Genomic DNA, 55533 nt, shown 5'->3' on the forward strand with positions numbered 1-55533 from the left:
GCTCTCCTCGGAAATCTACACCTACTCGGGCGGCGCGCACGGCATGACCACGTTCGACGCCCTGCTGTGGGACCGCCATGCCGAAGCGGCGCGCAAACCCATCGATCTCTTCACCAGCAAGGAAGCGCTGTCGAAAGCGATCCGCACCTCCTTCTGCGCCGCGCTCGACAAGGCGCGGGTCAGGAAGCGCGGCGGCCCGATCGACAGGAGTGACGAGATGTTCTCGGAATGCATCGATCCGGTCGAGCAGGTGGTGATCCTGGGATCGACCAACAAGCAGACCTTCGACCGCATCGGCCTGCTGGTTCCGCCCTACAATGCCGGGCCTTATGCCGAGGGCAGCTACGAAGTGACGGTGCCGGTGACGGGCGCGGTCATGGCGGCGCTCAAGCCGCAGTACCGGTCGAGTTTCTCGGTGGGGAAGTAAGAGATCTTTTGAAAAATGCCCGAGGGGCATTTTTGAGCGGCACCGGCCCACGCCCCCACCCTACCACCCGCTAGGATAATACCTTGGGTGGTAGGGTGGGGGCGTGGGCCGGTGCCGCCAAAATCCGCCTGCGGCGGATTTTCAAAAAATCTCCAGTCACGCGCGACCTCGCATTTTGTGCGCGCAATCGTTATGTAGGCCCCATGACCGAATACCAGATCGTCGAACCCGGAAGCGAAACCGTCCTGCGTGACGGCACCATCAAGCTGCACGGCCCGGAAGGGTTTGAGGGCATGCGCAAGGCCGGACGCCTTGCCGCCATGATCCTCGACGAGATCGCGCCGATGGTGCAGCCCGGCGTCACCACTGCCGCCATCGACGACAAGGTGCGCGAACTGACGCTGGACGGCGGCGCCGTGCCTGCGACGCTCGGCTACCGGGGCTATGCGCATTCCTGCTGCATCTCGATCAACCATGTCGTCTGCCATGGCATCCCGTCGGAAAAGACGATCAAGGACGGCGATATCGTCAATATCGACGTCACCCCGCTGCTGGACGGCTGGCACGGTGACACCAGCCGCATGTACCTGGCCGGAGACGTCTCGCTGAAGGCGCGCCGCCTGGTGGACGTGACGTACGAATGCCTGATGATCGGCATCGAGCAGGCAAAGCCCGGTAACCGCGTGGGCGACATCGGCGCGGCCATCCAGGCCTATGCCGAATCGTTCCGCTACGGCGTGGTCCGCGAGTTCTGCGGCCATGGCCTCGGCCGCCTGTTCCATGACGCGCCCGAAGTGGTCCATGCCGGTCGCCCCGGCACCGGTCCGCTGCTCAAGCCCGGCATGTTCATGACCATCGAACCGATGATCAATCTCGGCAAGCCCCCGGTGAAGCTGCTGGCGGACGGTTGGACGGCAGTGACGCGCGACAAGTCGCTCTCGGCGCAGTTCGAACACTCGATCGGCATCACCGAGACCGGCTGCGAGATCTTCACGACCAGCCTCAAGGGCCTGCACAAGCCGCCTTACGCCTGATTTCTCGTCGTCCCGGACTTGATCCGGGACGACGGGATCGATTCCTCGAGTCCAATCCCCTCCCGCAAATCATCGCCCCGGCGCACGTCCGGGTCGTGACCTGACACCCACACCATGACAGCCTCCTGCCCACAAAGGCGAGAGGGAGAGCCATGGCGACCGCAGCATTCGACCTGACCGGCGGCGTTCCGAAGGCGCGCGAATTCGTCGTGGCGGAGAAACCCGACGACGGGCTGCGCGATGCCGTGAATGTCTGGATAGAGGAGGAGAACGGCCTCTTCGCCATGCGGATCGGCGTCGAGGCGGTCGGCAATGCCTGGGACCGGCACGAGTTCTGGCTCGACGTGGCTTTCGCAGACGGCCGCGTACTTTCGAAGCGCGGCGATGGCGAGACGCATTCGCCTTATGGCGAGGATGGACGGGCAACGGTGCGGGGCACCGGGCCCGTGCGCTTCGAATGCGTCGAGCCATTCCGCCGCTGGCTCGTCAGCTACAAGGGGCAGGCGGCCGAGACGTCTGCGCAGCAGCTGATCGAGGATCCCGAATTTGCGGAGACGCGCTGGACCGATCTGGACATCGCGGTCGAGATGGACATGGCGGCACCGCCTTGGGTGCCTGGTTCGCTCCTGCCCGAAGCGGCCGAGGCCCTGGGCGGTGAGCAGGGCAGTTTCATGAGCCCGCGCTACGAACAGTTGTTCCGGTGCAGCGGAACCCTGCGCGTCGATGGCGAGACGAGAGCCTTCAAGGCCAACGGGTTGCGCATCCGCCGCACGGGCTTCCGCGCTTTCGCCGGGTTCTGGGGGCATTGCTGGCAATCGGCGGTCTTCCCGGACGGCCGCGCCTTCGGCCTGAACATCTATCCCCCGCGCGAGGATGGCGGGCCGAACTATGCCGAGGGCTGGATCATCGACCGCGACGGCCCGCGGGTGCCCGCGCGTCCGGTCCAGGTGCCGTGGCTGCGGCGTTTCGTCACCGGCGAAGAGGACGTTTCGCTGGTACTGGAAACGATCGACGGCCGCCGCGTGGCGATAGCCGGCACCACTTTCGTCAATGTCCGCTCGCGCGGCGGCTTCGCCAAGCCGGTGGACTGGCCGGAGGACTTCCCGCTCGTGCAGCAGAGCCACGCCTTCTACACCTGGGACGGCCAGCGCACGACCGGCATGATCGAACGCTCCAGCAAACCGAGCGTGATGGACCTTTAGCGGCGTGATTGGGGGCCGGTGGTGGTCCGGTTTGGGCAGTATGACGAAGCCTATCGGGCGGGTCCGCTAGCCACCTCAAAGCTGACCTCTCCAACCGCTCAGCCTGAGCGGGATTTGGTTTGAGGCCCAGTGGGACGTCAATCCGCAATCTACCCAACCCCGTCAAATAGCCGAAATGGGCCTGCTCACGAGGGGTGCGGAGCAGGCCCATCTCCCACCGGCTCCTCCGGTTCGGGGAGCCGTGAAATTCATCAGCCGGAGCGGCACGCAATGTGCGGAAGCAGTGCCGCTCCGGGCGGGCGACCTCTGGGGGTTATCGAGGTCAGTCCCGCGGGATGATCCAGCGGATCGTCCCCAGGTAGCTGCCGGCGACCGCCTGGCCGTCGGCATCGGTGGCCGGTTCGAACCGGGCGCGCCTGCTGACGTATTTGCAGGTGGCCTCGTCGAGACCGGTATAGCCGCTCGACATGGCGATGGAGCACTGGCTGACGCGCCCGCGCGCATCGATGTCGAGCCGGAAACGCACGCTGCCCTGGTGTTCCGCGCGCAAGTCCGCCGTGGGATAGTCCTGCGTCGTCACCCAGCCGGAGGCCGCGTTGCGGGGCAGGGCGCCGCGCGGCTGGAACCGGGCTGGGGTTTCGGTGGGCGTCGGCAGCGCGACCGCCACTTTCTCGCCCACCTCGTAGGATGTCGGGCTGGCGGTGGGTATCGTGGTGGTGGTGGGAATGGGGTCGACGGAGGGGATCGGAATGCGCGGTGCCGGAGCCGTGATCAGGGGCTGCTCGGTCTGGTGCTCTGGCTGAACCTTGGGTTCGGGCGATGGCACCGGGATCGGGTCGAGCCGGATCTGGGTTGCCTCCGGGTTCCGGGGCGGTTCGCTTCTGAATAGGGTGACGGCGAAACCGTTGACGAGGGCGATGACGAGCCCGCCCTGGATCAGGGCGACGATGCCGCCGGTCAGGGCTTTCTGATTACCGTTGGAATTCCGATCGACGTAGGACATCGGCAATCCTTTCCATGGGTACCCCGCACGTTCTTGCGACGTCATCAAGCTTGCGATTGGTCGCAAGTCCGGGGCACTTCATGGTCTGGAGGCTAACACGAATCCTGCCGATTCAAATATAATTCTGCTTGCGGCGACAAGTATTTAACGGCCGATACTCAATATCACCATGCTTAGTTCTTATTGCATCGCAGCAATGGCCTTCTGGCGGCGGCGCTGGACCGAACTGCCGAGGCCGATCGCTTCCCGGTACTTGGCCACGGTGCGCCGGGCCAGTTCGAAGCCTTTCTGCTTCAGCAGGTCCACCAGGGTATCGTCGGAGAGGATCGCCTTGGGATCCTCGGCATCGATGAGCTGGCGGATCGCTGCCTTCACCGCTTCGGCAGAGGCGCCTTCACCGCTGGTGGCGGCAACGCCCGAAGTGAAGAAGAACTTCAGCTCGTAAGTGCCGCGCGGACAGCTCAGGTACTTGTTCGAGGTGACGCGGCTGACGGTGGATTCGTGCATGCCGATCGCCTCGGCCACCGCGCGCAGGGTCAGCGGGCGAAGCTGCGAGACGCCGTGCCGGAAGAACGCGTCCTGCTGCTTCACCAGTTCGCCGGCGACCTTGAGGATGGTCTTCTGCCGTTGGTCCAGCGCCTTGATCAGCCAGTTGGCGTCCGCGAGCTTTTCGGAAAGCCATGCGCGCGAACCCTTGTCGGCGCAGTTGCTCTTCATCTCGACATAGTAGCTGCGGTTGACGATCAGGCGCGGCAGGCTGGCCTGGTTGATCGCCACGCTCCAGCCCGCATCGATCGGCGAGACGAGAATGTCCGGCGTCACCGCTGCGCTCGGTTCGCCGCCGAAGCGCAGGCCCGGCTTGGGATCGTAGCCGCGCAGTTCGGAGAGCATGTCGGCGAAATCCTCGTCGTCCACGCCGCAGATCCGTTTCAGCCGCGCGATGTCGCCGCGCGCCAGCAGGTCGAGGTTTTCGATCAGCCGCGCCATGCAGGGATCGAGGCGGTCTGCCTCCCGCGCCTGGAGGGCGATGCATTCGGACAGGCTGCGCGCGCCCACGCCGGTCGGGTCGAGCGACTGCACCACGGCCAGCGCCGCTTCGGCCTCGGCGGTTTCGACGCCGAGGTCTTCGGCGATCTCGACGAGCATGGCGGGGAGGTAGCCCGCCTCGTCGAGTTGGCCGATCAGGTAGCGCGCGATTCCGGCGATCAGGGGGTCGGCGGTGGCGGCGCCCACTTGCGCCTCCAGGTGCTGGGCCAGGGTGGTCTCGGCGCTGCCGCGCTCCTCGAAACCGGGCAGGTCCTCGCCGGGCGCGAGGCGCAAGTCCGCAGACCATTCGCCGGTGTCGCGGTCCCGGTCGAGCGCGGATGCATCGATATCGAGCGGGCGGTCGTCATTGCCCCGGCCTTCGCCGATGAGCCGGTCCACCGCCGAAGTTTCGAGCGTGGTCTGCCGCGTGTCCGGCGGTGTCTCCACCGTGTCCGAAGCAGGGGAAGGCGGCTCTCCGCCCAGGTCGAGCAGGGGATTGGCTTCCAGCGATTCGCCGATGAAGGTTTCGATCTCGAGATTGGACAGCGCCAGCAGCTTGATCGCCTGCTGGAGCTGCGGCGTCATGACCAGTGACTGGCCCAGAGTCTGCCTGTGCCTGAGATCCAGGCGAGGGCCCAGCGACATGTCCTAGCGGACCTGCGGGAAAGGGCCTTTCGACAGGCATGAGCCTGCCGCCAGCGTCACAGCGTGAAGCCTTCGCCGAGGTAGAGCCTGCGCACGTTCTCATCGGCGACGAGCGCTTCCGGGCTGCCCGCGAAGAGCACCTGGCCGCCGTAGATGATGCAGGCGCGGTCGACGATGTCGAGCGTTTCGCGCACGTTGTGGTCGGTGATGAGCACGCCGATGCCGCGCGTCTTGAGGTCCTTCACCAGATCGCGGATGTCGGAGATCGAGAGCGGATCGATGCCGGCGAAAGGTTCGTCCAGCAGCATGATCGAGGGCTTGGCGGCCAGCGCGCGGGCGATCTCGCAGCGGCGGCGTTCACCGCCGGACAGGGCCATGGCCGGGCTGGAGCGCAGGCGGGTGAGGCCGAATTCGTCGAGCAGGCGTTCCAGTTCGCTGGCGCGCACATGCTTGTCCGGCTCGTTGAGTTCGAGCACGGTGCTGATGTTCTGTTCCACCGTGAGGCCGCGGAAGATCGAGGTTTCCTGCGGCAGATAGCCGAGGCCGAGGATTGCGCGGCGGTACATCGGCAGGCGCGTCACATCGACGCCGTCCATCAGGATGCGGCCGGAATCCGGGCGGACGAGGCCCATGATCGAATAGAAGCAGGTGGTCTTGCCCGCGCCGTTGGGGCCGAGCAGGCCGAGCACTTCGCCCTTGGCGACCGACAGCGAGATATCGGTCAGCACCGCGCGCTTGTCGTAGCTCTTGGCGATCGAGATCACCTCCAGCCCGCCGGCTTCGGCCACGGTCGGTACGTGATGGGCCGGTTCCATCGGGGCCGGCTGCGGGGGAAGTTCGGTAGTTCCGGTCATCTTCAGAGCGGTTTACGCAGGTGCCGGTTTCTCGGCAAGTCGGCAATTCGACCGATATCGAGGCGATTGGCAGGTTTCGTGCATGGTCTGTCGCAAGATCGAGCGCTGCGGGCGCTTTTGGAGCTCCCTTGGAACTGGCATTTGGAACCGGGCAATATTCTTGCGGGTTGATGGGGTGAACTTGAAATTTGACGGTTCAAGTGATCTAGTGGATTCCAGAAAGGGCGCCGAAACGAGACGCCCCGCAAATGCGAGAAAACCCGAAGCACAATTAGAGTCGCAGCAAAGACGGGAAACAACGATGGACAGGTTCGGCAAGCATGACGTGATGCCAGACTACCGGGGCCTCCCCGACAGGCCAGCACCTGACAGGCCCGTGGCCCCTGGGGGCGGGCCGATGAAGGACTGGATCAAGGCCGACTGGCGCCGCAAGATGAGCGACAACATCGCCTATGCCCTGCTGGTCTATACCGCCCTGCAGATCTTCGTGACGGTGGGCGCGCTCAAGAATCATGGCGAATCGCTGCTTCCCTATCTGGCGCTGATCATCCTGGTGGTTGCGATCATCCCCGCCTGCCGCCGCTTCGAGGCGCGCTGGAACCGGCTGGACGACCGCCAGGCCCACGATCCCGCGCTGGCGGCACCTTACCGGCGCGACCGGCTGCTGCTGTGGCTGCTGGCGATCGGATTGCCTTTTGCCATTACCGGCCTGTTCAAGGGGCTTTCGCTGCTGGCTGGATAGAGCGCCTTTCGCAGCGTGCATTTTCCCGGGCCGTCCCACGCGAGATTTGCGCACGCCAGATTTGCGCACGCCAGATTTGCGCTCTGGCGCCGCGAAGTTTAGGGCTGCGCTCCCCGTGCCGCGATGGCGGGGAAGAGTGGAGACCCGAAGATGCTCAGCCCCCAGGAAGCGCTCGACCGCGCCCAGGACCTCGTCGATCGTGCCCGCAAGGCCGGTGCGGACGCCGCAGACGCGGTGTTCGGCGCCAGTTCTTCCGAGGGGATCCAGGTGCGGCTGGGCAAGCTGGAAGACGTGGAGCGTTCCGAAAGCGAGCATATCTCTTTGCGGGTCTTCCTGGGCAAGCGTTCGGCCAGCATCGGTTCCTCCGACCTTTCCCCGCAGGCGCTGGACGAACTGGCGGCCCGCGCCCTCTCCATGGCAGGTGCGGCGCCGGAGGACGCCTTCGCCGGTCTGGCCCCGGAGGAACTGCTGACGCGCGGCCCCTGGCCCGATCTCGACATGCTCGATCCCGCCGAGCCGAGCCCGCAGGATCTGCGCGCCGCCGCGCTGGAGGCGGAGGACGCCGCCCGCGCCGAGGCCCGGGTCAGCAATTCCGACGGCGCCACGGCCAGTGCCGGAACCGGCGTCTTCGCGCTGGTGACCAGCCACGGCTTTGCCGGGGGCTATGGATCGACCAGCCATTCGCTGAGCGTCTCGATCGTCGCCGGCGAAGGCGCGGCCAAGCAGCGCGACTATGCCTGGCGCTCGGCCCATCACCGCGCCGACCTGCCGCCCCCTGCCGAGATCGGCGCGCTGGCGGCGCGCCGCGCCGTGGCCCGGCTTGAACCGGGCCGCATGGCGAGCGGGCCGATGCCGGTGGTGTTCGATCCGCGCGTGGGCGGCTCGCTGATCGGCCATTTCACCGGCGCCATTTCCGGCAGCGCCATCGCCCGACGCTCCAGCTTCCTGCTCGACAAGCTGGAGGACCAGGTCTTCGCGCCGGGAATCGTGCTGGTCGAGGATCCGCACACGCCGCGCGGCCTGCGCTCCCGCCCGTTCGACGGCGAGGGCCTACCGACGCTGCCGCGCAATCTGGTCGAGGACGGCCGCCTTACCGGATGGCTGATGGACAGCGCTTCGGCCCGCCAGCTCGGCCTGGCGCCGACCGGCCATGCCGCGCGCGGTGGCGGCGGCGCGCCGGGGGTCTCGGTGGGCAACCTGCATCTCCAGCCCGGCACGGCGAGCCCGGCCGAACTGATCGCGGACATCCGTGACGGCGTCTATATCACCGAACTGATCGGCCACGGCGTCAACGGCGTCACCGGCGACTACAGCCGCGGCGCTTCGGGCTTCCGCATCGTGAATGGCGAGATTGCCGGGCCGGTCGCGGAGTTCACGGTGGCCGGAAACCTCCTGTCGATGTTCGCGAACCTCTCCGCCGCCAACGACCTCGAATGGCACCGGGCGATCAACGTGCCGACCTTGCGCGTGGACGGGATGACTGTCGCGGGGGATTGAAAATCCGCCATAGGCGGATTTTGGCGGCACCGGCCCGAGTCTTTGTTGAGTGCGCCTTCGACATCCGTCGAAGGCTTGCGGCACCAGCCCACGCCCCCACCCGACCTCCCATCAGGATACACTCGTGGGAGGTCGGGTGGGGGCGTGGGCTGGTGCCGCTAAAATCCGCCTTCAGCGGATTTTCAAACAGCGCCCTCAATCCTTCAGAATACGGATCTCGCGCTGAGGGAAGGGCATCTGGATGTCTTCCTCGGCAAAGCGCGCGGCGATGGTGAAGCGGATCTGCGAGGCTATCGTCGCCCCGTCCGTGGCATCGGGCACGAACAGCAGCAGGCGCAAGTTGATGGTGCTGTCGGCAAAGGTGTCCAGCGTCACCGCCGGGGCGGGCGAGGGCAGGACTCCGGCATGGGCGCCCGCGATCTCCAGCAGGACCTTGCGCACGTTCTCCAGATCGGAGCCATAGGCCACGCCCACCGGCACCACCACGCGCGCAAGGGCCGCGCCGAGGCTGAGGTTCTTCACGCTGCCGGTGATGAGCTGCGAATTGGGAATGATGATCTGGTGCCGGTCGAAGCTTTCGAGATGGGTCGAGCGCACCGAGACCTTGCGCACGATCCCCGAGAATTCGCCCACCTCGATCCAGTCCCCTTCGCGGATCGGCCGTTCGACCAGCAGGATGACGCCGCTGGTGAAGTTCTCCACGGTGGACTGCAGGCCGAAGCCGAGCCCGACGGAGAGCGCGCCCGCCACGAACGTCAGGCTGGACAGGTCCAGCCCGGTGCTGGCGATGGCGAGGACGGCGGCCAGCACGATGCCGAGATAGCCGATCATCGTCACGATCGAGGCCTGCGACCCCTTGTCCAGCCCGAACTGCGGCAGGACGGTGATGGTGAGGATGCGCTTGAGCCAGCGGGTGATCGCATAGCCGCCCAGGAACACGAGGCCGAACGTCAGCACGTCGCCCGCCGAGAGGTTCACGCGGCCGATGGTGACGCCGCTGCGCAGGGCGACCAGGGCATCGCCGATCTCGCGGCTGTTGTAGCCCCAGGTGATCGCCAGCAGCGGCAGGGTGCCGAGCGTCAGCAGCAGCCCGGTGACCATCGGCACGATATGCAGGACGCGGCGGTATCGCCTGAACCGGTTCTGCGCGAGCAGGTCCAGGATGGTCGCGATCAGGCGGTGCAGGAAGATGGCGATGGCGATGATCGCGATCGTGGCGACCACGTCCGAGAAGATTTCCCGCGCCAGCACGATATAGCCGACGATCGCGGCGCAGACGCTGCCGATCACCAGCAGCTTCAGGATGCGGCTGAAAGGCGCGGCGAAATCCAGCCTTTCGTGGCGATGCCGTTCGTGCTCCTCCTCTTCCTTTACACGGCCGCGCTGGAGGAGATTGGCCAGCGTCCAAATCAGCCAGCCGCCCCAGATCAGCAGCAGCGCCGATGTCAGGTCGATCACCGTGGCCGAAGCGAAGCCGCCCTGTTCCAGCCCCTCGACCACGGCCTCCAGCGCCATGACGATGCCGATCCAGCGCACCGTCGATACGCCCTTGTCCACCAGCTCGGGCCGCAGTTCCACCAGCCTCAGTTCGGGGAAGGGCGAGCGCAGCGTGCTCCGGCCCAGCCAATGCGCAATGGCGACGCTGAGGGCGGAGAAGACCAGCAATACGCTGAGCGTTATCAGCGCATTGAGAGCGAGGAACGGCTTCATCACCAGCAGGAAGGCGCCGATGGTGCAGCCGATGCCGAAGAACAGCACGATCGCGCCGGTCACGTCTTCCAGAATGGCGATGGAAAGGCGGCTGGAGAGCGGCCGGGTGGCGGGAATGCGCTGTTCGATCTTGCGGCTGGCGGCGCGCAGGGCCCAGGTGCAGGCGATCGGGCCGAGCAGGACCAGCGCGGCGGCGCCCAGAAGGCGGCCGATCAGGCCGCCGAACCCTTCCTTCGCATAAGCGGCGGAAACGCTGTGGGCCACCGTGGCCATGCCTTTCGCGGCATCGGCGGCGAAGTCTATCCAGAGGCGGGGATCGAGGACGGATCGCGCCCGCTCCCCCTTGCGCAGCCGATCGATGGCCGAGATCCGGGCGTCGAGATCGGTCACCAGCGTCGCCGCGCGGGCCTGTGCCTCGCGCGCGCGCAGGACGGGGGCGAGCGCCAGGGAGAGTTTCGCGTCGAGCGCCTTGCGCTGTTCGGTAATGGCCGAAGCCTCGGTCTTGCCGGTTTCGGGCAGCGGGCCCAGCGCATTGATCTGCGCCTGGATGATGCGCGCTTCGAGGTTGCTGCGATCCGCCTTCTCGCGCGAAAGATCGCGGTCGGCGGCCAGGCGGTCGCGCAGGCGGTTGAGTTCCTGGACTTCGTTGTAGTCGAAGCGGCTGGGCGCCTTGCGCAGCACGCTTGCGGCTTCGGCGGCGTCCTTTTCGAACTGCGCGGCGGGGTTTGCGGCCTGCGGGCTTGAGGCCGGGGCAGGCCTGACGCCCGGCACGGCGGACGCGATCGCTTCGGGCACGGTGGGGGCCTGCGCCCCGGCAGGCGTCAAAAGGCAGAGCGCCGCCGCCAGGGCGACGAGCCATGCCCATGCGCGCATTCCTGCCGCGCCGAGGCTGTATCTGCCGCCCGAAGTCATGGCCGGTCGATCAGAGCGGTGCGAATTCGAATATGCCGCCGTCCATCTTCAGGGCTAGGAACAGGTGCCCATCGCGCAGGGTATAGCTGGCGACATCGGGCAGGCGGGCGGCCAGCGTCTGGCCGATGTCCGGCTGCGGGCAGAGCGCGCGGGTAGAGGCGACCGGGCCGATCGTCAGCGCATTACTTGCACCGGCCGCGTAAGTCGCGCGGCCGCGATTGCAGTCCAGCTGCATCGCCAGGGCGCCGTCGGCGCCGAACTCCAGGGTGTAGCTGCGGCCTTCGCCGGGGGTGGCCGTGCCTTGCGCATCGTCCGAGGACTGGAAGTTCACGAGCTTCCAGGAGGTGCCGGAAAGCCCGGAAGCCGCGGGCGGCGGCACTTCGGCGGGGGGGCGGGTGGCGGTGTCGCCGGTGCAGCCTGCCAGTGCGAGGAAGGCTGCGGTCAGCGCGGCGGCGGAAAATGCGGTACACTTTTTCATGCCAAACTCCCGGTGCTTCGGCGTCTGCCGTGATGAATCAGTCGGTCAGGCCGATGTTCCAGCGAATGCCCATGCGGCCGACGAAGCCCTTGTAGTCGCGGGTCGGCACGTTGGAATCGTTGCTGGTATAGCCTGCCTCTCCGTAAAGCGAGAAGCGCTTGTCGAGCGCGTATTCCAGCCCGCCGGTCAGCCGGAACTGGGTGTCCTTCCGGGGGTAGGGGAACACGCGCGAGAAATCGTCCTTATAGTCGCGGTGGACGAGGTAGAGGCGGCCGTAGCCGGTCAGTCGCTGCGCCAGCGGCGTGCGGGCAATGATCTGGGTGCCGTAGCCGTCATACGTGAAACGGTCGTCCTCGGCATTGTTGTGCAGCCCCAGCAGCGAGGCCTGGATGCGGGTGCGGGCATTGCCCGGGCGCCAGACATGGCGCAGCTCGCCCATCCATTCCGACTGGTCGTAGCCGGTGAAGCGCCGCTCGGTCTGGTTGCGGTAGCCGTAGCGCAGGCGCAGCGTGGAGACGTGCTCGGGATTGTGCCGGTGGATCAGCTGGCCGTCCAGCCGCACCCGGTCGAACACCCGGCCGTCGTTGGCGAAGACATAGTCGAAGCCGGGGATCAGGCGCAGCCGCGTGCGCCCTTTCGCCGCGAGGGGAATGTCGACTTGTGCCTCGGCGCCCAGGCGATAGCGGTTGTAGTCCGATTCGGCGGGAAACACCTGAACCCCGCCGAGGCCGCGCAGGATGACCGGGCCGGTATCGTAATTGATGCTGGCCTGGGTGCCGAGGTCGGTGAAGATGCGGTCCTGGTTGACCGTGGAATCGATGACGTCCGGCGGCACGACATCGCGCCCGACCCAGGTTTCTCCGGCGATCCACGCATCTCCCGCCTTGGCGACGACCGGCGCGGGAAGCAGGCAGGCGGCGATGGCCGCGGTCCTGCTCAGGCGGCTCAGGGCGCACTTGGGGGCACGGCCAAGGGCGGGGCGTGTCGCGCTCATGAAGTCTCCTGATGCTCGGAAAGGGGGGGAATGTCGGAACTGGGAGGAATGGCCGTTTCCGGCAGGCGGATCGTGTGCGGGCGGGTGTTAATCGGGATCGTCAGTGCCGATTCCAGCGTGTACCAGGCGCGCAGGCCCCGGAAGAAGGCGTAGGAGGGCAGCGAGAGCAAGGCGCGGGGCTCGCGGGCGAGGGCAATGGCGATCACCGCCACCAGCATCGGCGATCCGAACACCACCGCCGCCACCGCTTGCCAGGAAAGCTGGGTATTGGTGGCGCGGGTCAGCAGCAGTTCGAACAGGCCGAAGATCAGGATCGGCACGGTCATGGCGCGCCGGGCATTGTTCATCAGCATGTAGGGCAGGATAAGCTTGCCGCGAATGGTGACGCGCGGCGAGAGGATCAGCGTGCGCGCCCGCGAACTGACGTGGTAGATGGAACGGAACCAGCGCAGGCGCTGTTCGCGCAAGTGCGCGAAGCTGGTCGGCACTTCCGAGACGTAGCGCACGCGTTCGTCCACCAGGGTGCGGAACCCCAGTTCGGCGATGCGCAGGGAAATGTCGGTATCCTCGCCGTTCATGCCCGCCGCGAAAGCCCCGGCGCGGCGCAGCGCCTCGGCGCGGTAGATCACGAACATGCCGGGAATGCCGACGAGCCCGGTGATCGCGGTCAGCCCCGGCGAGTAGTAGCTGTGCTTCAGCAGCACTTCCACCAGCCTGCCGCCGTCGAACTGGGCGCCCCCCGGCGGGATCGGTACGCCGCCGACGGCACCGGTATTGGCATGGGCGAAGTTCTGCATCGTAAGGCGGAAGGATTCCGGGCCGATCTGGGTATCGGCATCGATCCGCACGATATAGTCGTGGCGGGCCGCGGCGACCCCGGTGTTCAGCGCATGGGCCTTTCCGGGCCTGGCGACGTGGACCACCCGCCCCTGCACGGTCTCGCATTCGGCCAGGGCCTTGCGGGCGATCTCCGCAGTGTCGTCGGTGGAGGCATTGTCGAGCACGATCAGTTCGACCGGCGCGGCATATTGCCGGGCGGCGCGCTCGATCTGGAGGATCGTCTCCTCGATCACGTAGGCTTCGTTGTGCGCGGGCACGATCACGCTCAACGGCGCGGCGAAGTCCTCCCGCGACAGCAGCTGGCGCTCGACCGTGGCGATGACGTAGAGCTGCACGAACAGCAGGAACAGGAACAGCACCACGCCCGGCCCGATCCCGCCGAGCAGCGCGGCCTCGCGCAGGCTGTCCAGCGCCTCCAGATCGTGGAAGCCCGCCCAGACCGACAGGATCGCCGCGACCAGCCCGGTCACGGCAAGCCTGATCAGCGACCGCATGGCGAATTGCCGGTCGATGCGGACGGGTACCGATTCCGGCATCGTCCCGCGTTCGAGAATGACGAAGGAGAAGATGCCGAAGCCCAGCAGTCCGGCAATCACCTGGAGGACGCCCAGTGGATAGGGCTCCCCGATCAGCCCGAACAGGGCAGTGCTGCACAAGTCGAGCAGGGCGCAGATCACCAGGAACCGCAGGACCAGATCCAGCCCGAATTCCACCCGTGCGCGCACCGTGCCGGCCGCGAAGGCCGAGAAGGCGATGTAAAACGAGAGGATGAATGTGCGGATCGAGATCGCGTGCCCGCCGTCATAAGGGCCGAACACATAGTCCCGCGCCGGGAACCAGTCATCGAGCCAGCCAAGCTCGAACACGGCGAGTTGGGCCACCGAAATGATCGTGAAAGTCAGCAGCAGGGCCGGCGCGCGCAGGATCGAGACCGGAACCGCCAGCCCGCCCGGCCGACTGTCGACCGAACGGAAGTTCGCGCTGCGCCGGGCGAGTTCCTTGGCGGCGTCCATCAGCTTTTCGGCTTTGGTTCCATCGGCTTTGGCGCTGCCGGATTCGGTTGGGGCGAAGGCGCGGTGACAGCGATGGCCGGCAGGTCCACCACGACCGCGACCCTTGCGGCGAGGCCTGCCGCCTGCCGCGAGAGCGGTTCCACGACAAGGTCCTGCCGCCTGTCCTGCGGGTAGTGCAGGATCCACGCGCGCCCTTTCGGCCGCAGCTTGGCGGCCGCTGCGGCGATATCGCCGGAGAGCACGTGGATGGCCGATCTTGCGTTTGCATCGCCGGTGCGCAGGCGGCCCGGCGTCAGTTCGGTGAGGATGCGCACTGCGGCCTGCGCATCGGGCGCGGTGAGCGGCGTGCTGGAAAGCGCGACGGGCGGATTGGCCTGGAGCGCCGCGCGAATCTGGAGGATCGGCAGGTCCAGTCGGGGGCCGCCGCCCTGGAGCACGGTCGATGGCAGCATTTCCGCAGCGATCAGGCGCATGGCGCCGCAGCGCATGTCGTCATGGTCGTAGGAGGTCAGCGTCACTTCCAGATCGTTGCGGGCCATCTGGAATTCTGGCGGCAGGGCAATCGACTGGTTGAGGCGATCGTCCTCCTCGCCAAGGTGCCGCGTCGCGAGGAGGCGGCCGTTCAGCGTGACCACCAGCGTGGTGCGGGTATCCTCGATCGGGCCGAGCAACATGCGCAGGTCCAAGGCCTTGGGCAATTCGCGGCCCGGGAGGTCTGCCGCCGCATAGCTGTAGCGCCAGGTCGTCTCGCGGTCGAACCGGCGCGCGCCGGCGTTGGCGATGTCGGACAGCAGCGCAATGGGATAGGCCGAAAGGCCGGGGCGCGTGCGGTTGTCGGGCGCCAGCTTGAGCAGGTCCGCGAGTTCCTGGCCGGAGAGGCCCTTGTCGCCGAAGTAGACGGCATGGCCCTTTTCGGCCAGGCGGGCGGCGGTCATCAGGCGGGTCAGGTCGGCGGGCTGGTCCACGCCGTCCCATTTCACCGGCACCAGATTGCCCCAGAGGGCCAGCTTGTCACGCACGGTCGAGAGCGGCTTGTCGAGCCGGATATGGAGGCCGCTGGGCGGCTCGATCGCGACCACTGCGGACATCGCCTCGTTCGGGGTGCATTCCTGCAGGGGGCCGCGCCCGACCAGCGCCAGCTTCACTTCCAGTTCGCGGGACGCCAGTTCGGTGGGTGTCAGTTCCACCTGGGCCTTCTGTTCGCTGCGGCCCTCCGCCAGGATCACGTCGGCGCGCTTGATGCCGTTGATGGTGATGCGCAGCGCGCCTTGTGCGCCGCGCGCCGCATCGACGCGGAAGGCCACGTCGTAAGTGCCGCTGACCGGCCGGCTGTCCACCGGCATGCGAAAGGTCTTGGCGGCATAGGAGGGCAGGCCGGACAGGATCAGCGGGGCGTCGGGATGGACTTGCGCCACGAAGACCGAGCGCCCGCCCGTATCGATGAAGTCGCTGGATCCGCGTTCGAAATCGTCGAAGAATGGCGGGCCCAGCCGGTTGCGATCGGTCAGGCCGTCGAACATTCCGGTGCGGCCTATGACGATGAGCAGGCCGACCAGAACCAGCGCCAGCAAACCGATACCCCAGAGCCTCATCGCCCGTACCCCCTCCTTGGATATTTCCGTTTTCAGGCCGCGTCGGTGCGCGGCGCCCCTCTGGTGAAGGGCACCACCTTGCCGTCAGGCTCGTCCAGCCTGGCCCGTTCTTCCCTGGACCAGGCAGTGCGCGCGGGAATGTGATCCGGGTCGACGCGGTCGGCGAAACGGGTGGAGATCTCCAGCGTCTCCTGCAGCAATCCCTCGTGCAGCGTGATCGGATCGAGGCCGAGCGCGCGGAACGTGGCGTTGCTCACTTCCAGGTCGTTTTCCGCCGCTTCCTTGCGGGGATTGGGCCGGTATTCGACCCTGGCCCCGGTGACTTCCGAGACCAGCGCGGCAAGATCGCGCACGCGCAGGGTTTCGGCGATCTGGTTGAGGATCTTCACCCGCTCTCCGCGCCGGGGCGGATGGTCGACGGCCAGCGCGATGCAGCGCACGGTGTCCTGGATGTTGATGAAGGCGCGGGTCTGGCCGCCGGTGCCGTGGACCGTCAGCGGATGGCCCGTCGCCGCCTGGACCAGGAAACGGTTGAGCACGGTGCCGTATTCGCCGTCATAGTCGAAACGGTTGACGAGGTCGGGATGGCGGCGGGTTTCTGCGGTCTGGGTGCCCCAGACGATGCCCTGGTGCAGGTCGGTGATCCGCAGCGCATCGTTCTGGGCGTAGAACTGGAACATCAGCTGATCGATCGACTTGGTCATGTGATAGACGCTGCCGGGGCGCGTGGGGTAGAGGATCTCCCATTCGTGGCGCTTGCCTTCCCGATCGGTAACATCGACTTCGAGGTAGCCTTCCGGGATCTCGAAACCCGCGCCGCCATAGCCGTAGACCCCCATGGTGCCGAGGTGGACGAGGTGGCAGTCCAGATCGCTTTCGACCAGCGCGTTGAGCACATTGTGCGTCCCGCCGACATTATTGCCGACCGTATAGCGCTTTTCGGCGGCGCCGCGCATGGAATAGGGGGCTGCGCGCTGTTCGGCGAAGTGGACGATGGTGTCCGGCCGCTCCGTTTCCAGTAAATGGACGAGCTGGGCATAGTCTTCCGCGACATCCAGGTAGTGGAATTTAAGAACCGATCCGCTCACGTCCTGCCAGGCATCGATCCGCTGCTCCATCGATACGATGGGCGTAAGGCTGCGCACGCCCAGTTCGGCATCAATCCGCCGACGGGAGAAATTGTCGATAATGGTGACTTCGTGGCCGAGACTGGAAAGATGAAGCGAAGTCGGCCAACCGCAGAATCCGTCGCCGCCGAGAACGAAAATCTTCTTGGATGCTGCCATCAGGACTGGACCCTCAATGGATTGCAGGCACCACAAGCATATCAGAAATAAATCAGGTTTGAACCAATAATTGCAATTAGTTCAGTCCGCTAGGTAAACGGCGGGCAAATTCGCGGCACCACTTCGGTGGCGTGGGGGGCTGGTGCCGCAAAATTCGCTTTTCGCGAATTTCCAAACAGCCTCTTACAGCCGGGTGCCGGTGAGCGGAAAGCTGCCGAACGGGCCATTGGCATTTTCGCCGCTGAGCTTGCCGTTTCGTACCGTGACGTCGTATTTGACGGTGATCGGCATCGGCATCGATGCCTTGCCTTCGAACTTCGCGCGGCCGTCTCTCACGCCTCCGGCAACCTCCACCGTACCCTGATCCGCGCTGACCCGGCCGGTGACAACGTTGCCTGTGACCTTGAGGTCCATCACTGCCTCTTGCGGCCCTACCGGGGTCTGGATCACCACGTTCCATTTGCCCGCGAAGTCCTGCGGTTTGGCATTGCTGGCCCGATCTGCGCTGGCTTTTTCCAGCAACGCCTTGTGTTCGGCGGGGGCGGCCTTGGCCCTGGCGCGCAAGTAGAAGCGCATGGTTTCCAGTTCCGCGTCCGTGAAGGCAGGGAACGGCGGCATGCCGTTCATCTTGAGCGCGCCTTCCTTCACCACCTGCCGGAACGTCGCGGCGTCGGTGATCATGGGCGAATAGCGCAGGTCCGGCGCCGCACCGCCGCCCACGGCGTTCCAGCCGTGGCAGACCAGGCAGGCGCGGGTGCCGAAAAGCACGGCGCCGGCCTGGGCACGGGCAAGGTCCGGGGCGAAATCGGGGTCGGGCGGCGGCGCGAGTTCGGGCATGGCGAAGGGCGCGATCGTGTCCTTGCCGTCCAGGGCGAAAGTCAGCACGCGGCGCGGCAGGTGATAGTCGGTGCGAAAGGCCGCATTGCCCGGCGAGTTGATCCCGGCGCCGTTGCCGCCGCTGCCGGTGATCACGGTAACGTATTGCCGCCCGCCCGCGCGGTAGGTGATCGGCGCGCCCACGATCGGGCTTTCGGTCTTGAACGACCAGAGCGGCTTGCCGGTCCCGGCGTCGCGCGCCACGAAGCGGCCGTCGATCTGGCCCTGGAACACCAGCCCGCCCGCGCTGGCCATGACGCCCCCCGGCCAGTTGCCGGGCAGTTCGACTTCCCAGGCAAGCGACTGCGTGACCGGATTCCAGGCCCGCAGGAAGCTCTTGTGGCTGCCGGGCAATTCCACTTCGGGGATCAGGGTTACGCCCATGCCCGCGGTGATTTCGCCCCCGCCTTTCTGGCCGTCTCCGATGAGTGCGCCCTGCTCGATGACCGGCAGGTAGACGAGCCCGGTCAGCGGGCTGTAGGCCTGGGGCATCCATGAATGGGCGCCGGTGGGGCCGGGCCACAGTTCGAAGAGGCCGGGTTTTCCGGCATAGCGGATGCCGGGGTTTTCCACCGGGCGGCCGGTCCTGCCGTCGATACGGTCGGCCCAGGTGACCTTGGCGATCTTCTCGGCGGAGATGAAGGCGCCGGTCGCCCTGTCTATCACATAGAAGAACCCGTTCTTCGGCGCCTGCATCAGGACCTTGCGGTCGCGGCCGTCGATCCTGAGCGTGGCCAGGGTCATGTCGGTGGTCGCGGTGCAGTCCCACTGCTCGCCGGGGCAGACCTGATAGTGCCATTTGTAGGCGCCGGTGTTCACGTCGACCGCGACGATCGAGGCGAGGAACAGATTGTCTCCGCCGCCGGGGCTGCGCTTCGACTGGTTGTAGGGAAAGCCGTTGCCCACGCCGATATAGACGAGCTTCAGGTCGGGATCGTAGCTGAAGGCGTTCCAGGCCGTGCCGCCGCCGCCGCGCCGCGTGCCGTCGGGATTGGTCCAGCCGCCTGGCCAGGTCTTGCGCATGACCGCTTCGGCCCGTTCATTGCCGGGGGTCACCGGGTCGCCGGGCGCCGTGTAGAAACGCCAGGCGAGCTTGCCGGTCCTGGCGTCATAGGCGGAGACGAAGCCGCGCGCCGGGCTGATGTCCGCGCCGCCGAAGCCGACGATCACCTTGCCGCCGAACACGCGCGGGGCGCCGTTGGAATTGCGCGGGGAAGCATCGGGGTAGTCGTAAGTCTTCCAGATTTCCCTGCCGGTCTTCGCGTCCAGCGAGATCACGTAACCGTCGGTGGTGACAAGGAAGACCCGTCCGCCGTCATAGGCGATGCCCTTGTTGCCCCAGGACATCTGCAGCGCCGAAGTCGCGCGCTCCCGGGTGCCGCCGTCGTATTCCCAGATCTGCTTGCCGGTCACCGCATCCAGTGCGCGGATATGCGAATGGCCGGTCGTCAGGAAAACTTTGCCTTCCGCCATCAGCGGCGTGCTGGCGCTGTAGCCGGGTTCGAGATCGAAATGCCACGCCAGGCCAAGCTTGCCGACATTGCCCGTATCGATCGCGTCGAGAGGGGAATAATGGGCTTCGCTACCGGTCCTGCCCCAGCCGGGCCATTCATCGGCATCGACCACCAGTGCCTGTTCGATCGGCTGTGCGGGCTTGTCGCAGGCCGTGAGGGCAAGCGGGAACAGAACCGCGATGAACAGGCGCAAGGCAGCGTTGCTTCGGCGTGCGGTCACGGTGTCTCTCCCCAGCCCTGATTATTTGCATCCGGGCTATCAGCAGCAGGGTGGCTTGGGAAGATTTACTAGACTGTGTGTATCATAACTCCGAATAGCATCGCCGTAGCGAACGAAGAACCCCGGCCTGCCGGGGGCAGGAGGCCGGGGTTCCGTGGAACGGGCTGCGACTGGCGCCCGTCCGGTAGCACGTTGAAGTCAGTTGGCGGGAGTCAGTTGGCCCCTGCGCCCATCGGCACCGGGGTGCCTTGCTTGAGGTAGACGCGGTTGTCCTCGATGCGATCGACATTGTCGAAGGCGATGAAGTGATGGGCGCCGTCCGAGCTGTCCGAACGGGTCAGCTTGATCTGGTCGTCCTTGACCTCGTCGACCGTGCCGACATGCTGGCCGTTATGGTCGGTGACTTCCATGTGCTCACGAATGCGCAGCTTCTCGAACATGAGAATTTCTCCTTGGGGATGGGAGTGGATGTCAATGTAACGGTGCGCTCGCGCGCTTCGTTCCGGCATTTGTCTCACCCCGGAAACGGCTCATGGAAGCCGGTTCTGAAACCTCTTTAAGGCTCCGCGCCCAGTCCGAAAGTCGCATCGCCGCGCGGGGAGAGCAGCACCCTGTCGCCATCGACGCCGTCGATCTCGGAGACGGTGACGAAAGGCGATCCCTCGCCTTCCAGCACGACTTCCTGCCCGTCCACATGATCGACCGTGCCCAGGACTTCGCCTTCCGCCCCGATCACGGTCATGCCCTTTTTGACCACGCCCGATTCGGTCGGCCAGGATGTTTCGACGGGATCGAAGGGAGACGGTGAAGGGGGCATCGCGGGTTCCTTCCTGAAAGGCAAAAATCGCCACAGACAAGGACAGGAATACCCGGCAAACCGGCCCGGTTCCACGATTCGCGTCAATTCGCCATCCGCTCGCCCTCCGCCGGACTGGCCCACAAGCCCTAGCGTCCCTATATTGGGTGGAGCCCCATATATACTGTCTAAGCTGTGGGAAGTTTGCCCAAGCCGCTCCAAATGCGATCGAATTTGGGTATCGTGGCAGGCATCGGCCTCGGGGTTTCCCGGCGCCTCACAGATCATGCGCCGGGAATGGCGCGGAAGGCCGCGCTTTGCGCCTTTCGAATCGCCCGGCTTGTCACCCGAATCGAACACCCGGAGTCGTCCGCCCATGTCCCTTCTCGAAGCCCGCAAGACCTACAAGCCCTTCGAATATCCCTGGGCCTACGACTTCTGGAAGACGCAGCAGCAGATCCACTGGCTGCCCGAGGAAGTGCCGCTGGGCGAGGATTGCCGAGACTGGGCGCAGAACATCTCGGAGCATGAGCGCAACCTGCTCACCCAGATCTTCCGCTTCTTCACCCAGGCCGACGTGGAAGTGCAGGATTGCTACCACGAGAAGTACGCGCGCGTCTTCAAGCCGACCGAAGTGAAGATGATGCTCACGGCCTTCTCCAACATGGAGACGGTGCATATCGCCGCCTATTCGCACCTGCTCGACACCATCGGCATGCCCGAAAGCGAATACGGCATGTTCCTCGAATACGAGGAACTGAAGGCCAAGCACGACTATCTCCAGAAGTTCGGCGTCGACAACGACGAGGACATCGCCCGCACGCTCGCCATGTTCGGCGGCTTCACCGAAGGCGTGCAGCTTTTCGCCAGCTTCGCGATGCTGATGAACTTCCCGCGCTTCAACAAGATGAAGGGCATGGGCCAGATCGTCTCGTGGTCGGTGCGCGACGAATCGCTGCACTGCGAAGGCATCACCCGTCTGTTCCACGCTTTCGTGCAGGAGCGCGGCTGCCTGACCAAGGCGGTGAAGGACGACATCGCCGATCAGTGCCAGACCACGGTGCGCCTGGAAGACGCCTTCATCGATCTCGCCTTCGAGATGGGCCCCGTCCCCGGCATGACCGCCAAGGACATCAAGAAGTACATCCGCTACATCGCCGACTGGCGCATGGGCCAGCTTGGCCTTAACCCGATCTACCTGATCGAGGATCACCCGCTGCCCTGGCTCCAGCCGCTGCTCAACGGCGTGGAGCACGCCAACTTCTTCGAAACCCGCGCCACCGAATATTCGAAGGGCGCGACGCGCGGCAACTGGAACGACGTGTGGACGAACTTCGATTCGCGCCGCAAGGCCAAGGCCAACGACGAAGTTCTCGTGGTCGAAGGCAGCGAGCCGGACATGTTCGGAGCGACCGAGGCTGCTGAGTAAACGCTCTCAAATCACCATGAAAAAGCCCCGGGAAAGCAGCGCTTTTCCGGGGCTTTTTCATATCAACACCAGCTTCCGCGGCGACCCTGCCATTGTTCCGCCAGTCCTTCGTCGACCAGCGCGGCGCCCAGGCTGTGGCCCTGGCGGGTAACGATGCGCAGGGCGCGGCCGTAGCGGTCCCGGTCGCGGCCGTCGCCGCCCGGCTGGAGCGTGAAGGGGCCGTCGTTCAGGAGAGCGATCAGCCGGTCGGTGGCGCGCGCGCCGAGCCGCGCTTCCTCGCGGCATTCGGGCTGGCCGGTTTCGGGTGTGTTGATGTCGGCGATGCGGATCTTGGTGCCCTGATACCAGAAGGTGTCGCCGTCCACGACGCAGGTCTTGCGGACGGGGCCGGAGCACTTGGCGAAGCGGGCAGTCTCGACATCCGGTGCGGCGGGGAAGACCGTGCCATCCAGGCCGGGCGCCGCGCGCCGGTCATGCCACCAGTAGAGCCCGGCAATCAGGACGAGGGGCAGCAGGATCCAGATCGACGCGGGAATTCCGCGCCGCGAGGTGGAGTTTGGCATTGGGGGAGCGGCGTCCTCAGGTTCCGTAGTCGCGTGCCTCTGGCGCGTCGAATTCTCCCCTGCAAGTGCGAATCAGCCGGTCGAGTTCATGATGGTGGAAGGCCTGGACCAGCCGGAAGCCGAGCGTGCCGTTGCCGCTCCAGCGTACGCGCGCTTCGAAAGGTTCGGCGCCTTCGGGCGAGATCACTAGCACTTCGCCGTTCTCGATCCTGTCCGGCATCGCGGCGGCGGGCATGACGCAGCCGATCCGGCAGCCTTCCTGCGAGATCTCCACCAGCAGGCCGGTGCCGACGCGGCAGGTTCCGCGTAGGATCACGGCCTCCCGGCGAACGGCATAGCGTTGGTGTGCGCGTATTCTCAGCATGTTCACAGGCAGTAGGCCCCCCGGCGTCCGTCCCTTTGCAACAATATTATAGAGCCGATCTTATCATCCGGTTACCGGGAATCCTGTCGGCCTTCAGGCGATCAGGGTGCCCGGGTTGGGCATCGGCGCGTGTTTCTGCGCGTTGAGGAGGCTCATCACGCTGCGCACGATCACCAGCACGGCCACGGCCGCGAGCACCAGAAAGCCGATCGCCACGATGATCAGCAGCGCGCCGACCACGGTACCGACAAGCCCGATCCAGAACGTGTTGATCAGGTACTGGTAATGGGATCGCTCCCAATCCTCGGTGGCTTCGCCGCGCCAGACGAAGGCGAGAACGACGCCGACGATCGCGGTGATCCCCGTGAAGTAGGAGGCCAGGTAGAGCAGGCTGATGATCGTCGGGTGATTGAACTCGAAGCCGGAAGTCGCACCGGAACCCGCATTGGAGCCATGCTCGGGGCGGTTCGGGGAGCGGTTCAGGTCGTCCATGGTCGTTCTCCATGCTTTTCCCGGAACGGGATGCTGCCCAATTTATGACAAATGTGCAAGCATGGGATTTCCGGGCCTTAGAGCCCGTTTGAAAATCCGCTGAAGGCGGATTTTAGCGGCACCAGCCCACGCCCCCACCCGACCTCCCATCCAGGATACACTGTTGTGGGAGGTCGGGTGGGGGCGTGGGCTGGTGCCGCAAGCTCGTCACGGACGTGACGAGCGCAACCAACAAAGACTCGGCCGGTGCCGCAAGCCTTCGACGGATGTCGAAGGCGCACTAAACCAAAAAACTTGAGATCAGGCGGCCTGCTGGTCGGCCGGGCCGCCCTTGAGGACGAAGCGGCGGTCGCAATAGCCGCAATCGACGTAGCCTTTCTCGTCGATCTCCAGCCAGACGCGCGGATGGCCGAGCGCGGCAGCCTGATAGGTGCCGTTGGAGCGGATTTCGGTGGCCCCGTCGCAGGAAACGCGGTGGGAATCGGTGAAGACGGTTTCGGGCTGCGTGCTCATGGATCGGCCGATTACCAAGCCTTCGCCGGAATTTCCAGCGGACAAATGGTCCCGGCCGCAGGTAAGTGCGCCGGGACCATGATTATTCTGCCTCAGGCCGGAACGGCGAGGCTGCCTGCAGCGGCGAGCGCTTCGGCCAGGGCCTTTTCGCGGACTTCGGGGCCAATGGCGATGCCTTCCGCCAGCACGAAGACCGGATCGGTGATGCCCACGAAGCCGAGCACGGCGCGAAGGTAGCTTTCCGCATGTTCCACGGCAGCGGCGGGCTGGCCTTCGCCGTAGTAGCCGCCGCGCGAGAGCGCGATGTAGACCTTCTTGCCGCCCGCCAGGCCCTGCGGACCTTCGGCGGTGTAGCGGAAGGTCTTGCCCGCCACGAGAACGCGGTCGAACCAGGCCTTGAGCTGGCTGGGAATGGTGAAGTTGTACATGCCCGCGCCGATCACGACGACGTCGGCCGCCAGGAATTCGGCCAGTTCGGGCGTGCCGTCGGGATTGCCGAGCACGTCGAGCGTGAGGTGCGGCAGGGCCTCTGCGGCAAGGTCGTGGTAGCTCACCTCAAGCGAGGAATCGGCCTTGGTCAGGGTATCGACGATGGCGGCCGAAACGGCGCGGCTCACCGAGTTTTCGCCGAGAATGCTGGAATCGAGATGAAGAAGCTTCATGGGAGAGAGCCTTCGATAAGGTGGTATGGAAAAATGACTGCCCCCTAACTATGTTGCGCCGCGACAGACGCCAAGAGCGCATTTTTTCAGGACCAGGTACCATGAAGCTGACCACCTTCGACGAAGCCGACCTGCCGGCCCCGGTTGTCCACGATCCGAACGGCAAGGATTGCCGCCTTGTCGGCGATATCCTGGCGCGGGTGGGGGACAAGTGGTCGATGCTGATCATCATGACGCTGCTGGAAACGCCGCTGCGCTTCAACGAACTGAAGCGCGCCATCCGGGGGGTGTCGCAGCAGATGCTTTCCCGCAACTTGCGGGCGCTGGAGCGCGACGGGCTGCTCACGCGCACGGTCCATGCGGACGTGCCGGTGCGCGTGGAATATGCGCTCAGCGATCTCGGGCGGTCGCTGGCCGTCCCCGTGCAGGCGCTGGGCGCCTGGGCCGCGGAGGCCCGCCCGGCGATAGAAACGAGCCGCCAGGCCTTCGACCGGGCGCATGACCCGCAGTGAGGCGGGGCGGGATTTTCGGTTTCAAGGGAAATTGAGTATTATCTCGAAATTTCTATCTGCCATGATGAAGTAAATACATCGCCTGATTGCAGATGTTATCAGTCAAGACTCCCGCTCTAAGTCCGTTGTTTTTGAATATTGTTTCGGTTTTCGATGAAAACGTGTTAGACGCGCTCCATCGCTGGGAGTTCGTTTGAATTCGAAAAAGGCGGATATACGGTTTGCGGGATGGCTCTTGTCTGTTCCTTGTCGATAAGGCGGGGGAATCGATAGGGCTGGGGAGCCGCGACGCAATGCTCGCCTGAGACATTTTCCAGACAGGCTCCGGTTCAGCGGTGTCGACAGTCAGGAGATTGCGATGACCGAAGATTGGGCAGCAGATGTCAGGAAGTTCGCGCCGAACGCCGATGAGGGTGTCATTGCGGGGATCGTTTCCTATTGCGGGATAGCGCTCAGGAACCAGGATTCCTCACTCGTTTCCTTCAGCGACCCGGCCGAGACCGGCCGGGTGCGCGAAAACTTCCTCAGGAAGAAGCTGGGACTCACGCAGTCGGATGACGTTCTGGACGGCGCGATCGCCACTGTCGGCGAGCGGATGCGGGCGGGCGGTTCCCGGAACCGGGTGACGGCCTATTACCTGCTGCTGGAGCATTTCGGCCTTACGGACTTGTTTGCGAGGCCGGGGTTTGCAGAGACCGCGCCGGCCGAACCCGTCGCCGCGCCGGCCTATCTGGGCAGTCGCCACGAACCCGAGGAGGTACGGGGCGGTATTCCCTGGTGGGTTTGGGCCCTGCTGGGGCTTCTCGCGCTGCTGCTGATCTGGTGGCTGTTCCTGCGCACGCCGGTGGGTACGCCGGTCACCCCGGGCAGCATGGTCACGACCGAAGCCGTGCCGACCTTCGAGGACGAGACGGTCATGCCCGATGAGACCGCATCGATGGCGACGCCGCCCGCGGAAGGCACCGTGGCCATTCCCGAAGGCGCCGGCGTGCTGACGGAAACCCGCGACGGCAAGCCGGTGGTGAAAGTCTACTTCGAAACCGCCAAGACCGAAGTGGCCCCGGCCTTCGGCGCGGCGGCGGCAGCGCTCAAGACCTACCTCGGCGCTCATCCCGACGCGGCGCTGGCGGTATCGGGCTTCAATGACGAAACCGGCAATGCCGCAGCCAATGCCGAACTGGCCAAGAACCGCGCCAAGGCGGTGCAGGCGGCGCTGGTGGCCTCGGGCATTCCAGAAGGAAAGATCGTGCTCGCCAAGCCGCAGGACTCGACGGACACGACCACTACAGACTCCGCCGCCCGGCGCGTGGAAGTGGTGGTGCAATAGGGCTCTCCCGGCCAGGGGTTCCGGGCGCAATCCCGGAACCCCTGTTCTTGCGGTCTTTACGCGGCGCCGTTCATGGCCCACATGCACGCATCATGAGCACCCCGACGACCACCGCCACGCCCGCAATCGCCATCCGTGATCTCGTCAAGCGCTATGCCCCGGCCGGGAAGGGCGAAGGCAAGCTGGCGCTCAAGGGCGTTTCCTTTGACGTACCCGAAGGCGGTATCTTCGGCCTGCTCGGCCCGAACGGCGCTGGCAAGTCCACCCTGATCAACATCATGGCCGGGCTCGTGCGCAAAACCTCCGGCTCGATCGATATCTGGGGCTTCGATATCGACCGCAACCAGCGCAATGCCAAGCGCTCGATCGGCATCGTCCCGCAGGAAATCGTGTTCGATCCCTTCTTCACGCCCTTCGAGGTGCTGGAGAACCAGGCCGGGCTCTACGGCATCGCCAAGGCCCTGCGCCGCTCCGAAGACCTGCTGCGCGCGGTCCATCTTTCAGACAAGCGCGATGCCTATGCCCGCACCCTGTCGGGCGGCATGAAGCGCCGCCTGCTCATCGCCAAGGCGCTGGTCCACCAGCCGCCGGTGCTGGTGCTCGACGAGCCGACGGCGGGCGTCGACGTGGAACTGCGCCGCCAGCTCTGGGAACTCGTGTCCGAGCTGAACCGCGAAGGCGCGACGATCGTGCTGACCACGCACTACCTCGAGGAAGCCGAGGAACTCTGCGACCGCATCGCGATCATCAACCACGGCGAGCTGATCGCCAACAAGCCCACCCGCGAACTGGTCGGCATGGCGCGCGAGAAGATCCTCGTCCTCACGCTGGACCGCGACGTGACGGCGCTGCCCGGCCACCCCGGTTTCCTCAAGTGCGAGAAGACGGGCGAGCGCGTGCTCCAGATCACTTACGACAAGGACCGCAGCAATGCGGGCGAGATCCTCTCGGCCGTGCAGGCGCAGGGCTTTGCCGTGGTGGACGTGACCACGCGCGAGGCGGACCTCGAGGATGTCTTCGTCAGCCTGACGAGTTCCGTCGCGGCGTGAACTATCTCTACCTCGCCGTCGCCATCGTTGCCGAGGTCATCGCCACGTCCTTCCTGAAACAGTCGGAAGGATTTGCCCGGCCCGTTCCGACGGCGATCATGGCCACTGGCTATATTGTGGCCTTCTACTGCCTCTCGCTGGCGCTGCGCGGCATTCCCACGGGCGTCGCCTATGCGATCTGGTCAGGCGTGGGGATCGTCCTGATCGCCGCGATCGCCTGGCTGTTCCAGGGACAGAAGCTCGACCTGCCCGCCCTTGCCGGTATCGCGCTGATCATGGCGGGGGTGCTGGTGATGAACCTGTTTTCGGGGACGACGGGGCACTAGGTCCGATCTGGTCCGAGGCGTCTTTCCACACCTTGTGCGCATGGCGGCGGATGGGCCGCCCGCAGGCGCGGCACGTGGCGGCGTAGTGGGTGCCGTCCCAGTACAGGCTGGTCCGGTCGGGATCGTGCCGGTCGAACAAGCAGTGCAGCGGTTGCAGGGACCGTCTGGCAAAGGCGGAAAACACGGCACGCTCCCCCTGAGAGTTCAATCGGAAGACAGTTGGCTCTGCTTTCCTGCGTGCGACCGCGAATGCTCGGCAACTTTACCGAGTGTAACGCTGCACTGCAACATGATTGCAGGGCAAGTCCCGGTGCAAAGCTAATTATTGCGTCATCGGCTTAGTCCCGGCATGGAGCCGCACATGGCTACCCCACGCGATCCCGTTTCCGCATCTGCCGTTCCAGAGTGCGACCTTCCCGAGCACGACGTCATCGTCGTCGGCTCCGGGGCGGCCGGTCTCACCGCTGCCCTGGCGCTGGCGGAAAAGCTGAAGGTCCTGGTGCTGGCCAAGGGCACCCTGACGGGCGGCTCCACGGCCTGGGCGCAGGGCGGGATCGCGGCCGTGCTCGACGCGGGCGATACTTTCGAGGAGCATATCGAGGATACCATGGTCGCCGGGGCCGGACTCAACCGGCGCGACACCGTGGAGTTCGTGATCGAGCGCGCGCCGCACGCGATCGAGCGGCTGGTGGAACTGGGCGTTCCGTTCAACACCGAGGGCAGCGAACTGCACCTCACTCGCGAGGGCGGCCATTCGCACCGCCGCATCGTCCATGTGGCGGACGCCACCGGCTGGGCGGTGCAGAGCGCGCTGCTCAAGGCGGCGGAAGAACATCCCAACGTCACCCTGCTGCCGGGGCAGTCCTGCATCGATCTCATCACCGGGCGGCACGAACTGCGCTATTCCGGCTCGGGCCGGGTCTGGGGCGTCTATGCGCTTGACGAGAACACCGGCCGGGTGGCGGCCCATACCGCCCGGGCCACGATCCTCGCCACCGGCGGGGCGGGGCGCGTCTACCAGTTCTCCACCGCGCCGCGCGGCGCCACGGGCGACGGCATCGCCATGGCCTGGCGTGCGGGCGCGCGCGTCTCCAACATGGAGATGATGCAGTTCCACCCGACCTGCCTCTACAACCTGGAGGTGAAGAACTTCCTGATCACCGAGGCGGTGCGGGGCGAGGGCGGGCGCCTGGTCAATCCGCGCACCGGCAAGCGCTTCATGGAATACTACGATCCCGAGCGGCTGGAACTGGCCCCGCGCGATATCGTGGCGCGCGCCATCGATTCCGAGATCAAGCGCTTCGGCCTGGACTTCGTCCACCTCGACATCAGCCACCAGCCCGAAGCCTTCGTGCGGGAGCATTTCCCGAACATCCACGAGAAGCTGCTGGGCCTCGGCATCGACATGACGAAGGAGCCGATCCCGGTCGTGCCCGCGCAGCACTATACCTGCGGCGGCATCCTCATCGACCTTGACGGCAAGACCGATCTGCCCGGCCTCTATGCCGCCGGCGAATGCACGGAGAGCGGCCTCCACGGCGCCAATCGCCTGGCCTCGAACTCGCTGCTGGAATGCTTCGTCTTCGGCGAATCCTGCGCGGCCCATATCCTCGATCACTGGGACGCCTTCGACGCACCGCCCCCGGTGCGCCCGTGGGACGAAAGCCGCGTGACCGATTCCGACGAGGAAGTGGTGATCAAGCAGAACTGGACCGAGATCCGGCGGTTCATGTGGAACTATGTGGGCATCGTGCGCACCACCAAGCGGCTGGAACGCGCCATGCACCGCATCCAGATGCTGAACGGCGAAGTCGAGGAATACTACCGCCATTTCCGCGTCTCGACCGACCTGATCGAACTGCGCAACCTGCTTCAGACGGCGGAACTGATCGTCCGCTCGGCGCTCCACCGGCACGAGAGCCGGGGGCTTCACTTCACGCTGGACTACCCTGCAACAGAGGCGCAGCCGCAGGACACCGTGCTGGTGCCGTGAGAGCGCGTCTTTTCTCGTCATCCTGAACTTGGTTCAGGATCCATCTTGCCGAACAGGCTGCCGTCGATGGTCAGAAATGGATCCTGAACCAAGTTCAGGATGACGGTGGAATTTCACGCACAAATGAGATCCTGAGATACGGATCAGGATAACGCGTCTCTCACCCCTCGACGGGCGCCGTCGTGACCCCGAGGTCCGGCAGGCCGACCGAGCGCTTGCCCGAGAAGTCCGTGCGGACCACGATCAGCCCGTCCTTCTCCAGATAGTCCAGCAGGCGCTGCACGCGGCGCGGGCTGCTGGTGCCGTAGATGCGGGCGAGCACCATGTCGTCCGGGCAGGGCTGCCCGTCCATGGCGGCGCGGGCGATCAGGTAGAAGGGGGCCAGCGCGTCGTCGGGAACGTGCTTGGCAAGGTTGACCAGGTCCACCCAGCGTTCCTCGTCGGGATCCTCGATCCCGGCCATGGCGGCGGCGAAACCGCGCCGGAACATCGTGGCGTCTACGCCGCGCACGGAAATGCCCTTCATGCGGCAGCGGATCGTGAAATCCTGGAACAGCGTGGTCGCGGACTGGAAAGTGCATTCCGGGTCCTGCGCCATGGCATTGAGGATTTCGAGCATGGCCGCGCGGTTTTCCTCGGGCTCCGGCTCGGGCCGTTCGGGGCGCGGCGGCGGTGCGGCGGAGGATGAGGCGCCATGGGCGGTCGATTCGCTCAGTTCCTCCACGTCCACGGCAGGGCGCGGTGCCGGGCGCGGGAATTCGGGGCGTTCCGGCTCGACATGGAGATTGTCGTGCAGCAGTTCGCGCAGCTCGTCGGTGGAGGCGGTGGGCAGCGGCATCAGGCCGGGGGTGACCGACTTGGCGCCGGTGCGCACGCTGCCGATGTTGACCGCTACCGGGCGGCGGCTGATCGCCGGGCCGAGGCCGAGGAACTGGCCGCGCGCCAGGTCGCGGATCGATTCCGCCTGGCGCCGCTCCATGCCGAGCAGGTCGGCGGCGCGCACCATGTCGATATCGAGGAAAGTGCGGCCCATCAGGAAGTTGCTGGCTTCCGCCGCCACGTTCTTGGCCAGCTTCGCCAGGCGCTGGGTGGCGATCACGCCCGCCAGGCCGCGCTTGCGCCCGCGGCACATGAGGTTGGTCATCGCCGCCAGGCTGACGCGGCGGGCCTCTTCCGAGACTTCGCCCGCCGCGGCGGGCGCGAACATCTGCGCCTCGTCCACCACCACCAGGGCGGGATACCACTGTTCGCGCGGGGCATCGAACATGGCGTTGAGGAACTGCGCGGCGCACTTCATCTGCTGGTCGATTTCCAGCTCGTCCAGCGCCAGGACCACCGAGGCGCGGTGCTGGCGGATGCGGGCGCCGAGGCGGACGATCTCGGATTCGGCATAAGCGGCGCCGTCGATGACGACGTGGCCGAATTCCTCGGCCAGGCTGACGAAGTCGCCTTCGGGGTCGATCACCACCTGCTGGACGATCGGCGCGCTCTCTTCGAGCAGGCGGCGCAGCAGGTGCGACTTGCCGGACCCGGAATTGCCCTGCACCAGCAGGCGGGTCGCGAGAAGTTCCTTGATGTCGATTTCGATCGCCTCGCCCTTCGGGGTCTGGCCGATCACGATATTGGCGCTCACGGACCCTGCCTTGGGCAAGGCGGCGGCCGGAGGCAAGCGGAGCATGCCGCTTTATCCATAACTTGGATCGCCGTGATGCCGATCCTCATCCGGGAATCGCGGATTTCCGCGCCAGTCACGGCGCTGTCACAAGCAGGCGGCATAGCGTCGGGGATCATGACTCTTCCGGTTTCTCCCGATATCGACGACACCGCGCACCCGCCGCTGAGGCTGGTCGTGCTGGCGGGCCATGGGCTCGGACCGGCAGGCGTCGATCCGCTTGCCGAGCGCTTCGGAGAGAAGCACCGCTGCCTCATTCCGCTGGCGGGGCGCCCGCTGATCGCCCACGTGCTGCAGACCGCCGCGCAGCATCCGCGTGTCGCCAGCCTGGCGGTCTGCGTGGAGCGGGAGGCGTTCGATCCGATCTGGGACGTGCTCACCCGCCTGCCGGGGCGCGGCACCATCGCGCTTGTGGAAGCGCGGGAGGACATTGCCGCCAGCGTGCGCAAGGCGGCGGAAGACTGGGAAGGGCCGCTGCTGGTCACCACGGCGGACCATGCGCTGCTCAGTGCGGAATCGATCGACGCTATGGCCCGGATGCTGGAGACCTGCGACGTCACTTTTGCTCTCGCGCGGCGCGATGCGGTGGAGGCAGCGCACCCGAGCGCGCTGCGCAGTTATATAGGCCTGCGCGACGGGGACTTCGCCACATGCGATCTCTACGGCATGGCCTCCGCGCGGTTCGTCGATGCCGTGGAGGTCTTCCGGGGCGCCCGCATCGGCGGACGGGAAAGCGCGCGGATCCTGCGCGCACTGGGCCTTGTCGGGCTGATGAAGATAAAGCTGGGGCTGGAAACGCTCTCCGGCGCCGTGGTGCGCGCGTCGCGCCGGATGGGCCTGCGCGTGCGCGCGGTGATCATGGCCGACGGCACCCAGGCGATCGACGTCGACAACGACCGCACTTATGCCATCGTGCGCGACCTGCTGGGAGACGTCTCGCCGATGTCGCCGGATGAAACCAGAAAGAGTATAGCGCGCGCGGTTGCGTGAGAGACTCTGTTTGAAAATCCGCCGCAGGCGGATTTTGGCGGCACCAGCCCACGCCCCCACCCGACCTCCCATCTAGGATACACTGAATGGGAGGTCGGGTGGGGGCGTGGGCTGGTGCCGCAAGCCATTCGCGGATGCGAATGGCGCACCCAGCAAAAGACTCCGCGTAAAAATGCCCCTCGGGCATTTTTCAAAACCCCAAACGACTTTCGGGCCCCCTCTCGGGGGCCCGAAGGCATTGTCCAGTCTTGAATTTCAAGAGTGATGGTGCGGTCAAGAAGACTCGAACTTCCACGGGCTTTCGCCCACAACGACCTCAACGTTGCGCGTCTACCAATTCCGCCATGACCGCTAAATCACCGGGGAGCTTCGAAGCCGCCCCGTGGCAGGAGCGCGCCACTAGCAAAGGGTTTCCGACCCGGCAAGTGGCTTCCTTCAATTATTTTCGAAAAGCGCGATTTTTTTCCTTCGATGCTGAATTTTCGGCGGAATTGCGTGGGTCGGCCGCCAAGCCAACAAAAACGCGCCCAGGCCGAGGGGCCGGGCGCGTCATGTCGGGGCGGATGCTTCCGCCGAATCCGGGGCGAATTATTCGGGCTTCCAGCCGATTTCGGCGGCGGAGGCGGCCTTGGGGATGTCCGTCAGGGCTTCGTTGACGGTAATCGCCTCGCCGGGGGCCAGCTTGCGCTTGGAAGGGACCACTTCCTTTTCGTAGACGATGCGGTCCCGCTTGTCGCGCAGCACCACCAGGAGCGAAGGCACCTTGCGCGCCTCGCTGCCGATATTGCTGATCGTGCCGCTGACCGAGAAGAACTCGGTGCCGTCCGGCAGGGGCTTGCGGTCCTGCCGCTTGCGCGGGAAGTCGAGCTGGAGGTCCGGCTGGGCCTGGGAGAACGTCTGGTGCGGGATCGGCAGCCAGTCGGGCAGGCCGCCCCAGGCGACGGCGCCGGTAAGGCCCAGCGTCACCACGGCAAAGAGCGCCGAGCCGAAAGTGGCGATGCGCGTCCAGTTGCGGCGGGGGCGGAACGGCGGTGCGAAATCGAAGCTGGAATGGCTTTCGTCCGCGTAGTGTACGGCCGTGGTGTCGTCATAGACGGCGGCCGGCTTGCCACGCGGCGGTGCAATGGGCGCGGTGTCGCCGGGAGTGGCGGCTTCCGGTGCCGTGGTTGCTGCGGCCGGAGCCTTGCCGGGAACGCGGATCGCCTCGCGCACCGGCTGCGGAGCAGGCGCGGCGGGCCGGACGGGTTCCGGCTCGGGCTCGGCGGCGACTTCGGCGGGAGGTGCTTCAACCGGGACAGGGGGCGGCGGAACAGGCGCGGCCGGAGCCGGAACCTCTGCCAAAGGCGCCTCGGGCGCCGCATCTTCCGGCAGGACCGCCGCTTCGGGGCCTTCCTGGAACCAGCTGTGGCGGCACTTGGCGCAGCGAACGGTGCGACCGTCCATGCCGATGGCGCTGTCCGGCACGGCATATCGTGTAGAGCAAGCTGGGCACGCGATGATCATGATCGCAAGCTAAAGCACGAGTGACTCCGCCGCGACAAGGCATGGACCTGTGGGCACAGGCCGGAACGCCCTTTTTTCCACATTCAATGCTCGCTATAGCCGCTGACGTCGCCCGTTCGGACCAGACGCAGCACAGATATACGAGCATGATCGCCGACGGGGAAATCGTCCATTTCGACAATGTGGGCCTGCGCTACGGAACCGAGCGCGAGGTTCTGTCCGATCTGACCTTCTCGCTGTTCGCGGGCCGCTTCTACTTTCTCACCGGTGCCAGCGGCGCCGGCAAGACCTCGCTGCTGCGGCTGCTCTATCTGGCGCAGCGCCCCTCGCGCGGGGCGATCCGCATGTTCGGCACCGATGCCATCACCCTGCCGCGCGGCCGCCTGCCCAACCTGCGGCGGCGGATCGGCGTGGTGTTCCAGGACTTCCGCCTGATCCCGCACCTCTCCGCCTTCGACAACGTGGCCCTGCCGCTGCGCGTGGCGGGACATCAGGAATGGGATATCGGCGGCCCGGTGCGTGACATCCTCGAATGGGTGGGCCTGTCGGACAAGATCGACGCGCGCCCCGCGACGCTTTCGGGCGGCGAGCAGCAGCGCGTGGCCATCGCCCGCGCCGTGATCGCGCGCCCGGCCATGCTGGTGGCGGACGAGCCGACCGGCAACGTCGATGCCGAAATGGCGCTCAAGCTGCTGCGCCTGTTCGAGATGCTCAATCGCCAGGGCACCACCGTGGTCGTCGCCACCCACGATCTCGACCTGCTGCGCAAGGTGCCCGACAGCCTGATCATGCGGCTAGACCGGGGGCGGCTGGCCGATCCCACCGGCGCGCTGCGCTATCCTCCGCGCAGGCCGGCATGAGCGAGCGAGACGACACCGCGCCTGCGCGGCCTCGATTCTCCTGGCTCCGTTTTGGCTGGAGGCGCCTCGGCGTGCGCGGGGCCGAACTGATTCCGCAGACGCGCATGTCCGGGCCGATGCCCTGGGTAATCGCGATCATGGTGGCGATGACCGCAATCGCGCTTGCCGCCGGTCTGGCGCTGGGTAATGCCATTTCCTCGGCGCGGGCGGAGATCGAGGGCGGCGTGACCGTGCAGGTCATCGAGCCGCGCGACGACGTGCGCAACCGCGAGACGAAGGCCGCCGTGGAGGCGATCAAGCGCCTGCCGGATATTGCCGGCCTTCGCGAAGTTCCGCAGTCCGAACTGGACGCCCTGATCGAACCCTGGCTCGGTATCGGCATCTCCGATGCAGGTGCAAACGGGGCGGGAAGCGGCGCGGTCATTCCGGTCCCCTCGCTGATCGACGTCCGGCTGAAGGGCCCGGCCACGGCGCCCCGGCTCGTCGCGATCGAGAAGGCCCTCGCCAAAGCGGCGCCGTCGGCCAAAGTCGATGCCCAGTCCACTTGGCTGCGGCCGGTGTTCGATGCCATGGTTTCGCTTCAGGTGCTGTCGATCTCGCTGGTCGTGCTGCTGGCGGCGGCGCTGGCGGCGGCGGTGCTGCTGGCGGCGCGCTCGGCGCTGGGCGCCAATCGCGACGTTATCGAAATCGTCCACTTGCTCGGCGGCACGGATACGCAAGTCGCGCAGGTGTTCCAGCGTTCGATCGGCTACGATGCCGCGGGCGGCGGAACCGTGGGGCTGGCACTGGCGATGGTGGTGATCCTCTCGCTCGGGCGGCGCTTCGCGGATCTCGGCGCGGGGCTGGTGGACAGCGGCGCGCTGGTCTGGACCGACTGGTTCCTGCTGGCGCTGGTGCCGCTGCTTTCGACGCTGCTTGCCATGCTGACGGCACGCCTGACGGTGCTGCATGCGCTGCGCAAGATGCTATAGTACGCACAAGTCGCTATAGATCGCTCATGTTTCGCCGCACCGCCGCCTTTGTCCTGCTGATCTGGCTTTTCGGGTTCCTCTGGTTCGCGGTCACGCTGCCGGGGCCGCTGGACGACGGGGTGCGGACCGACGCCGTCATCGTGCTGACCGGAAGCAAGGGCCGCATCGAGCGCGCGCTGGCGGTGCTCGATGCCGGAAAGGCGCCGCGCCTGCTCATCTCCGGCGTCGACCGCGAGGTCAAGCCCGGCGAACTGGCGGCGGAGTTCCGCATTCCCGGCCGCCTCATGAAGTGCTGCATCACCCTGGGCTACGAGGCTTACGACACCCGCTCCAACGCGGTAGAGGCGGCGAACTGGCTGGCCCGGCGCAAGGCGCGCTCGGTGCGGCTGGTCACGGCCGACTGGCACATGCGCCGCGCCGCCTACGAACTGGCGCGCGAACTGCCGGACCATATCGACATTCTGGAGGACGGAGTGCCCTCGCGCCCCAGCCTCAGCACGCTGTTCCTCGAATATCACAAGTACTTCGGGCGCATGGCGCTCGATTTCTGGAACCGCCCTCCCTGGAAAAAGCACTGATGCGCGCCACCCCGCTCGACGTCGTTCGCAGTCTTGCCTTCTATCTGGCGTTCTATCCCGGAACGCTGGTATTCATCGCGGCCGTGGGCGTGACCTCGCTGTTCGGGCGCGAGCCGATGCGGCGCAGCGTGCGCGGCTGGGGCCGGTTCCATCGCTGGTGCTGTCGCTGGCTACTGGGCATCCGCCTGAAGATAGAGGGCACGATGCCCAATGACGGCGTGCTGGTGGCGATGAAGCACGAGAGCTTCTTCGAGGCGATCGACCTGCCGGTGCAGATGGACTTTCCCGCGCCCTTTCCCAAGGCGGAACTCGTCAACCTGCCCGGCTGGGGCTGGGCGGCGCGCACTTACGGCGTCGTCAAGGTGGAGCGGGAAGAGGGCGCCAAGGCCCTGCGCGCGATGGTGGCATCGGCGCGCGGCTTCGCGGCGCAAGGGCGGCCGCTGGCGATCTTCCCCGAAGGCACGCGCGTGCCGCATGGCAGCCGGGTGCCCCTTCAGTCGGGATTTGCCGGGCTCTACAAGCTGCTCGCCCTGCCGGTGGTGCCGGTCGCGGTGGACAGCGGGCGTCTCTATCACCGGCTCTGGAAGAAGTCGGGCACGATCACCCTGCGCGTCGGCGAGCGAATCGAGCCGGGCCTGCCGCGCGCGGAAGTGGAAGCGCTGGTGCTGGAACGGATCAACGTTCTGAACGACTGAGAGGTTGTCTTGAAAATGCCCGTATGGGCATTTTCAAAGCGGCACCGGGAGTCTTTGTTTGGTGCGCCTTCGACATCCGTCGAAGGCTTGCGGTACCGGCCCACGCCCCCACCCGACCTCCCATCAGGATACACTAGTGGGAGGTCGGGTGGGGGCGTGGGCCGGTGCCGCTCAAAATCCGCCTGCGGCGGATTTTCAAACAGAAACCACATCCACGCTTTGGCGCTCCAGCGTGACCGGGCCGTAGCTGGTCAGGAACGAGACCCCGGCCGCATCCGGGCCGACGCCGATCTTGGCCATGGCTTCCGGGCGGGTCATGCCGGTGGCGTCGACGAGATGCCAGGTGTCGTCCAGGAAGACTTCGGCCACGGCGTGAAAGTCCTGCGGCTCCACGCCCAGCCCGTAGACGCTGGCGAAGCGCGCAGGGATCGCGCTGGCGCGGCACAGGCTGATGACGAGGTGGGCATAGTCGCGGCACACGCCCTGGCCGGAGCGGAAGCTGTCCGCCGCCGTGGTCTGGGCATCGCTGGCGCCTGGTACATAGCGCATGTGGCCGCCCACCCAGTCGCGGATGGCGGAAACCCGGTCTCCGCCCTGCAATGCGCCGAACTGGTCGAGCACGAACTGCTGGAAGGTGTCGGAGGGGCAGAACCGCGAGGGCAGGAGATAGTCCACGGTCTCGCCCGGCAGCAGGTGCGGCGGCACGGCGGGCAGGCCCGCGAGCGGCGTCACCAGCCTTTCCGGCTCCACGATCGCCTCGTAAGTAACGGTCAGCCGGTCTTCGAGATGGAGCCAGATGCGGTCGCCGATCTGGTCGTGTCCGGGCAGGCGGGCGAAGTGCCGGGCCGGGGGCAGCGCGATATGGGCGCTGTGGACCGCCTGCTCGGGAAGGATCGCCGCCTCCAGTTGCAGGAGGATGTCGGTCGGCCCGGAGAGGGCATATTCGAGTTCGGTGCGGATCGCGAGCTTCATCGCAGCGGGCTGCTCCCTGGAGGCACGAACCTGAAACGGTTCCTGCCTTCAAAGCGCGGGCGCGTGCGCGGCTCCCGAGGAATATCTTTTATGCGTTTCCGTTCTCGTGATCCGCGCGGCCGAAGTCGGGGCGGGAATCGTCCTGTCCTTCCTCGATGATCGAGCGGCGGATCGCGCGGGTGCGCGTGAACTGTTCGAACAGCGCATCCCCGTCGCCCACCCGGATCGCGCGCTGGAGCGCGGTAAGGTCCTCGGTGAAGCGCTGGAGCATGGTGAGCACGGCTTCCTTGTTGGACAGGAAAACGTCGCGCCACATGGTCGGGTCGGAAGCGGCGATGCGGGTGAAATCGCGGAAGCCGCCCGCCGAATACTTGATCACCTCGCTCTGGGTCACGTCTTCCAGGTCGGAGGCGGTGCCGACGATGGTATAGGCGATGAGGTGCGGGACATGGCTGGTGACGGCGAGCACGAGATCGTGGTGCTTGGGCGTCATGATCTCGACATTGGCGCCGAGCGCTTCCCAGAAGCCGACCAGTTCGCTGAGCCTGACCAGATCGGTGCGGTCCGGCGGGGTGACGATGCACCAGCGATTGCGGAACAAGTGCGCGAAGCCCGCGTCGGGGCCGGAATTCTCGGTGCCGGCCACCGGGTGGGCGGGGATCACCATGTGATCGGGCAGGGCCTCGCCCAGGGCCTTCGAGATCGCCTGTTTGCTGGAGCCGACGTCGCTGACCAGGGCATGGGCGGGCAGGGCGCCGCGCACTTGCTCGGCAGCCAATCCCATCACCCCCGGCGGCACGCAGAAGATCACGAGATCGGCCTGTTCGACCGCCTCTGCGGGGGTTTCGCAGACTTTGCCGACCAGGCCACGCTCGGCGGCGCGGGCGCGGTGGGCGGGGCTGAGGTCGTAGCCGGTGGTTTCCACCTGCGGCAGGTATTCGCGCACGGCAAGGCCGATGGAGCCGCCCTGCAGGCCGAGGCCGATGATCGCGACCTTGTCGATGCTCATTGTGCGGCTTCCGCCATGTCGCGAAGGGCGGCGGCGATCGCGTCCATGTCCTCGGGCTTGCCGATGGTGAAGCGCAGCGCCTGCGGCAGGCCCTGGCCGGGCAGCCAGCGGACGATGTAGCCCCGCTCGGCCAGGCCTTCGAAGGCGGCCTCGGCGGTGAGCGCGCCTTCGAACAGCACCAGCACGAAGTTCGCCTGGGTCGGCAGCGGGCGCAGCCCGTGGTTGCCCAGCGCCTCCAGCGCCTTGACGAAGCGGGCGCGCTCGTCGCGGTTGTGGATGCGGCTCGCTTCCACGAAATCGGCATCGCCCAGCGCGGCGAGCGCCATGGCCTGCCCGGTGGCGGAGACGTTGAAGGGCCCGCGAATGCGGTTGAGCGTGGCGACGATGCCCGGCGCGCCGGTGGCCCAGCCGATGCGCTCCCCGGCAAGGCCGAAGATCTTCGAGAACGTGCGCGTCACCAGCACGTTGGCGTGGGCCTGGGCAAGTGCCATGGCGCCGTCGTCGTCCTCGGGCGCGACATATTCGCCGTAGGCCTGGTCGAGCACCAGCAGCACGTCGGACGGCAGGCCTGCGTGGAGCCGCGCGATTTCGCCGCCAGGCAGGTAGGAGCCGGTGGGATTGTTGGGATTGGCGACGAAGACCACGCGGGTCCTGTCCGTCACCAGCGCCAGCAGCGCATCGACATCGGTGCCGTAGTCGGCATCGGGGGCAATCACCGGGGTTGCCCCGCAGCGGCGCGCGGCGATGTCGTAGACCGAGAAGCCGTAGCGCACGTAGATCACTTCGTCGCCCGGCCCCGCATAGCCCTGCGCGGCAAGGTTGAGCAGTTCGTCCGAGCCGGTGCCCATGACCACGCGCGCGGCGTCGAGGCCGTGCTTCTGCGCGATCGCCGCGCGCAGGGCGGTGCTGTCGGGATCGGGATAGAGCGCGGGTGCCTGGGCGCGGGCATCGAGCGCGGCGCGGCTGGTGCCCAGCGGGTTCTCGTTGGCCGAAAGCTTGATCAGCGGCTTGCCGTCCTTGCCTTTCGACTTCCCCGGCACATAGGCATGGATCGCCTCGATCCAGGGCTTGGGCGTCGGGCCGCCATGAGAGGCAGCGGTCGGGCGGAGGGTCTGGCTATCGGTCATGACGCGCCGCCTTAACCCAGCGCGACCGGGATGGACAGGGGCGAATGGCGCGGAAGATTGACAGGTCTGCGCCGCTCCCCCACCTCCATTTCCATATCATGTCCACCATGCCGATAACCGACGCCGCTCAGGTCCTGCACCTCGCCCAACCGCTGCCGCTCGACGGCGGGCAAAGCCTTGCCGATGTGCGCATTGCCTACGAGACGCACGGCACGCTGAATGCGGCGAAGGACAATGCGATCCTGATCTGCCACGCGCTGACCGGCGATCACCATGTCGTCTCCAACCATCCCAGGACCGGCAAGCCCGGCTGGTGGGTGCGCATGGTCGGTTCCGGCAAGCCGATCGACACGGACCGGTTCTTCGTGATCTGCGCGAACGTGATCGGGTCCTGCATGGGCTCCACCGGCCCGGCCAGCCCGGCGGCAGACGGCAGGCCCTGGGGCATGCGCTTTCCGGTGATCACCATCCGCGACATGGTGCGCGGCCATGTGGCCCTGCTCGATATGCTGGGGATCGACAGTCTCCATGCCGTCGTCGGCGGATCGATGGGCGGCATGCAGGCTCTGAGCCTTGCCGCCAATTTTGCCGAACGCACCCGCGCCGCACTGGTGATCGCCTCCACCGCGCGCCATTCGGCGCAGAACATCGCCTTCCACGAAGTGGGCCGCCAAGCGATCATGGCCGATCCGCAGTGGCGCGATGGCGATTACTATGCGCATGGCAAAGGCCCCGAAAAGGGCCTCTCGGTGGCGCGCATGGCCGCGCATATCACGTACCTGTCGGAAGCGGGGCTGACCGAGAAGTTCGGCCGCCGCCTGCAGGACCGCGAGGAGAAGACTTTCGGTTTCGACGCCGATTTCCAGATCGAGTCCTACCTGCGCTATCAGGGGCTGGCCTTCACCGACCGTTTCGACGCGAACTCGTACCTCTATATCACCCGCGCCATGGACTATTTCGATCTGGCCGAGGAGCATGGCGGTCTGCTGGCCAATGCCTTCGCCGGATCGCAGGCGCGCTTCTGCCTGGTCAGCTTCGATACCGACTGGCTCTACCCCACGGCGGATTCGCGGAACGTGGTCCATGCGCTCAATGCTGCCGGGCTGCCGGTGAGCTTCGTCGAGCTGTCCGCCCCGTTCGGGCACGATTCCTTCCTGCTGGACGTACCCGCGCTGGACCGCGTGGTGGAAGGTTTCCTTGGAGAAAGCGGCCAGAATGCCTGAGATCGACATGCCTGATATCGAACTTTCCGACGATCCCTCGCGGCTGGACCTAGCGCGCATCCACGGCTGGCTGGCGTCGAGCTATTGGACCCCCGGTGTCGCGCGCGCGCAAGTGGAGCGCCAGATCGCCGGTTCGCACTGCCTGGGCGCCTATCTGCCGGATGGCACCCAGGTCGGCTTCGCCCGCGTGATCTCGGACCGGGCCAGCTTCGCCTGGCTGGCCGATGTCTGGGTGGACGCGCCCGCGCGCGGACAGGGCCTTGGCCGCCGCATGGTCAGCTGGTTCCTCGACAACCCGGACTACGGCGACATTCGCCGCTTCATGCTGGCCACGCGCGATGCCCACGGCGTCTATGCCAGGCTGGGTTTCGATCCGTTGATGCGGCCGGACCGGTTGATGGAGCGGCTTTCCGGCCCATTCGCCGCCGTTCTGCAAACGGATTCCTGATTATGCTGCGCCCCGACCTTGCCGTGATCGCCGCCCATGTCGCGCCGGGATCGCGGGTGCTGGATGTCGGCTGCGGAGACGGCACCTTGATGCAGGCGCTGCGGGACAAGCGCTGCGACACGCGCGGCATGGAAATCGATGCGGAGAACGTCGGCATCTGCGTGGGCAAGGGCCTCTCGGTGATCCAGGGCGATGCCGACAGCGACCTGGCCTTCTATCCCGACCAGTCGGTGGACTATGCCATCCTCTCGCAGACCTTGCAGACGACGATGCGGCCGGACCTCGTGCTCGACGAACTGCTGCGCATCGGCCGCCGCGCCTTCGTGAGCTTCCCGAATTTCGCCCATTGGCGGGTGCGGCTCTCGCTGCTCTGGCGCGGGCGGATGCCGGTCACGCGCCTGCTGCCGGTGGCCTGGTACGAGACGCCCAATATCCACCACCTGACCGTGGGCGATTTCCGCGAGCTGGTGCGCAGCCGGGGGATCCGGGCGGAAGGCGCGTGGTTCCTGTCCGGCGACCGGCAATGCAGCGCTGCCGCCGCGAACTTCCGCGCCGAGCACGCGGTGTTCCTGCTCTCGCGCGAATAGGGTCTATCCGATGGCGAGCCCGCAGTAGATCCCCAGCTTGTTGCCGTCGGGATCGCGCAAATAGGCCCCGAAAGCGCCGCGCGCCTGCGGTTTGGGTTCCGGCTGGCCTTCGCACGTTCCGCCATGGGCGAGACCGGCCGCATGCCAGGCGCGCACGGCATCTTCGCTGGGCGCTTCGAAAATGATCGTGCCGCCATTGGCATGGGTGGCAGGCGCGCCGTCGCGGGCGGGGCCGAGCAGGAACTTGAACCCGGCAAGGTCCCAGAGGACGATGGGATATTCGGCAGGGACGGCACAAGGTGCGACGCCGAGCGCGGCGAAAGTCGCATCGTAGAAGGCGCGGGCCTTTTCGAGATCGTTGGTGCCGAGGCGCAGGCTTTTCAGGATCATCGTGCTTCCTTCCTCCGGGTGCTGGACGGGGATGGGCAGGACTTGCCCAATCCCCGCCCGTCAGTTCATCCCTGAACGTGGTGCATCGCGCAGAGCTTGTTGTTCTGGGGATCGCGCAGGTAGGCGAGATAGAGCTTGCCGAAGGGGAACTCGCGCAGGCCCGGCGCATCCTCGCAGCTGCGGCCGCCTGCGGCGCAGCCCGCAGCATGCCAGGCATCGACCGCTTCGGTGCTGTCCATCGAGAAGCCGACCGTGCCGCCATTGGCGAAGGTCGCCTCGTTGCCGTCGACCGGGGTGACGACCATGAAATTGGAGCCATTGTGCCCATAGGCTAGGCGCCCGGCGGCCGGGTCCGCCATCAGCGGGGTGGCGCCCATCGTCGCGAAGACCGCATCGTAGAAGGTCTTGGCGGCGACGAGGTCGTTGCTGCCGACGCAGATGTGGCTGAACATTCGTATTCTCCAAAAACAAGGGACGGCGTGGTGTGGATCGGTGCAGGGGGCGGGTCAATCGCCGGGGCTGCGCCGCGACGATGAATGCCGGGGATGCGGTAGAGGCGTGACTTATCCACGCGTTTCGGCCCGGCTCCGAAACGCCCCTTTCCGCTTCGGGTGGACGCTTGCGGACAGGTTTGGCATTCGAAAACGCCATGTGGCACATCTTCCAGTTTCCGCTCTGCCCCTTCAGCCGCAAGGTCCGGCTGCTCATGGCCGAAAAGGGCATCGCCTACGAACTCCAGACCGCGCGCCCCTGGGAGGGCGAGGACCGCTTGTTCGAGATGAACCCGGCGGGACGCACGCCGGTGGTGCGGGAAACCGAGCGCGGCACGGTGATCGTCGACAGCCGGGCGATCTGCGAATATTTCGAGGAAACCGTCGATCGCAACCCGCAGATCAGCGGCACCGCCGTACAGCGCGCCGAAATCCGCCGCCTGATCGCGATGTTCGACGAGAATTTCTTCCACGACGTCTCCGGTCCGCTGCTCCATGAGCGGATGAAGAAGCGCCTCGTCCTGCGCCAGTCGCCCGATGCCAAGATCCTGCGCGAATCGATGAAGCTGGCGCACGACTATCTCGACTACATCGACTATCTGATCGACAACCGCCCCTGGCTGGCCGGCGCGACGATGACCTTGGCGGACCTCGCCGCCGCGGCGCAGATCTCGGTGGCGGACTATCTCGGCGGGCTGGACTGGTCGAGCCACGAGCAGGCGCGCGGCTGGTATCTGGTGATGAAGTCGCGGCCCTCGTTCCGGCCGCTGCTGAGCGAGCGCATGGAAGTGATCCAGCCGCCCAGCCATTATGCCGAAGTGGATGCCTGAAGTGCGGCCGTCGTCCCGGACTTGATCCGGGACCGCTGGCAGATTTTTAGGCGATAGCTGGCAGTAAAGCGCCCCGACGCGAGGTGGGCCGTTCACTGCCAGCGGTCCCGGGTCAAGCCCGGGACGACGACGATCGATCAGTTCGCCGCGCGGTAGCTTTCCAGAATATCGCGGCGCAGCGCCGCGCCGCTGTCGGGGCGCGAGTAGAACATGTGGCCGCCCTCATACATATGCAGCCGCACGCGGTCCGGGCGGCCGAACTGCGGCATCTGCGCCATGATCAGGCGCGAGCCGAAGTAGGGGCAGGACAGGTCGTCCCAGCCGTGGACGATGTCCACTGTCATCTTCGGATCGATAGAGATCGCCTGGCGCAAGTCCTTAACCGGATTGTCGCTATTGTCGCGGGTCCAGGCCTCGTTCACCTCGTAGGACAGCGCATTGTAGCGGGCATCGACCTTCCAGCCGACCTGGCGCGTGACGAAATCGACCATGGCCGAGGTGGTCGGCGCGATCAGCGTGGTCAGCAGCGGATCGCTGTATTGCGGGCGGGCGCTGGCCGGGAAGGGGTCGTAGGCAGTGTAGTTGGAATCGTAGACCGATCCGACGAGGCCTTGGTCGCGGTGGATTTCGCGCAGATAGGTCGGGATGTCGACGCGGCCGTCCATGCGGCGCACCAGCGCGGGATCGAGGCCGGTCAGTTCGGCGACTTTCGCGGAAAGACGGTCGGTGGCGGCCTTGTCCTGCGGTCCGGCGAGGAAGTCCTGCACATATTCGGTGCGAATATACTGTTCGACCGGGGCCATCGAGGCTTCGCTGAGGTTGCCCTTTCGCTCGAAGTGGCCGGCGACCATGGCGGGCAGGTTGATCATCCAGGGCAGCGGCGACAGCGCGTCGTCCTCACCGATGGCGGGCGGGTCGAGGTAGGGGGAAACGAGCGTCATGCCCGAAATGCCCACGCCCATCTGGGTCTGGAGGTAATAGGCCAGGCGCGGCACGCGGTAGCCGCCGTAGCTTTCGCCCGAAAGGTACTTGCGGCTGGTGAGGCGGCCGTTCTGGTTCAGCCAGTCGTAGACCACGCGGCTGAGGTACTTGATGTCGTTCTCGGAGGTGTAGAACGCCTTCTTGGTTTCCTCGGCATCGACGCGGCTGCGCGAGAAGCCGGTGCCGATCGGGTCGATGAAGACGAGGTCGGTGAAGTCCAGCCAGGAGTTCGGATTGTCACGCAGCACGGCCGGGTCGGACGGGGCGTCTCCCTGTGCGCCAAACTGGACGCGCTTGGGCCCGATGGCGCCAAGGTTCAGGTAGACCGATGCGGCGCCGGGGCCGCCGTTGAAGGCGAAGGTGACCGGGCGCGCGGTCGGGGCGCCGGGCACGGTATAGGCGGTATAGACCACCTCGCCGATGGTCTTGCCCTTTTCGTCCTTGATCGGAAGCGCGCCGACGGTGGCGACGTAGTTCACCGTCTTGCCGCCGATCACCGCGCTCTGCTTGATCGACTTGGGGGCGGGCAGCAGCGGGATTTCGTCCGACTTCTCGTCCTGCTTCGCCTCGGCGCTGTCTGCCGACTTGCCAGCCGACTTTTCAGCCGCGAGGGATGGAACGGAGACGGCGGCGAGCGCCATGGCCAGACAGGCCAGCGAAACTTTGCGCATGGAAGGAACGACCCCTTTTTGTCGATGCGTCCGAACGGACGTCAGGGGCGATAGGTAGAACCCGAAGATAGTATACGACAAGAGTGCCAAGCATTTTCTAATCAGGTGGAATCACCTGATGACTCGGAAAATGCGGTAAACCGAAAAACTTGGGAAAAAACGCGCCTGGCCCGTCCTGCCTTCCGGGGATTGGCCATGGGTTGAGCCATTCGGAAGGCAGGGCAGGTCAGGCTTTCGAACGGCGCGGGGGTGCCGTCCGAAATCCGCGGGGGGCGGATTCTTTTCAGATCAGGGCAGCATCGAACCCGTTTCGATGAAGCGCTGGTGCCACGACAGCGCCTCGCCGGGCAGCGAGGGCGACTGGAGGCCATAGGAGCCCTTGAGCGCGCGGGCGTAGTAGTCTTCCAGTAGCGGGCGATAGTCCGGGTGCGCGCAATTGGCGATGATCACCCTGGCGCGTTCCTTGGGGCTGAGGCCGCGAAGATCGGCCAGGCCCTGCTCGGTAACGATCACCTGTACGTCCTGGTTGATGTGGTCGACATGGCTCGCCTGCGGCACGATGGCCGAGATCTTGCCGCCCTTGGCGGTGGAAGGCGTCATGAAGATCGAGATATAGGCATTGCGCGCGAAGTCGCCCGAACCGCCGATGCCGTTCTGGATGCGCGAGCCCATGACGTGGGTGGAGTTCACCGCGCCGTAGATGTCGGCTTCGATGAGGCCGTTCATGGCGATGCAACCCAGGCGGCGGATCAGTTCGGGGTGGTTTGAGATTTCCTGCGGGCGCAGCAGCATCTTGTCGCGGTAGCGGTGCATGTCGGCATTGACGCGCGCGGCGGCCTCGGGGCTGAGCGAGAAGGCGGTGGCCGAGGCCATGCGCAGCTTGCCCGAGTCGAGCAGGTCGAGCATGCCGTCCTGGATCACTTCGGTATAGGACGTCAGGCTGTCGAACGGCGCGTCGACCAGGCCGGTCAGCACGGCATTGGCGATATTGCCCACGCCCGACTGGATCGGCAGCAGCGCCGAAGGCAGGCGGCCCAGCTTCACTTCGTGGCTCAGGAATTCCAGGATGTGGCCGGCGATCGCCCGGGCCTTTTCGTCCGGCGGGCTGAACGGGGCGTTGCGGTCCGGCCGGTCGGTCTCGACCACGGCGACGACCTTGGCGGGATCGACCTTGAGGTAAGGCTCGCCGATGCGGTCATCGGGCTTCACCAGCGGGATCGGCACGCGCGAAGGCGGCAGGGCGGTGCCGTAGTAGATGTCGTGCATGCCCTCCAGCGCCTCGTTCTGCCACGAGTTCACTTCGAGGATGACCTTGGAGGCGCGGTCGAGCCAGGTCTTGTTGTTGCCCACCGAGGAGGAGGGGATCAGGCTGCCGTCGGCGCGGATGCCCGAGATCTCGATCACCGCCGTATCCAGCGGGCCGAGGAAGCCTTGCCATGCCATCGGCGCCACCTGGCTGAGGTGCATGTCGAAATAGTTCATCTCGCCCTTGTTGATGCGTTCGCGGGCGATGGGGTCGGAATTATAGGGCAGGCGGAACTCGATGCCGTCGGCCTTGGCCAGCGCGCCGTCGAGTTCGGGGCCGGTCGAGGCGCCGGTCCACATGCGCACCTTGAACGCGCGTCCGGCGGCATGTTCGGCTTCGATACGGGCGGCGAGGGCGAGAGGGACGGCCTTGGGATAACCGGAACCGGTGAACCCGCTCATGCCCACGGCAGTGCCGCTTTCGATCAGGCGCGCGGCCTCTTCGGCGGGCATGACCTTTGAGCGAAGCTCATGATTCTCGATGCGCATGGCAACCTCTTCCTTTCTGACTGACCTTTGCAGCGCCAGTCGGCCTGTGGGAGCGACGAATCCAGTGCAAAGTCCAACCGGACGGTTGCGGCGGACGCATGGGGGATCACCGCGACGCCATTTCGATCATCGTTCTTGCAATGGCGACGAGTTCGGCCTCGCGGTTGACGCCGCATTTCTGGAAGATCGTGCGGAGCTGGGCGACGACCGTCTGCACGCTGACGCCGCGCAGCTGCGCGGTCGCCTGGCGGGAGTGGCCCTGGGCGAGAAGGGTGACGACTTCCGCTTCGGCCAGCGTCAGCCCGAGCGCTTCGGCCAGCCGCCGCGCCGGAAGCTGGTCTAGCGCGAGCGGGGCGCGCAGGGTTACGATCGCGCGGGGGGCGAAGCCGAATGTCCAGTCCTGCCGGGGCAGCGTGCGCGCGTCGATCAGCAGCAGTTCGTTGTCGCCGCGCAGCCAGAGGTCGGCGGGGCCGTCGGCGGTTCCGGCGAGAGCGGCGGCGATGCGTTTCTGCAGGATCTGGTCGAGATCAGGGCGCGCGGCGAAGAGGCCGCCGCCCCGCACTTGCAGCGTCCTCGGTCCAAGCAGGGCCTGCGCCGCCGAGGTCATGCCGCAGACCTTGCCAACCGCATCGAGCAGGATCGCGGCATTACGCATCGATTCGAGCGAACCTTTCAGCAGGTCGGCGCCCTGATGCTCGATCGCGTCCTGGAGGCGGATGGCATCGAGCACGGCAGGGCCGACCTGCCGGAACACGTCGCGCTGTGCCTCGGTGGTCACGCCGTCTTTCGACCCGTGCAGCGCGGCCAGCCCGAAGAGCACGCCCACGCGCTGGCTGAGAACCATCTGCACGCCGAATTCGGCATCGTGCCGGCGCACGTAATCGAGATAGGCCTCGTTGGTCGAAACGGCCCGCGCCTCGGCATAATGGGCTTCCCACGAAAGTTCGAGCGGCGCCCGCGTGGACGCTACGCGATAGTTTACGTCAGGACGGTATCCGCCGATCTTGTCGAATTCGGTCAGAAACGAAGGGTCGGCATCGGTGACCCAGTTGAACGCGGCATGGCGATCGCCAAGGGCCAGAAGCTGGGCGCGGGAAGAGCCTGTCCGGCTGGCGAGGGTTTTCAGCGCACGCTCCCACCCGCCTTCCTCGAACGGCGCGCGTGCGAACAGCTCCGCCAAATCGCCCGCGCGCGCTTCGTATCCGTCCCTGCCCACGCCAGCATTCATGCAGCCCCGGGGCGGGCTTAACAAGTACTGTTATCGAACGGGACTTACGAATTATTACCATGAACGTGGTATGTTCTCGATCCGAAACGGAGGCACAACCAAGGCGCGACCCGAGGGATCGGCGACTAGCCATCCTGACACTTGCCCGAGGCCTGTTCCGGCAGGTCTCGGGCTTTTTTCTTTTGGCTGATCGCAAAAGGACCCGGTGTTCAGGTCGTCGCGTAAATAGCGGGACGATATCGGGGTGCGGGAATGGGCAGGTCCTTCTCCGCTGCAACTTCCAACCAGCCCTCGATGGCGTCGTTGACATTGGCCAGCGCTTCGGCTCGGCTGCTGCCATGCGCGGAGCAGGGCTTGAGATCGGGGACGTCCGCGATCCAGCAAGCATCCTCATCGGACCAGAACAGGTTGATGTGGTAATGTGGTTCCATCACTCGATCACATATAGCGCGTGCTGCTCGACGAGTTCAAGGAACTCGCGAACCTGATAGGCTTGGCGTCTTTCGCATTCGGTTGAACCGGGAAGGGGCGGTCAAGAGCGGGGTGAGTCCAGATTTGATGGCTTCCCTTGGTTCGAACATGCGTAAATCCAAATGCCTTTAGTAACCTCTCGAAATCACGAAACGGGATCGTACGACTTCGTGCTTCCAGAAGTTGCAAATGGAGCTTGGCAGGTTTGATCATCGACGCCTCGAGCGGTTTCAAGCGTCTTAACAATCAGAATGCCGATGTCGTCCATACATTCAATCAATGTTGAGCTATTTGGATATGATTGAAAATAGGTAACGAGAAACGTGGGCTATTTGCCCCATTTTCGCTGCATCTTCCCATAGCGCGTCTTGCGCGTGCCGGGCTTACCCTCGTTGCTGCGGCCGACGATCGGGGCTTTCTTGTGATCGTCGGGAATGCCGAGTTCGCTGGCTTCCAGGCGCCGGATCTCGTCGCGCAGGCGGCCGGCTTCCTCGAATTCGAGGTCGGCGGCGGCATTGCGCATCTTCTGTTCGAGTTCCTCGATATAGGCGCGCAAGTTGTGGCCGACGAGGTTGTTCTGGCCCTCGGCATCGATGTCCACCAGCACGCCGTCGCGGCTGGCGGTGTCGGCGACGATGTCGGCAATGCGGCGCTTGATCGTCTGCGGGGTGATGCCGTGTTCGGCGTTGTATTCTTCCTGCTTGGCCCGGCGCCGGTCGGTTTCGGCGATGGCGCGTTCCATGCTGCCGGTCATGCGGTCGGCGTAGAGGATCACGCGGCCGTCCACGTTGCGCGCGGCGCGGCCGATGGTCTGGATCAGCGAGGTTTCGCTGCGCAGGAAGCCTTCCTTGTCGGCATCGAGGATGCAGACGAGCCCGCATTCGGGAATGTCGAGCCCCTCGCGCAGCAGGTTGATGCCCACCAGCACGTCGTAAACGCCCATGCGAAGATCGCGGATCAGTTCGATGCGCTCCAGCGTCTCGACGTCGCTGTGCATGTAGCGCACGCGCACGCCGGCTTCGTGCATGAACTCGGTGAGGTCCTCGGCCATGCGCTTGGTGAGGGTGGTGACGAGCGTGCGATAGCCCTTTTCGGCCACCGCCTTGCACTCCATGATGCAGTCCTGCACCTGATCGTCGACCGGGCGGATTTCCACCGGCGGATCGATCAGTCCGGTGGGGCGGATCACCTGTTCGGCAAAGACGCCGCCCGATTCGTCCATCTCCCAGTGGCCGGGCGTGGCGGAGACGGCAATGGTCTGCGGGCGCATCGCGTCCCACTCATTGAAGCGCAGCGGGCGATTGTCGATGCAGCTCGGCAGGCGGAAGCCGTATTCGGCCAGGGTGATCTTGCGGCGGTGGTCGCCTTTCGACATCGCGCCGATCTGCGGTACCGTCTGGTGGCTTTCGTCCACGAACAGCAGGGCATTGTCCGGCAGGTATTCGAACAGGGTCGGCGGCGGCTCGCCCGGCAGGCGGCCGGTGAGGAAGCGCGAATAGTTCTCGATCCCCGCGCAGCTTCCGGTGGCGGCGATCATCTCCAGGTCGAAATTGGTGCGCTGTTCCAGGCGCTGGGCTTCGAGCAGGCGGCCTTCGGCTTCCAGTTCCTTCAGTCGCTCAGTCAGTTCGAAGCGGATCGCCTCGCTCGCCTGCTTCATCGTCGGGCCGGGCGTGACATAGTGCGAGTTCGCATAGACCCGCACCTTTTCGAGCGCGGAGCCCTTCTTGCCGGTGAGCGGATCGAACTCGGCAATCTCCTCGATCTCGTCCCCGAAGAACGAGATGCGCCAGGCCGTGTCTTCAAGATGGCTGGGGAAGAGTTCCAGATTGTCCCCGCGCACGCGAAAGGTGCCGCGCGTGAAGGCGGCATCGTTGCGCTTGTACTGGAGGGCGACCAGCTTGCGGATGATCTCGCGCTGATCCTGGGTGTCCCCGGTCTTCAGGTCGAAGATCATCGCCGAGTACGTCTCGACCGAGCCGATGCCGTAGAGGCACGAGACCGAGGCGACGATGATCACGTCGTCCCGCTCCAGCAGCGCCCGCGTGGCCGAGTGGCGCATGCGGTCGATCGCCTCGTTCACCGAGCTTTCCTTCTCGATGTAGGTGTCCGACCGGGCGACATAGGCCTCGGGCTGGTAATAGTCGTAGTAGGAAACGAAGTATTCGACCGCGTTCTCGGGGAAGAAGTCCTTCATTTCGGCATAGAGCTGCGCGGCGAGGATCTTGTTCGGCGCCAGGATCAGGGCGGGGCGTTGCAGTTCCTCGATCACCTTGGCCATGGTGAAGGTCTTGCCCGATCCGGTGACGCCCAGCAGCACTTGCGTCTTTTCGCCTTCGCCCGCCGTGGAGACGAGGTCGGCGATGGCGGTCGGCTGGTCGCCGTTCGGCTCGTACTCGGAGACGACCTTGAAGGGCCTGCCCGGCATCGACTTGTCGGGACGTGCCGGCTTGTGGGGGACAAAAGTGCCCGAAGTGTCCGGTTCCTCAAGGCCCCGGCGGATGATCAGCTCTGCCATGGGAGAACATATGGGGTATATGGCATGGCCCCGCAATGACTCGTTGGCAGGCAGCGCGCGGCGGTGGTACGCGGCTGGTCTCTGGGGTCGATGAAGGACGAAGCTTCATGAAGCGATATGCGACCATTGCCGCGATCGCCCTGGCCGTACTGGCCGCGGGCTGCGGCGCGAAGGACGACAAGTCGAAGGATGCCGGCACCGCGGCAGGCTCTGCCGCCAGGTCCCAGGAAGAAATACGACAGGAAGCCGCCAAGCTCGACAAGCCCCGACCCGGCAAGTACAGGCAGGTCAGCGAAGTGAAGCAGATCGACGTTCCGGGGCTGCCCAGCCAGATGGCGGACCAGATGAAGTCGACGCTTCAGAAGTCGCAGGTCAACGAATTCTGCCTGACTTCCGCCGAAGCCGAAAAAGGCTACCGCGACATGTTCCACGACGTGGGGCAGAATCGCGAATGTACTTATTCGCGCTTCGACGTTGATGGCGGAAAGCTCGATGCCCAGATGGAATGTACGTCGAAGGAAGGCGGCAAGGCCGTCCTGACGCTAGGCGGGACGGTGGCCGAGGACAATTCGGACATTACCGTGAAGATGGACATGACCGGCGACGCGCAAGTCGGCGGCCAGATGAAGATGACGGTGCACGTGAACACGAAGCGCATCGGGGATTGTCAGGGGTAAGGGGCCTTTTTGGAAAATGCCTGAAAGGCATTTTCGATGCGGCACCGGCCCCAATTGGACTCCGGCGCCCCCACCCTGCCACCCGCAGGATACTACCGTTGGGTGCCAGGGTGGGGGCGCCTGAATCCAAACGGGGCCGGTGCCGCAAAATTCGCTCTTCCGCGAATTTTCAAAGGATTTTAAGGCCTGTTTGGCCTGACAGTACAGGAGTTGAAGAGGTAAAGTGAACGGTCAGGCTCCACGCCAGCTGGACATGATGCGCAGCGCCATCGTGCGCCGCGCGGTACTGGCGCGCGAGCCGCATCCAGAGGGCGTGCGCAAGCCGTCGCTGCGGTTGTTCTTTGCCGAACTGGCGTCGCTGCGGCGCGGTGGGAAGAAGCTGCTGGGGATCGAGACGGCGCTTCATCCCCAGCCGGTCATGCTCCTCCCGGGCTTCGGCGCTCACCCCAACCGGATGCGGCCTATGGCGGAGGCGCTGGCGCAGGCCGGGCATGAAGTCCATGAATGGGGGCTGGGGTTCAACTTCGGCCCGAATCCGCACAATTTCGAGTTCCTGATGCGGCGCGTGGGTTCGCTAGCGCGTCGGCACCGGGCGCCGGTCACGCTGGTCGGCTGGAGCCTCGGCGGCCTCTTCGCGCGCGAGATCGCCCGGCGGCAGCCCGGCAGTGTCGGCAAAGTGGTGACGATGGGCACGCCTTTTTCCGGCGATCCGCGCGCCAACAATGCCTGGCGGGCCTATCAGGTGGTGACCGGCCACTCGGTAGACGCACCGCCGATCGACTGCGACTTTTCCGAGAAACCGCCGGTGCCGACGATCGCGCTCTGGAGCCCGCGCGATGGGGTCATCCACCCCCGCTCTGCCTGCGGCTGGCCGCACGAACGCGACCGGGCCGTGCCGATCCGCTGCTCGCATCTGGGCTTCGCCAGCGATCCGCGGGTGATTGCGGAAGTCCTGCGGCAGCTCGATATCGAGGGCTGAGAATTCCAGAGTCTTTTTTGAAAATGCCCGGATGGGCATTTTTGAACGGCACCGGCCCACGCCCCCACCCGACCTCCCATCAGGATACACTCGTGGGAGGTCGGGTGGGGGCGTGGGCTGGTGCCGCAAAATTCGCCTTCAGCGAATTTTCAAACGACTCCTCAGGCCATTACGTCGTCTCGGGCCTTGGCCACCGGCGCCCTCGCGGCCAGCGAGCAACCCGCGCTCGCGGCGATCATCATGGCCACGGCGAGCCATTGCAGCCCCGTCAGTCTTTCGCCCAGCACCAGAAAGCCCACGATCGCGCCGAGCGCCGGGGCCATGGAACTGAGCAGGCCGACGATACGGCTGGAAAGCTGCCCCATCGCTCGCATCTCCAGCATATAGGGCAGCGCGCTCGACAGCACCGCGACGACAAGGCCCAGGCCCAGCGCGTGGAGCGATATCTGTGCCGGTGCCGAAGCCACGCCGAACGGCGCGGTGACGAGGCAGGCCACGGTCATGCCAATGGAGACGGCCGTGGTGCTGCCCACTTCGCCGGCGCGCTTGCCGCAGAGGATATAGAGCGCCCAGCACAGGGCGGCGCCCAGCGCGAAGCCGATCCCGGCCAGGTCCAGTGGCTGGGCACGGCCCGGCCAGGGAATCAGCAGCGCCAGCCCGCCAAGGGCGAGGGCAAGCCAGAGAAAATCGCGCAGCGAGCGCGATGTGACGAGGACCACGCCGAGCGGGCCGCAGATCTCGATGGCGACGCCGATGCCGATGGGAATGCGGCGGAAGGCCCAGTAGATCATCAGGTTCATGCCGCCCAAAACCAGGCCGTAGACCAGCAGCCAGCGCCATTGCCGCCCGCTGATCCGGCTGCGCCATGGACGCGCGATGGCCAAGAGGATCAACGCGGAAATGCCGGTTCGCAGCGCCGCCACCCCTTCCGGCCCGATGAGCGGAAACAGGCTCTTGGCGAAAACGGCGCCAAGGTTGATCGAGGCCTGCGCCACGACGATGGAAAGGCCTGCAAGAACGGCGGTACGGTCGGTGGACACGGTCATCAGCGCCCGGTGCCTTCCCCGGCGCCGCACGGCAAGCCCTTAGTGCGCGAATTAGCTACTCCGGCACTTGAGGCGGGGATCCGCTGATTGGCCCAAGCCAGAAGAAGCCGTCGAAGCGGGCATCCCGATCTTCGCCCGGGAAGGCGCCGAGCTGCATGAAGGGCGCTCTGAACAGGTCGACATCACCCTTTGCGCGATGATTGCCGCATTCGATCGCATCTTCGGGAATGGTCTGTCCGGGTTCGAAACGCATCCCCGGTTTCGGATTGCAGTCCCAACTGGTACCAGCCGCATAGCGCATTTTCAGGCTGGTGACGGTGCCGAAGGAAGCGAGGCGAACGGCCATCGGGTCGAAGCTATTCGCGCCTTCACCGTAGCGCGCCCTCTCCGCATGAAACGAACCGGCCAGGACTAGCACCTGATCGTAGCGGGCAAGGGCTGCGGCCTCTTTGATATTTTCCGCCTGTGCGGCTTCGTGCGGGCCTTGTCCCGCAAGATCGGAGAAGCGCTTCTGCTGGGCTTCGTCGCGCGTGCCATTGAAGGCCGCCACACCGATGGGCAAGCCTGCCTCCTTGAGCGCGTGCAGGCGGACCAGCATCGCAAACATGGCTTCGCTGCCGACTCCGTCCTTTCGGCCCTGCCATCCCGCGGCGCCGAGCGCTTGCTTGAAGCGGGATACGGGTTGTTTCCATGCTTCCTGCAGTGCGCCGTCGATAGTCGAATCCAGTTCCACCGCAACAAGCACGCGCCGGTCCCGCGAAGCCAGCGCGCAAGCAAGATCGCCGACGAAGGCGGGGCTCTCATGTGTCCCGTGAAGTTCCCCGAAGACGACATAACGCGATCCCCGCCCGGCCACCTGAGACCAGCCCTCGGGCAAAGCACACTGCGAAGGGGCGGGCATCTCGCTTCCGGCAGCTTGCCCGCCCGAGGGCAA

54 protein-coding genes and 1 tRNA gene (2 of these 55 cut by a window edge) are annotated in these 55533 nt (G+C 65.8%); 22 read left to right on the forward strand and 33 right to left on the reverse strand.

Annotation, left to right across the window (positions count from 1 at the left end; genetic code table 11):
• The 3 genes from NTCA1_RS04640 to NTCA1_RS04650 all read left to right on the forward strand — a co-directional run.
• Positions 1-427, forward strand: partial view of a DUF4163 domain-containing protein gene (locus NTCA1_RS04640; protein WP_236549100.1) — the 3' portion only. Its footprint begins 431 nt before the window's first position; only the last 427 of its 858 coding nucleotides appear in the window; its start codon lies off the left edge, out of view; it ends in the stop codon at positions 425-427.
• 203 nt (positions 428-630) lie between these two features.
• Positions 631-1461, forward strand: a complete 831-nt coding sequence (map, locus tag NTCA1_RS04645; RefSeq protein WP_086492333.1) for a type I methionyl aminopeptidase — start codon at positions 631-633, stop codon at positions 1459-1461.
• Positions 1462-1613: 152 nt separating this feature from the next.
• Entirely contained in the window at positions 1614-2663 is a 1050-nt protein-coding gene (locus NTCA1_RS04650; protein WP_159828813.1) for a hypothetical protein, read from the forward strand.
• 322 nt (positions 2664-2985) lie between these two features.
• On the opposite strand, the gene NTCA1_RS04655 is transcribed toward NTCA1_RS04650, so the two are convergent.
• The 3 genes from NTCA1_RS04655 to lptB all read right to left on the reverse strand — a co-directional run bounded on the left by NTCA1_RS04655 (position 2986) and on the right by lptB (position 6152).
• Positions 2986-3666, reverse strand: coding sequence for an energy transducer TonB (locus NTCA1_RS04655; protein WP_086492331.1), 681 nt, complete (start codon positions 3664-3666; stop codon positions 2986-2988).
• Positions 3667-3846: 180 nt separating this feature from the next.
• The gene (gene rpoN, locus NTCA1_RS04660; protein WP_159828815.1) at positions 3847-5337 is read right to left on the reverse strand and encodes an RNA polymerase factor sigma-54; all 1491 of its coding nucleotides are present in this window, start codon (positions 5335-5337) and stop codon (positions 3847-3849) included.
• Between the two features lie 56 nt (positions 5338-5393).
• Positions 5394-6152, reverse strand: coding sequence for an LPS export ABC transporter ATP-binding protein (lptB, locus tag NTCA1_RS04665; protein WP_086492329.1), 759 nt, complete (start codon positions 6150-6152; stop codon positions 5394-5396).
• 340 nt (positions 6153-6492) lie between these two features.
• On the opposite strand from lptB, the gene NTCA1_RS04670 reads away from it, so the two are divergent.
• Both NTCA1_RS04670 and NTCA1_RS04675 read left to right on the forward strand, forming a co-directional pair.
• Positions 6493-6933: a hypothetical protein gene (locus tag NTCA1_RS04670; protein WP_306439274.1), complete on the forward strand. Its 441-nt coding sequence runs from the start codon at positions 6493-6495 to the stop codon at positions 6931-6933.
• A 150-nt stretch (positions 6934-7083) separates the two neighbouring features.
• Positions 7084-8430, forward strand: a complete 1347-nt coding sequence (locus NTCA1_RS04675) for a TldD/PmbA family protein (RefSeq protein WP_159828817.1) — start codon at positions 7084-7086, stop codon at positions 8428-8430.
• A 195-nt stretch (positions 8431-8625) separates the two neighbouring features.
• Here the strand turns inward: NTCA1_RS04675 and NTCA1_RS04680 are convergent, their stop codons facing one another.
• The 9 genes from NTCA1_RS04680 to NTCA1_RS04720 form a co-directional block, all read right to left on the reverse strand.
• Positions 8626-11013, reverse strand: a complete 2388-nt coding sequence (locus NTCA1_RS04680; protein WP_159828819.1) for a mechanosensitive ion channel family protein — start codon at positions 11011-11013, stop codon at positions 8626-8628.
• Positions 11014-11062: 49 nt separating this feature from the next.
• Positions 11063-11530, reverse strand: a complete 468-nt coding sequence (locus tag NTCA1_RS04685; RefSeq protein WP_159828822.1) for an META domain-containing protein — start codon at positions 11528-11530, stop codon at positions 11063-11065.
• Between the two features lie 37 nt (positions 11531-11567).
• Entirely contained in the window at positions 11568-12524 is a 957-nt protein-coding gene (locus NTCA1_RS04690) for an outer membrane beta-barrel protein (protein WP_086492324.1), read from the reverse strand.
• Positions 12521-14377, reverse strand: coding sequence for a glycosyltransferase family 2 protein (locus NTCA1_RS04695; protein ID WP_159828824.1), 1857 nt, complete (start codon positions 14375-14377; stop codon positions 12521-12523). Before NTCA1_RS04695 ends, NTCA1_RS04690 begins: the two co-directional genes overlap by 4 nt.
• Entirely contained in the window at positions 14377-15969 is a 1593-nt protein-coding gene (locus NTCA1_RS04700) for a cellulose biosynthesis cyclic di-GMP-binding regulatory protein BcsB (protein WP_159828826.1), read from the reverse strand. The genes NTCA1_RS04695 and NTCA1_RS04700 overlap by 1 nt, the downstream gene beginning before the upstream one ends.
• Positions 15970-16001: 32 nt before the next feature.
• On the reverse strand, positions 16002-17255 hold the full coding sequence (locus tag NTCA1_RS04705) for an NAD-dependent epimerase/dehydratase family protein (RefSeq protein WP_159828828.1): 1254 nt from the start codon (positions 17253-17255) through the stop codon (positions 16002-16004).
• 183 nt (positions 17256-17438) lie between these two features.
• Positions 17439-19865 carry a PQQ-binding-like beta-propeller repeat protein gene (locus NTCA1_RS04710; protein ID WP_159828831.1) on the reverse strand — a complete coding sequence of 809 codons (2427 nt, stop codon included), beginning with the start codon at positions 19863-19865 and terminating at the stop codon, positions 17439-17441.
• Between the two features lie 212 nt (positions 19866-20077).
• The gene (locus tag NTCA1_RS04715) at positions 20078-20305 is read right to left on the reverse strand and encodes a DUF2171 domain-containing protein (RefSeq protein WP_086492319.1); all 228 of its coding nucleotides are present in this window, start codon (positions 20303-20305) and stop codon (positions 20078-20080) included.
• A gap of 116 nt (positions 20306-20421) precedes the next feature.
• Complete coding sequence (locus NTCA1_RS04720) at positions 20422-20682, reverse strand: DUF2171 domain-containing protein (RefSeq protein WP_159828833.1); 261 nt, start codon at positions 20680-20682, stop codon at positions 20422-20424.
• Positions 20683-21037: 355 nt separating this feature from the next.
• On the opposite strand from NTCA1_RS04720, the gene NTCA1_RS04725 reads away from it, so the two are divergent.
• On the forward strand, positions 21038-22090 hold the full coding sequence (locus NTCA1_RS04725; protein WP_086492443.1) for a ribonucleotide-diphosphate reductase subunit beta: 1053 nt from the start codon (positions 21038-21040) through the stop codon (positions 22088-22090).
• Positions 22091-22152: 62 nt separating this feature from the next.
• Here NTCA1_RS04725 and NTCA1_RS04730 read toward each other — a convergent pair whose 3' ends face one another.
• From NTCA1_RS04730 to NTCA1_RS04750, 5 genes are all read right to left on the reverse strand, one after another.
• Complete coding sequence (locus NTCA1_RS04730) at positions 22153-22653, reverse strand: thermonuclease family protein (RefSeq protein ID WP_159828835.1); 501 nt, start codon at positions 22651-22653, stop codon at positions 22153-22155.
• Between the two features lie 16 nt (positions 22654-22669).
• Positions 22670-22969: a hypothetical protein gene (locus tag NTCA1_RS04735; protein ID WP_159828837.1), complete on the reverse strand. Its 300-nt coding sequence runs from the start codon at positions 22967-22969 to the stop codon at positions 22670-22672.
• A gap of 141 nt (positions 22970-23110) precedes the next feature.
• Positions 23111-23509 carry a hypothetical protein gene (locus NTCA1_RS04740; protein WP_159828839.1) on the reverse strand — a complete coding sequence of 133 codons (399 nt, stop codon included), beginning with the start codon at positions 23507-23509 and terminating at the stop codon, positions 23111-23113.
• Positions 23510-23809: 300 nt separating this feature from the next.
• Complete coding sequence (locus tag NTCA1_RS04745) at positions 23810-24022, reverse strand: zinc-finger domain-containing protein (RefSeq protein ID WP_086492314.1); 213 nt, start codon at positions 24020-24022, stop codon at positions 23810-23812.
• A gap of 92 nt (positions 24023-24114) precedes the next feature.
• Positions 24115-24684: an FMN-dependent NADH-azoreductase gene (locus tag NTCA1_RS04750; protein ID WP_159828841.1), complete on the reverse strand. Its 570-nt coding sequence runs from the start codon at positions 24682-24684 to the stop codon at positions 24115-24117.
• A 101-nt stretch (positions 24685-24785) separates the two neighbouring features.
• Here NTCA1_RS04750 and NTCA1_RS04755 point away from each other — a divergent pair, with 101 nt between their 5' ends.
• The 5 genes from NTCA1_RS04755 to nadB all read left to right on the forward strand — a co-directional run bounded on the left by NTCA1_RS04755 (position 24786) and on the right by nadB (position 29891).
• Complete coding sequence (locus NTCA1_RS04755) at positions 24786-25196, forward strand: helix-turn-helix domain-containing protein (RefSeq protein WP_086492312.1); 411 nt, start codon at positions 24786-24788, stop codon at positions 25194-25196.
• Between the two features lie 358 nt (positions 25197-25554).
• Positions 25555-26523 carry a DUF2853 family protein gene (locus NTCA1_RS04760; RefSeq protein WP_201282414.1) on the forward strand — a complete coding sequence of 323 codons (969 nt, stop codon included), beginning with the start codon at positions 25555-25557 and terminating at the stop codon, positions 26521-26523.
• A gap of 92 nt (positions 26524-26615) precedes the next feature.
• A complete protein-coding gene (locus NTCA1_RS04765) occupies positions 26616-27572 on the forward strand; it encodes an ABC transporter ATP-binding protein (RefSeq protein ID WP_159828844.1) in 957 nt (318 codons plus the stop codon).
• Positions 27569-27898 (forward strand): multidrug efflux SMR transporter, encoded by a 330-nt coding sequence (locus NTCA1_RS04770; RefSeq protein WP_086492310.1) that lies wholly within the window; start codon positions 27569-27571, stop codon positions 27896-27898. Before NTCA1_RS04765 ends, NTCA1_RS04770 begins: the two co-directional genes overlap by 4 nt.
• 361 nt (positions 27899-28259) lie before the next feature.
• A complete protein-coding gene (gene nadB / locus NTCA1_RS04775; protein WP_086492441.1) occupies positions 28260-29891 on the forward strand; it encodes an L-aspartate oxidase in 1632 nt (543 codons plus the stop codon).
• Between the two features lie 160 nt (positions 29892-30051).
• Here the strand turns inward: nadB and NTCA1_RS04780 are convergent, their stop codons facing one another.
• Positions 30052-31524, reverse strand: a complete 1473-nt coding sequence (locus NTCA1_RS04780) for an ATP-binding protein (protein ID WP_159828997.1) — start codon at positions 31522-31524, stop codon at positions 30052-30054.
• A gap of 156 nt (positions 31525-31680) precedes the next feature.
• On the opposite strand from NTCA1_RS04780, the gene NTCA1_RS04785 reads away from it, so the two are divergent.
• Positions 31681-32553 carry an NTP transferase domain-containing protein gene (locus tag NTCA1_RS04785; RefSeq protein ID WP_159828846.1) on the forward strand — a complete coding sequence of 291 codons (873 nt, stop codon included), beginning with the start codon at positions 31681-31683 and terminating at the stop codon, positions 32551-32553.
• Between the two features lie 265 nt (positions 32554-32818).
• On the opposite strand, the gene NTCA1_RS04790 is transcribed toward NTCA1_RS04785, so the two are convergent.
• Positions 32819-32905, reverse strand: a tRNA-Leu gene (locus NTCA1_RS04790).
• Positions 32906-33141: 236 nt separating this feature from the next.
• On the reverse strand, positions 33142-34056 hold the full coding sequence (locus tag NTCA1_RS04795; RefSeq protein WP_159828849.1) for an MJ0042-type zinc finger domain-containing protein: 915 nt from the start codon (positions 34054-34056) through the stop codon (positions 33142-33144).
• A 146-nt stretch (positions 34057-34202) separates the two neighbouring features.
• Here NTCA1_RS04795 and ftsE point away from each other — a divergent pair, with 146 nt between their 5' ends.
• The 4 genes from ftsE to NTCA1_RS04815 all read left to right on the forward strand — a co-directional run bounded on the left by ftsE (position 34203) and on the right by NTCA1_RS04815 (position 37160).
• On the forward strand, positions 34203-34916 hold the full coding sequence (gene ftsE, locus NTCA1_RS04800) for a cell division ATP-binding protein FtsE (RefSeq protein WP_159828852.1): 714 nt from the start codon (positions 34203-34205) through the stop codon (positions 34914-34916).
• Between the two features lie 104 nt (positions 34917-35020).
• On the forward strand, positions 35021-35887 hold the full coding sequence (locus tag NTCA1_RS04805; protein ID WP_236549105.1) for an ABC transporter permease: 867 nt from the start codon (positions 35021-35023) through the stop codon (positions 35885-35887).
• A gap of 26 nt (positions 35888-35913) precedes the next feature.
• Complete coding sequence (locus tag NTCA1_RS04810; RefSeq protein ID WP_086492308.1) at positions 35914-36465, forward strand: YdcF family protein; 552 nt, start codon at positions 35914-35916, stop codon at positions 36463-36465.
• Positions 36465-37160 carry a 1-acyl-sn-glycerol-3-phosphate acyltransferase gene (locus NTCA1_RS04815; RefSeq protein ID WP_133084391.1) on the forward strand — a complete coding sequence of 232 codons (696 nt, stop codon included), beginning with the start codon at positions 36465-36467 and terminating at the stop codon, positions 37158-37160. The genes NTCA1_RS04810 and NTCA1_RS04815 overlap by 1 nt, the downstream gene beginning before the upstream one ends.
• A gap of 195 nt (positions 37161-37355) precedes the next feature.
• Here NTCA1_RS04815 and NTCA1_RS04820 read toward each other — a convergent pair whose 3' ends face one another.
• The 3 genes from NTCA1_RS04820 to hisC form a co-directional block, all read right to left on the reverse strand.
• Positions 37356-38132 (reverse strand): transglutaminase family protein, encoded by a 777-nt coding sequence (locus NTCA1_RS04820; RefSeq protein WP_159828855.1) that lies wholly within the window; start codon positions 38130-38132, stop codon positions 37356-37358.
• Between the two features lie 88 nt (positions 38133-38220).
• Positions 38221-39141, reverse strand: a complete 921-nt coding sequence (locus NTCA1_RS04825; RefSeq protein WP_159828858.1) for a prephenate/arogenate dehydrogenase family protein — start codon at positions 39139-39141, stop codon at positions 38221-38223.
• Entirely contained in the window at positions 39138-40268 is a 1131-nt protein-coding gene (gene hisC / locus NTCA1_RS04830) for a histidinol-phosphate transaminase (RefSeq protein ID WP_159828861.1), read from the reverse strand. The genes NTCA1_RS04825 and hisC overlap by 4 nt, the downstream gene beginning before the upstream one ends.
• A gap of 98 nt (positions 40269-40366) precedes the next feature.
• Here hisC and NTCA1_RS04835 point away from each other — a divergent pair, with 98 nt between their 5' ends.
• The 3 genes from NTCA1_RS04835 to metW are packed head-to-tail and all read left to right on the forward strand — an operon-like array spanning position 40367 to position 42526.
• The gene (locus NTCA1_RS04835) at positions 40367-41491 is read left to right on the forward strand and encodes a homoserine O-acetyltransferase (RefSeq protein ID WP_159829000.1); all 1125 of its coding nucleotides are present in this window, start codon (positions 40367-40369) and stop codon (positions 41489-41491) included.
• Positions 41492-41498: 7 nt separating this feature from the next.
• Complete coding sequence (locus NTCA1_RS04840) at positions 41499-41939, forward strand: GNAT family N-acetyltransferase (RefSeq protein ID WP_201282415.1); 441 nt, start codon at positions 41499-41501, stop codon at positions 41937-41939.
• A 2-nt stretch (positions 41940-41941) separates the two neighbouring features.
• On the forward strand, positions 41942-42526 hold the full coding sequence (gene metW, locus NTCA1_RS04845) for a methionine biosynthesis protein MetW (protein ID WP_201282416.1): 585 nt from the start codon (positions 41942-41944) through the stop codon (positions 42524-42526).
• 3 nt (positions 42527-42529) lie between these two features.
• Here the strand turns inward: metW and NTCA1_RS04850 are convergent, their stop codons facing one another.
• Positions 42530-42916: a VOC family protein gene (locus NTCA1_RS04850; RefSeq protein WP_159828864.1), complete on the reverse strand. Its 387-nt coding sequence runs from the start codon at positions 42914-42916 to the stop codon at positions 42530-42532.
• Positions 42917-42981: 65 nt separating this feature from the next.
• A complete protein-coding gene (locus NTCA1_RS04855) occupies positions 42982-43368 on the reverse strand; it encodes a VOC family protein (RefSeq protein WP_086492301.1) in 387 nt (128 codons plus the stop codon).
• A 197-nt stretch (positions 43369-43565) separates the two neighbouring features.
• Between NTCA1_RS04855 and NTCA1_RS04860 the strand changes: the two genes are divergently transcribed.
• Positions 43566-44237 carry a glutathione S-transferase family protein gene (locus tag NTCA1_RS04860; RefSeq protein ID WP_086492434.1) on the forward strand — a complete coding sequence of 224 codons (672 nt, stop codon included), beginning with the start codon at positions 43566-43568 and terminating at the stop codon, positions 44235-44237.
• A 137-nt stretch (positions 44238-44374) separates the two neighbouring features.
• Here NTCA1_RS04860 and NTCA1_RS04865 read toward each other — a convergent pair whose 3' ends face one another.
• From NTCA1_RS04865 to uvrB, 6 genes are all read right to left on the reverse strand, one after another.
• Positions 44375-45889 carry a S10 family peptidase gene (locus NTCA1_RS04865; protein WP_201282417.1) on the reverse strand — a complete coding sequence of 505 codons (1515 nt, stop codon included), beginning with the start codon at positions 45887-45889 and terminating at the stop codon, positions 44375-44377.
• A gap of 288 nt (positions 45890-46177) precedes the next feature.
• Positions 46178-47683, reverse strand: coding sequence for an acetyl-CoA hydrolase/transferase family protein (locus NTCA1_RS04870; RefSeq protein ID WP_159828867.1), 1506 nt, complete (start codon positions 47681-47683; stop codon positions 46178-46180).
• A 106-nt stretch (positions 47684-47789) separates the two neighbouring features.
• Positions 47790-48899 (reverse strand): helix-turn-helix transcriptional regulator, encoded by a 1110-nt coding sequence (locus NTCA1_RS04875; RefSeq protein ID WP_236549101.1) that lies wholly within the window; start codon positions 48897-48899, stop codon positions 47790-47792.
• Between the two features lie 221 nt (positions 48900-49120).
• A complete protein-coding gene (locus NTCA1_RS04880; protein WP_133084388.1) occupies positions 49121-49342 on the reverse strand; it encodes a type II toxin-antitoxin system HicB family antitoxin in 222 nt (73 codons plus the stop codon).
• 7 nt (positions 49343-49349) lie between these two features.
• Positions 49350-49595 carry a type II toxin-antitoxin system HicA family toxin gene (locus NTCA1_RS04885; RefSeq protein WP_236549102.1) on the reverse strand — a complete coding sequence of 82 codons (246 nt, stop codon included), beginning with the start codon at positions 49593-49595 and terminating at the stop codon, positions 49350-49352.
• Between the two features lie 115 nt (positions 49596-49710).
• Positions 49711-51897 (reverse strand): excinuclease ABC subunit UvrB, encoded by a 2187-nt coding sequence (gene uvrB / locus NTCA1_RS04890; RefSeq protein WP_159828870.1) that lies wholly within the window; start codon positions 51895-51897, stop codon positions 49711-49713.
• Between the two features lie 107 nt (positions 51898-52004).
• Here uvrB and NTCA1_RS04895 point away from each other — a divergent pair, with 107 nt between their 5' ends.
• Positions 52005-52574 carry a DUF3617 domain-containing protein gene (locus tag NTCA1_RS04895; RefSeq protein WP_159828873.1) on the forward strand — a complete coding sequence of 190 codons (570 nt, stop codon included), beginning with the start codon at positions 52005-52007 and terminating at the stop codon, positions 52572-52574.
• Between the two features lie 253 nt (positions 52575-52827).
• Positions 52828-53553, forward strand: coding sequence for a triacylglycerol lipase (locus NTCA1_RS04900; protein WP_159829015.1), 726 nt, complete (start codon positions 52828-52830; stop codon positions 53551-53553).
• 161 nt (positions 53554-53714) lie between these two features.
• Here the strand turns inward: NTCA1_RS04900 and NTCA1_RS04905 are convergent, their stop codons facing one another.
• Entirely contained in the window at positions 53715-54599 is an 885-nt protein-coding gene (locus NTCA1_RS04905) for a DMT family transporter (RefSeq protein ID WP_159828876.1), read from the reverse strand.
• Positions 54600-54654: 55 nt separating this feature from the next.
• Positions 54655-55533, reverse strand: partial view of a hypothetical protein gene (locus tag NTCA1_RS04910; RefSeq protein WP_159828879.1) — the 3' portion only. 108 nt of this gene lie beyond the right edge of the window; the window shows 879 of its 987 coding nt (coding positions 109-987); its start codon lies off the right edge, out of view — the gene reads right to left on this strand; its stop codon occupies positions 54655-54657.

It is taken from the genome of Novosphingobium sp. TCA1 (genome assembly GCF_009811895.1).
In the GTDB taxonomy this organism is placed as follows: domain Bacteria; phylum Pseudomonadota; class Alphaproteobacteria; order Sphingomonadales; family Sphingomonadaceae; genus Novosphingobium; species Novosphingobium panipatense_A.

Excerpts from the sequence above, each read along its gene's own strand:
- NTCA1_RS04905 (WP_159828876.1), bottom strand. The coding sequence starts at position 54,599 with ATGACCGTGTCCACCGACCGTACCGCCGTTCTTGCAGGCCTTTCCATC.
- NTCA1_RS04840 (WP_201282415.1), top strand. The coding sequence starts at position 41,499 with ATGCCTGATATCGAACTTTCCGACGATCCCTCGCGGCTGGACCTAGCG.
- NTCA1_RS04685 (WP_159828822.1), bottom strand. The coding sequence starts at position 11,530 with ATGAAAAAGTGTACCGCATTTTCCGCCGCCGCGCTGACCGCAGCCTTC.
- NTCA1_RS04805 (WP_236549105.1), top strand. The coding sequence starts at position 35,021 with ATGTCCGGGCCGATGCCCTGGGTAATCGCGATCATGGTGGCGATGACC.
- NTCA1_RS04695 (WP_159828824.1), bottom strand. The coding sequence starts at position 14,377 with ATGGACGCCGCCAAGGAACTCGCCCGGCGCAGCGCGAACTTCCGTTCG.
- NTCA1_RS04700 (WP_159828826.1), bottom strand. The coding sequence starts at position 15,969 with ATGAGGCTCTGGGGTATCGGTTTGCTGGCGCTGGTTCTGGTCGGCCTG.
- NTCA1_RS04850 (WP_159828864.1), bottom strand. The coding sequence starts at position 42,916 with ATGATCCTGAAAAGCCTGCGCCTCGGCACCAACGATCTCGAAAAGGCC.
- NTCA1_RS04895 (WP_159828873.1), top strand. The coding sequence starts at position 52,005 with ATGAAGCGATATGCGACCATTGCCGCGATCGCCCTGGCCGTACTGGCC.
- NTCA1_RS04690 (WP_086492324.1), bottom strand. The coding sequence starts at position 12,524 with ATGAGCGCGACACGCCCCGCCCTTGGCCGTGCCCCCAAGTGCGCCCTG.
- ftsE (WP_159828852.1), top strand. The coding sequence starts at position 34,203 with ATGATCGCCGACGGGGAAATCGTCCATTTCGACAATGTGGGCCTGCGC.
- NTCA1_RS04900 (WP_159829015.1), top strand. The coding sequence starts at position 52,828 with ATGATGCGCAGCGCCATCGTGCGCCGCGCGGTACTGGCGCGCGAGCCG.
- NTCA1_RS04820 (WP_159828855.1), bottom strand. The coding sequence starts at position 38,132 with ATGAAGCTCGCGATCCGCACCGAACTCGAATATGCCCTCTCCGGGCCG.
- NTCA1_RS04670 (WP_306439274.1), top strand. The coding sequence starts at position 6,493 with ATGGACAGGTTCGGCAAGCATGACGTGATGCCAGACTACCGGGGCCTC.
- NTCA1_RS04720 (WP_159828833.1), bottom strand. The coding sequence starts at position 20,682 with ATGCCCCCTTCACCGTCTCCCTTCGATCCCGTCGAAACATCCTGGCCG.
- NTCA1_RS04730 (WP_159828835.1), bottom strand. The coding sequence starts at position 22,653 with ATGCCAAACTCCACCTCGCGGCGCGGAATTCCCGCGTCGATCTGGATC.
- NTCA1_RS04755 (WP_086492312.1), top strand. The coding sequence starts at position 24,786 with ATGAAGCTGACCACCTTCGACGAAGCCGACCTGCCGGCCCCGGTTGTC.
- NTCA1_RS04650 (WP_159828813.1), top strand. The coding sequence starts at position 1,614 with ATGGCGACCGCAGCATTCGACCTGACCGGCGGCGTTCCGAAGGCGCGC.
- NTCA1_RS04825 (WP_159828858.1), bottom strand. The coding sequence starts at position 39,141 with ATGAGCATCGACAAGGTCGCGATCATCGGCCTCGGCCTGCAGGGCGGC.
- hisC (WP_159828861.1), bottom strand. The coding sequence starts at position 40,268 with ATGACCGATAGCCAGACCCTCCGCCCGACCGCTGCCTCTCATGGCGGC.
- NTCA1_RS04880 (WP_133084388.1), bottom strand. The coding sequence starts at position 49,342 with ATGGAACCACATTACCACATCAACCTGTTCTGGTCCGATGAGGATGCT.
- metW (WP_201282416.1), top strand. The coding sequence starts at position 41,942 with ATGCTGCGCCCCGACCTTGCCGTGATCGCCGCCCATGTCGCGCCGGGA.
- uvrB (WP_159828870.1), bottom strand. The coding sequence starts at position 51,897 with ATGGCAGAGCTGATCATCCGCCGGGGCCTTGAGGAACCGGACACTTCG.
- NTCA1_RS04835 (WP_159829000.1), top strand. The coding sequence starts at position 40,367 with ATGTCCACCATGCCGATAACCGACGCCGCTCAGGTCCTGCACCTCGCC.
- NTCA1_RS04680 (WP_159828819.1), bottom strand. The coding sequence starts at position 11,013 with ATGCGCGCATGGGCATGGCTCGTCGCCCTGGCGGCGGCGCTCTGCCTT.
- NTCA1_RS04725 (WP_086492443.1), top strand. The coding sequence starts at position 21,038 with ATGTCCCTTCTCGAAGCCCGCAAGACCTACAAGCCCTTCGAATATCCC.
- NTCA1_RS04855 (WP_086492301.1), bottom strand. The coding sequence starts at position 43,368 with ATGTTCAGCCACATCTGCGTCGGCAGCAACGACCTCGTCGCCGCCAAG.
- NTCA1_RS04715 (WP_086492319.1), bottom strand. The coding sequence starts at position 20,305 with ATGTTCGAGAAGCTGCGCATTCGTGAGCACATGGAAGTCACCGACCAT.
- NTCA1_RS04865 (WP_201282417.1), bottom strand. The coding sequence starts at position 45,889 with ATGCGCAAAGTTTCGCTGGCCTGTCTGGCCATGGCGCTCGCCGCCGTC.
- NTCA1_RS04760 (WP_201282414.1), top strand. The coding sequence starts at position 25,555 with ATGACCGAAGATTGGGCAGCAGATGTCAGGAAGTTCGCGCCGAACGCC.
- NTCA1_RS04810 (WP_086492308.1), top strand. The coding sequence starts at position 35,914 with ATGTTTCGCCGCACCGCCGCCTTTGTCCTGCTGATCTGGCTTTTCGGG.
- NTCA1_RS04745 (WP_086492314.1), bottom strand. The coding sequence starts at position 24,022 with ATGAGCACGCAGCCCGAAACCGTCTTCACCGATTCCCACCGCGTTTCC.
- NTCA1_RS04675 (WP_159828817.1), top strand. The coding sequence starts at position 7,084 with ATGCTCAGCCCCCAGGAAGCGCTCGACCGCGCCCAGGACCTCGTCGAT.
- NTCA1_RS04795 (WP_159828849.1), bottom strand. The coding sequence starts at position 34,056 with ATGATCATCGCGTGCCCAGCTTGCTCTACACGATATGCCGTGCCGGAC.
- NTCA1_RS04785 (WP_159828846.1), top strand. The coding sequence starts at position 31,681 with ATGACTCTTCCGGTTTCTCCCGATATCGACGACACCGCGCACCCGCCG.
- NTCA1_RS04870 (WP_159828867.1), bottom strand. The coding sequence starts at position 47,683 with ATGCGCATCGAGAATCATGAGCTTCGCTCAAAGGTCATGCCCGCCGAA.
- NTCA1_RS04885 (WP_236549102.1), bottom strand. The coding sequence starts at position 49,595 with ATGATCAAACCTGCCAAGCTCCATTTGCAACTTCTGGAAGCACGAAGT.
- map (WP_086492333.1), top strand. The coding sequence starts at position 631 with ATGACCGAATACCAGATCGTCGAACCCGGAAGCGAAACCGTCCTGCGT.
- rpoN (WP_159828815.1), bottom strand. The coding sequence starts at position 5,337 with ATGTCGCTGGGCCCTCGCCTGGATCTCAGGCACAGGCAGACTCTGGGC.
- NTCA1_RS04765 (WP_159828844.1), top strand. The coding sequence starts at position 26,616 with ATGAGCACCCCGACGACCACCGCCACGCCCGCAATCGCCATCCGTGAT.
- NTCA1_RS04655 (WP_086492331.1), bottom strand. The coding sequence starts at position 3,666 with ATGTCCTACGTCGATCGGAATTCCAACGGTAATCAGAAAGCCCTGACC.
- NTCA1_RS04750 (WP_159828841.1), bottom strand. The coding sequence starts at position 24,684 with ATGAAGCTTCTTCATCTCGATTCCAGCATTCTCGGCGAAAACTCGGTG.
- NTCA1_RS04705 (WP_159828828.1), bottom strand. The coding sequence starts at position 17,255 with ATGGCAGCATCCAAGAAGATTTTCGTTCTCGGCGGCGACGGATTCTGC.
- NTCA1_RS04860 (WP_086492434.1), top strand. The coding sequence starts at position 43,566 with ATGTGGCACATCTTCCAGTTTCCGCTCTGCCCCTTCAGCCGCAAGGTC.
- lptB (WP_086492329.1), bottom strand. The coding sequence starts at position 6,152 with ATGGAACCGGCCCATCACGTACCGACCGTGGCCGAAGCCGGCGGGCTG.
- NTCA1_RS04815 (WP_133084391.1), top strand. The coding sequence starts at position 36,465 with ATGCGCGCCACCCCGCTCGACGTCGTTCGCAGTCTTGCCTTCTATCTG.
- nadB (WP_086492441.1), top strand. The coding sequence starts at position 28,260 with ATGGCTACCCCACGCGATCCCGTTTCCGCATCTGCCGTTCCAGAGTGC.
- NTCA1_RS04740 (WP_159828839.1), bottom strand. The coding sequence starts at position 23,509 with ATGGACGACCTGAACCGCTCCCCGAACCGCCCCGAGCATGGCTCCAAT.